Below are 46,835 nucleotides of genomic sequence, written 5' to 3' on the forward strand. Positions count from 1 at the left end.
GGAGGGGAGATCAGGAATTACAGCTTGGCGACGAAATCCGCGTAAGCAGACTCGTTCATCAGCGCGTCCAGCTCCGACGGGTCGGACAGCGTGATCTTGAAGAACCAGCCTTCGCCTTCCGGATCGCTGTTCACCAGCGCGGGTTCGTCGGCGAGTGCAGCATTGCCCTCGACCACGGTGCCGGAGACGGGGGCGTACACGTCCGACGCGGCCTTCACCGACTCGACCGTCGCGGCCTCGTCACCCTTGGAGAGTTCGCGGCCTTCCTCGGGCACGTCGACGAACACGATGTCCCCCAGCGCGCCCTGCGCATAGTCGCTGATCCCGACGGTGCCGGTATCACCGTCGACGTCGATCCACTCATGGTCCTGCGTGAAATAACGGCTCATCTTAGTTGGCTCCTGCACGAACGTAGCGATGGGGAACGAAGGGCATGGCAGCGACGGTCGCGTCGTGCAGCTTGCCCCGCTGGATCAGCTTCACCGCCGTGCCGGGCGCGGCAAGGTCGGCGGGAACATAGGCCATTGCGATCGGCGCGCCCAGCGTCGGCGCGAAGCCGCCGGAGGTGACGCGGCCGATCACCGAACCGTCCTCCGCCACCACGCTGGCGCCCTCGCGCACCGGCTGGCGGCCGGTGACGGTCAGGCCGACGCGGCGGACGGCCGCACCGTTCCCGCGCTCGGCCAGGATGCGCTCGGCCCCAGCGAAATCGGCGGCCTCGCGACGGCGCTTGGACAGTGCGAAGCCGAGATCGGCCATTACCGGCGTGGTTTCCGGATCGAGGTCATGGCCATAGAGCGGCAGACCGGCCTCCAGACGCAGCGAATCGCGCGCGCCAAGGCCGATCGGCTTCACCTCGGGCTCGGCGCACAGCGCATCGGCGAGTGCAGCCACTGCTTCTGCGGGCACCGAAATCTCGAAGCCGTCCTCGCCGGTATAGCCCGAGCGGCTGATCCACAGCGGCGTGCCGTTCCAGTCGAACGCACCCGCGGTCATGAACACCAGCCGCTCGACACCCGGCACGATCCGCGCCAGCGCGTCGACCGCCTTCGGGCCTTGCAGCGCCAGCAGCGCCTGTTCGTCGAGCAGGTTCAGCGTCGCATCGTCGGGCATCTGGTCGAGCAGATAGGCGATGTCGTCATATTTGGTGGCGCCGTTGACGACGATGTACAGTTCCCCGCCATCGCCAACGTCGCGGCGCGTGACCATCAGGTCGTCAAGGATGCCGCCATCCTCGTTCAGCAGCAGCGAATAGCGCATCTTCGAATCGCTCAGACCGGCAAGATCGCCGGGCAGCACGGTTTCCAGTGCCTCGACCACGCCCTCACCGGTGAAGACGAGCTGGCCCATATGGCTGACGTCGAACAGCCCTGCGGACTCGCGCGTCCACAGATGCTCGGCCATGATGCCCTCATATTGGATAGGCATCTCGTAGCCGGCAAAGGCGACCATGCGGCCGCCCTTTTCCCGGTGCCAGCCGTCCAGCGGCAGCGTCTGGATGATATCGACGCCCTCGGGCGCGTCCTCGACGTTCAGGTCCTGCGTGTCGGTCACGGGCCGTCTCCAAAAGGGGCGTGGGAACGCAGCCCCGATGGCGGCGTCCGATCCGATCCCCCTCTGTCACGGAACCTGAGAGCTTTCCCCCGGTTCTGCGAGCCGGAGTTACCCCTTCGGTGGCGACACACCCATGCGGGCTGCCGCGCTTTCCAGAGTATCGATGGTCCGCGCGGTCCTTTGGCCTGAGAGATTCCGGGGTGGTTGCTCCTTCGGCGGCCTCATCTACCGACCTGAAAGGCCGAGAGGCGCTCTCCCGCGCGTACCCATGCCGGTTTCCCGGCATCGACGCCGCCGCTCTGGCAACGGCGCCGATTCAAGTCAATCGCGTTTCGCTGGGTCCGCGGATCAGCGCGTCGCGTTGTAGCGCAACTGGTCGTCGGTAAGCTGGAAGCCGACCAGCGCCTCGAACGACGACCGCAGCACGGCGGCACGCACCTCGGGCTGGGTCAGCGGATCGACGGCGGCATCCTCGTCACCCGCCTTGCGCCGCCGGGTCAGCCGCTCGCGCACTTCATCCGGCAGCGTCGCGGCGGCGCGCGCCACGGTGGTCGTGGCTTGTCCGGCGACGGAGCCGCGTGGCTGGCCTGCGTCGAAGTGCACGTTCACGCGGCCGATGCGCTTGGCGACGACGTTGCTGCCGCCGCGCACGACGGTGATGAAGTAGGGCAGCGTCACGTCGCGCGCGCCGTCGGTGGCGGTGCGCCGCGCGTCGACCTGGAAGGTGACGGTGGTGACGATGTCGTCGCCGACGTCCGCGCAGGTCGAGCGGACATTGGTCATGTTCGCCACCACGTCGATCGCCCCGGCGTCGCGGGCGTTGGCGGAGGTGAACAGCGTCACGTCGCCGGTACCGGCGGGGACGCCGACCACCGGGCAGGCGGAGCGCACCGCGGTGATGCCGCCCGAGGCGTCGATCTCCCCGGTACGGGCGCAGCCGCCGAGCACGAGCGCCAAGGCCGCAGGAACGAGGATCGATGCTTTCACGAGGGAAACGCCTAAGCTGTGGAACCGGGATGCGCCCTGATAACCGGCTTGGAGGCACGCAAGCAATGGCGTAGAGCGCTTGGCCATGACCGACACGATTTCCCAGGATACGGCCAAACCGGCGCTGGAGCTGCTGATCGCCGCGCCGCGAGGCTTCTGCGCAGGGGTGGACCGCGCGATCCGCATCGTGGAACTCGCCATCGAGAAGCATGGCGCGCCCGTCTATGTCCGGCACGAGATCGTCCACAACAAGTTCGTGGTGGACAGCCTGAAGGCCAAGGGTGCGGTGTTCGTCGAGGAGCTGCACGAGGTGCCGGACGGCGCCCATGTCGTCTTCTCCGCGCACGGCGTGCCGAAATCGGTGCCCGCCGATGCGCAAGGGCGCGGCCTCGACTATTTCGACGCAACCTGCCCGCTCGTCTCCAAGGTGCACCGTCAGGCCGAACGGCTGGTGGACCATGGCCGCCACATCGTGTTCATCGGCCATGCCGGCCACCCGGAAGTGATCGGCACGTTCGGGCAGGTGCCCGAAGGATCGATGTCGCTGATCGAGACGGTGGCCGACGCGGAAGTCTTTGCTCCCGCCGATCCCGCCAATCTGGCCTTCCTGACGCAGACGACGCTTTCGGTGGATGACACCGCCGCGGTGGTCGCGGTGCTGCAACGTCGCTTCCCGATGATCCAGGCGCCGCGTGGCGAGGATATCTGTTACGCCACCTCGAACCGGCAGGCGGCGGTAAAGGCGATCGCGGCCTCGTGCGATGCGATGCTGGTGATCGGCGCACCCAATTCGTCCAATTCGGTACGGCTGGTCGAGGTCGCCGAGCGCGAGGGCACCCCCGCCATGCTGATCCAGCGTGCCAACGAGCTGGACTGGACCTTCCTGTACGGGGTCGGCACGCTGGGCATCACCGCCGGGGCGTCCGCCCCCGAGCTGCTGGTGCGCGAGCTGGTCGACCGGCTGTCCACCCGCTTCGCCGTGACCGAGCGAGAGGTGGAGACGAACCGCGAGACCATCGCGTTCAAGCTGCCCCGCGCCCTCGACGCCGCCTGATCGAACAGGGCCCGGCGCGATGGCGGTCTATACGACGGTGTCGGCAGAAGCGTTGACCGCGTTTCTGGCGAAGTTCGATCACGGTGCCCTCGTCTCCGCCAAGGGGATCGCGGAGGGGGTGGAGAATTCCAACTATCTGGTCGACACCACCACCGGGCGCTTCATCCTGACGCTGTACGAGAAGCGCGTTTCGGCGGACGACCTGCCCTTCTTCCTGGCGCTGCTCGATCACCTCGCCGATGACGGCAATCCGGTGCCCCGCGCGCTGCCCGACCGCAGCGGTGCCGCCATCCACCAACTGGCGGGGCGGCCCGCCTGCCTGATCGAATTCCTGCCCGGCGTATCGGTGACGCAGCCGACGCCGGCACAGGCCCGCGCGGCCGGTGCCGCGATGGGCGCAATGCACGACAGCCTGTCCGGGTTCACCGCGACGCGGCCCAACACGCTCGGCCCCGATGGCTGGCGCGACCTGCATGCGCGGTGCGGGGCCGATCTGGATGCGATCCGCCCCGGTCTGTTTGCCGAGTCGAGAGCGGCACTGGACGCGGTGGTCGCCCGCTGGCCGAACGACCTTCCTGTCGCCGCGATCCATGGCGATCTCTTCCCCGACAATGTGCTGATGCTGGACGACCGGGTGACCGGCCTGATCGACTTCTATTTCGCCTGCACCGACATCCGCGCCTACGACCTGGCGGTGATGCACACCGCCTGGAGCTTCGACGGCACCGGTGCGCAATTCGATGCCGGCGTCGGTGCGGCGCTGATCGAGGGTTATGCCGGCCGCTTCGCCCTGTCCGATGCCGAGCGCGCCGCGCTGCCCGTGCTGGCGCAGGGGGCGTGCCTGCGCTTCATGCTGACGCGGGCATGGGACTGGTTGAACACGCCCGCCGACGCGCTGGTGACGCGCAAGGACCCGCTCGCCTATTGGCGGCGCTACCAGCGCTATGCGGCGGGCGCCCTGCGAGCGATACGGCGATGACGGAGGTGGAGATCGCCACCGACGGCGCGTGCAAGGGCAATCCCGGCCCCGGCGGCTGGGGGGCACTGATCCGCTCCGGCCCGCATGAAAAGGAGCTGTCGGGCGGCGAGGCGAACACCACCAACAACCGCATGGAACTGATGGCGGCGATCGAGGCGCTGAACGCACTCAAGCGGCCCTGTTCGGTCACGCTTTCCACCGACAGCCGCTACGTCATGGACGGCCTGACCAAGTGGATTCACGGCTGGAAGCGCAATGGCTGGCGCACCGCCGACAAGAAGCCGGTGAAGAACGCCGAACTCTGGCAGGCGCTGGTCGCCGCCGCCGAGCGGCACGACATCAAGTGGCTGTGGGTGAAGGGGCATGCCGGCCACCCGGACAATGAACGCGCCGACAAGCTGGCCAGCGACGCCGCCAGGGCGATCGGCGGGCGCTAACCGCCAAACCGCGCCGCGGCGTAGCGATCCGCATCCAGATCGAAGGGCATCGCGCCGCCCATCAGCACTGCCGCCGCCAGCGCAGCGCCGGCGGGTGCGGTCTGGATGCCGAAGCCGCCCTGCCCCGCGCACCAGAAGAAGCCCGGCACCTTTGCGTCGAACCCGTAGACCGGCAGGCGATCGGGCGCGAAGCTGCGCAGCCCTGCCCAGCGCCGCTCGACCGCCGCGACCTGCCAGTCGACCGCCCCCTCCAGCCGATCGATCGCGACGGCGACATCGATATCCTCCGGCGCGGCATCGCAAGGGTCGGTCGGGATCTCGTCATGCGGGCTCAGCCACAGGCGGCCCCCCGGCTCCGGCTTGAAGTAGAAGCCGCCATTCACGTCCACCACATGCGGCAGGCTGGCGGGTGCGGGCGGCGCGGTGCGCAACTGCACCATCGTCCGGCGATAGGGGGCGATGCCGATCGGCCGTGCGCCGGCCGCGCGTGCGACCTGATCGGCCCAGGCCCCGGCGGCGTTGACCAGCACGCGTGCGGCATGGGTGCCCGTCGGCGTTTCGATCGTCCATACCCCATCCCGGCGCTCGGCAGCGACGACCGATGCGTCGGTGACCAGCGTGACCCCCGCCCGGCGGGCCTCGGCCAGATACAGGGCGTGGAGCCCGCCCACGTCGATATAGGCGCAGCTCGGCTCGATCACGCCCAGCGTCCAGTCGGGGCGCAGGCCCGGCACCCGCGTCGCCGGGTCGATGCGATGGAGTTCGACGCCGCTCCCCTCGAACGCCGTCAGGAAGCGATCGATCGCCGCCCCGTCCTGCTGGCGGCCGATGTGCAACGATCCGAGCGGCTGGAGGAAGCCGCCAGTCTGCAAGGCCGGGCCGGATGCGGTGGTCAGCGGCTGGATACCGGGGCCGCCATAGGTCTCCGACCAGAACGCCGCCGATCGCCCCGTCGCATGACGACCGGGCATATCCTCCGCCTCCAGCAGCAATACCCGCGCACCGCCGCCGACCGCCGCGGCCAGGCTGGCGCCGGCGATGCCCGCGCCCGCGATGGCGATGTCGTAGATCATGGCGCCACCCGGTCGAGAAAGGCGTCGATCGCGGCATAGGCCCGCGCCCGCACGGGTGCGATCTCGCGCAGGATCTCATGCGCCGATTCGGGGCCGAAATGGACGACCTCCGCGTGGGGCAGGCGCCTGGCGACGCCGGCCGCCATCCGCGCATCGACCAGCCGGTCGGCGTCGGCGAGGATGAACTGCACCGGCGTCGTGATCGTCGCCAGCCGGGGATCGACGCGCAGCGCGGCGGTGGCGGCAAAGGCCTGGGCGACCCAGGACCAGCTCGGCGACCCCAGGCAGAGGTGCGGATTGTCCCGACGCCATAGCTGCTGCTCGGTGAAACAGGCGATGTCATGCGTCAGCCGCTGCTGGCGCAGGCGCGCGGCACGGGTGCTCTCGCCGCGGCGCCATGCCGGACGGCGCGGGTCGCCCCGCCCCGCCATCCATGTCGCCAGCCGGTGGCCCAGCAGCGCCCCCATCGGCGCGCGCAGGCCCAGCATCGGCGCGACCAGCACCGCGGCATCGGGTGCGACTCGCCCCTCGGCCAGTGCGCGCAGCGTGACGAAGCCGCCCATCGAATGCCCCAGCACGGCATGGCGCGCGCCCGGCCGGTGCCAATCCCGCCAGAATGCGGAAAGGTCGTCCGCCAGCGTGGCGAAATCCTCGATATGCCCGGTGTCGTCGTCCGCCAGCCGCCCCGATCCGCCCTGCCCACGCCAGTCGAATGCCGTGATGCTCCACCCTTGCGTGTGGAAATGTTCGAACGCATCCAGATACTTCTCGAACATGTCCGCCCGTCCGGTCTGGAACAGCAGGCGGCGGCGATCACCCGCGGCAGGCCAGTCGAAGCGACGATGGCGCCAGCCGTCGGGCGCGGTCCATTGGCCGACACGCGCGTTGGGATCGAGCTTTCGGCGGGGGGCAACCGGCATCATCCGCCCCGGTTACGTTTTTGAAAGCCCGCCCGTCTATACCCCTGATCCATGGGGTGGGACTTACCACGTATCGCGCTGATGGCGCTTCTGGGGCTGCTGCTGCTGGCGGCGGGCATCCAGGATGCACGCACGCGTGAAATCGCCAATGGCAAGAACGCCGCGATCGCGCTGCTTGCACCCTTCTGGTGGTGGGCATGCGGGCTGTCGGTGTGGCCGGACATGGTTGCGCAACTGGCGATCGGGCTGGGCCTGTTCATCGTTTTCGCCCTCGCCTTCCGGCTCGGCATGATGGGCGGCGGCGACGTCAAGATGATCGCGGCGCTTGGCCTGTGGCTGCCGGTGCAACCGCTGATGCGGATGCTGGTGGTGATGGCGCTTGCCGGTGGCGTGGTGACGCTGCTGATGCTGATCGAACATCGCTGGCTCAGCGCGCGCGATCCCGACGGGCCGGTCGAGGTTCCGTACGGCGTGGCCATCGCCATCGCCGGACTGCTCACGCTTAGCGAACCGATATTTAACCAGTTTCCACCTACTTAAATCCTAATCCACACGCGAACCCCTCGCGGCCACGCGTCCGAAAAGGCTCAAAGAGAATATGGACAGCCGTAAGATCATTCTGTTGGTGGGCGCGCTGGTGGTGGCCGCCGTCACCGCCTTCTTCGCCCGCACGCTGATCGCCGGCAGCGCCGCGCCGCAAGCGACCGCCGCCGCCGCCACGGCACCGGTGATCGACGGCCCCGAGGTTCTGGTCGCGACCCGCGCGCTGCCGGTGGGCACGATCCTGGACGCCAGCGCCCTGCGCTTCCAGCCCTGGCCCAAGGAGCTGGTCGACGGCGCCTATTATCTGAAGGCGCAGACCGATCTGAAGGCGCTTCAGGGCACGGTGGTGCGCAACGCGATCACCGCCGGCCAGCCGGTGACCCAGGGCGCGCTGGTGAAGCCCGGCGACCGTGGCTTCCTGGCCGCCGCGCTCGGCCCGGGCATGCGGGCAGTGACCGTTCCGGTCTCCGCGCAAGGTTCGGTCGCCGGCTTCGTCTTTCCCGGCGATCGCATCGATCTGGTGCTGACCCAGGAAGTGGCTGGCGGCGGCGACGGCCCCGCGCTCAAGGTATCGGAAACGGTGATGCGCAACGTGCGCGTGCTCGCCACCGACCAGCGCACCGACAATCAGGTGGGCGAGGACGGCAAGACCGAGGTCCGCACCTTCTCCACCGTCACCGTCGAATCGACGCCCAGGATGGCCGAGCAGATCGCGGTCGCGCAGACACTGGGCACCCTATCGCTGTCACTCCGCTCGATTGCGGACAATCCGGCCGAGCTGGAAGAGGCGATCGCGTCCGGCGCAGTCAAGGTGCCCGATGGTGCCGACCCGGCCGCCGAAAAGGCGATGATGCTGCGCGTCGCCAGCCAGCCTCAGGCCGGCAGCAGCAGCTACGCCACCGGGGCGGACGTCTCGCGCTACCAGCGCAGCACCGTGCCGGGCCGCGCGCCTGCCCAGATGGGCGGCAACGCGCCGGCCATCGGTGTGGGCGGCGGCACGGGGGGCGGCACCGTCGCCACCACCGGTATCCCGAGCGGCCCGGTCATCCGCGTCGCTCGCGGCAACAACGTGACCGCCGTGCCGGTCCTGGGGAAGTAATCCGATGCGTACTTGCCTGAACGTCCTGATGCTGAGACCCGCGATGCTGGCGCTGGCGGCGACCCTGCCTGCCATCGCCGATGCCCGCCCCGCCGACCCGGCCCCTGCGGCCACGGCCGCCGGCGGTGGCGGCGCGGTGATGCAGGTAAACACCGGTCGTGGCCGGCTCATCACCCTGTCGCGCCCGATGAGCGATCTGTTCGTCGCCGACGACTCGATCGCGGACGTACAGGTGCGCTCGCCCACCCAACTCTATGTCTTCGGCAAGAAGCCGGGCGAGACGACGATCTCCGCCACCGCCCGCGGCGGCGCGGTCGTCTATGCGACCACGGTGCGCGTCGGCAACAATCTCGACGCGGTCGGGCAGATGCTGCGCCTGACCATGCCGGAGGCGAACATCGTCGCCACGCCGATGAACGGCCTGATCCTGCTGACCGGCACCGTCGCCGCGCCCGAGGACGCAGCCGAGGCCGAGCGGCTGGTACAGGGCTTTGTCGGCGAGACCACCAAGGTCCTGTCGCGCCTGAAGACCGCGACGCCTTTGCAGGTGAACCTCCAGGTGCGCATCGCCGAGGTCAGCCGCAGCTTCGTCAAGAATATCGGCGTCAACCTGCTCAACCGCCACAGCACCAGCGGCGGCCTGTTGTTCGGGATCGATTCGGGGCGGACGACCGGATCGTCGATCGCCGACGCCACCAACACCGCCGGGCAGATCACCGGCACGCGCTACACCGTCGCCAAGGGCCCGGATCGCACCACGCTTGGCCTCGGCGGTCGTATCCTCGGCATGGACCTGCTCGCCGCGATCGACCTGGGCGAAACGCTGGGACAGGTGACGACGCTCGCCAACCCCAACCTGACCGCGCTGTCGGGCGAGACCGCAACCTTCCTGGCCGGCGGCGAGATCCCGATCCCGCTGGCCTCCGGCTTCGGGGCGGTGAACGTCGAGTTCAAGCAGTACGGCGTCAGCCTGGCCTATACGCCGACGGTGCTGTCCGACGGGCGCATCTCGCTGCGCGTCCGGCCGGAAGTGTCGCAGCTATCGTCTGCCGGTGCGGTGACGATCGGCGGCACCACCATTCCCGGCCTGACCACCCGCCGCGCCGAGACGACGCTGGAACTCGGCTCCGGGCAGAGCATGATGATTGGCGGCCTGCTGTCGAACAGCAACGACAATTCGGTCGACAAGACGCCGTGGCTGGGCGACCTGCCGCTGATCGGCAGCCTGTTCCGGTCGAACGCGTTCCGCCGCAGCGAGACCGAACTGGTCATCATCATCACCCCCTATCTGGTGAAGCCGGTGAATAGCCAGAGCGACATCGCCCTGCCCACCGACGGCGCGCGCACTCCGCGCGACATCGACCGGGTGATCAAGGGTGAGCTTGGCACCGGCGCCAGCGGCGAGCGCCGGCCGGTGCCGACCATGGCGCCCCCGCGCCAGTCCGCGCCCGCCATCGGCCTGTCGGCCCCCGCCCCGGCGGCGCCGCCGGCTTCCAAGCCTTCCAAGCCGGCCAAGGGCGTTCCCGCCCCCGGCTTCTCCAACTGATCGGTCCGGGATGCGACACGCCATGACCCACGCCCTTACCCTGACAACCACGCTGGCGGCGGCGCTGCTGCTCGCCGGTTGCACCGGCACGCAGAATCGCGGCGTCGAATCCGTCCATCAACCGGTGGTCGACCGGACCGACTATGCGCTCGATCTGGGCGTGATCGGTGGACGGCTGGCCGCTGGCGAGGAGGAACGGCTGGACGGCTGGGCCCGCACGCTGCGCCTCGGCTATGGCGACCATGTCGCGCTCGACGATCCCGCGAGCGAAGCCCCCGGTGCCCGCGCCGAGGTGGCCGGACTGATCGCGCGCTACGGCCTCATCCTCGACGATGCCGCACCGGTCTCGCAGGCGTCGGTCACCCCCGCCACGATCCGCGTCGTGGTCAGCCGGACGCGCGCCGCGGTGCCGGGCTGTCCGGACTGGTCACGCGACAGCAGCCTGGACTGGAACCAGAACACCTCGTCCAACTATGGGTGCGCCACCAATTCGACGCTGGCCGCAATGGTCGCCAACCCGGCCGATCTGGTCCAGGGCCGCACCGGCCGCGGGACGACGGACCCGGCGCAGGTTTTCAAGAGCATCGACCTGTATCGCAAGGCCGTGCCCACCGGCGGCGGCGGCACCACGGTCGGCAGTGCCGGCGGCGGTGGCGGTGGCGGTGGCGGCGGAGCCGGCGCCAGCGGGGGGGGCAGCCGCTGATGAACGCTCCCTGGAAGCCCGGCGCGATCACCGGTCGCGATCCCTTTGTCGCCTATGTGTGCGACGAAGCGACCGCCGAGGCAGTGCGCCCGATCGTCACCGAACAGGGCTGGTCGCCGGACAAGGTCCACAAGGGCGGCCTGCGCAACGCGATCCAGTCGCTGTCGGTCTCCGCCAGCCCGCAGATCCTGCTGGTCGATCTGTCCGAATCGGGCGATCCGCTGAACGACATCAACGCGCTGGCCGAGGTGTGCGAGCCGGGCACGGTGGTGATCGCCGCCGGTCAGGTGAACGACGTCCGCCTGTACCGCGACCTGCTGGCCAGCGGCATCCAGGATTATCTGCTGAAGCCGCTGCACCGCGACATGCTGCGCGATGCCTTTGCCAATGCCCAGGCGCTGCTCAGCGCGCCCAAGCATAATGAGGGGCCGAGCGAGCACGCACATTGCGCGGTGGCGGTGATCGGCGCGCGCGGCGGGGTGGGGGCATCCACCGTCGCCACTTCGCTCGCCTGGCTGCTTGCCGAGAAGGAAAAGCGCTCCACCGCGCTGCTCGATCTCGACGTGCATTTCGGCACCGGCGCGCTGGCGCTGGATCTGGAGCCCGGCCGCGGCCTGACCGACGCGATCGAGAATCCCAGCCGCATCGACGGCCTGTTCATCGAGCGCGCCATGGTGCGCGCTTCCGAAAAGCTGGCCGTGCTGTCGGCGGAAGCACCGATCAACAGCCCGATCATCACCGACGGCTCGGCATTCCGCGCGCTGGAAGAGGAAATGCGCGCCGCGTTCGAATGCATGGTGATCGATCTGCCGCGCGGCATGCTGGTCCAGCATCCGCAACTGCTCGCCGACGTGCAGACGGTGGTGCTGGTCACCGAACTGACGCTGGCCGCGGCACGCGACACCATCCGGCTGCTCTCCTGGCTGAAGGCGAACGCGGCGCAGACCCAGGTCGTCGTGCTGGCGAACCGCATGCATCCCGCCGCGCAAGCGGAGATCGGCCGCAAGGACTTCGAAACGTCGATCGAGCGGCGTATCGACCATGTCATGCCCTTCGATCTGAAGCTGGCGGCGCAGGCGGCCAAGCTGGGCAAGACGCTGGCGGAGGCGGGCAAGGCGAGCAAGACCATCACGCCCCTTGCCGAGATCGCGGGCAACCTCTGCTTTGCGGCCGCCGAAGGCGCCGTGCCCGGTGCAGCCAAGGGGATCAAGGGTGGCCGCGGACCGTCGCTGATGGCGCGGTTCGACATCAAGGGCCTGATGGCCAAGCGCCCGCCGCGCAAATGATCGCTCCCCGCCCCCATATCCTGCCCGACTGCGGAGCGGCGCGATGACGGACATGTTGCCCTTCATCATGGTCATGGTCGGCATGGCGATCGTTCTGGCGATGATCGTGATGGCCTTTGCCGGCCCCTCCCCGGCCCGCGCCCAGGCGCGCCGCATGGCGCAACTGCGCGAGCGGCATTCGGAGGTGGCGGTGATCTCCTCCACGCAGATGCGCCGCATCACCAATGCGCGCGACACGCGGATGGACCAGGCGTTCGGCCGCATCCTGCCCAACCCGGCATTGCTCGCCAAGCGGCTGGCGATGACGGGCAAGGACTGGACGGTGGGCCAATATGGCATGGTCAATGCCGGCGTGACGCTCACCGTCGCGGTGTTGATGCTGGTGGAGGGCATGCCCTTCCTGCTGGCGCTGTTCGCCGCGATCTTCATCGGCGTCGGCATCCCCCATTTCGTCATCGGCAAGCTGATCCAGCGCCGGGTGGGCCGGTTCACCGCCAAGTTTCCCGATGCGATCGAGCTGCTGGTCCGCGGCCTGCGCTCAGGGCTTCCCATCACCGAGACGATGAGCGTGGTCGCGCAGGAGGTCGAGGGACCGGTGGGTGAGGAATTCCGCACCATCACCGACAAGATGAAGATCGGCCGCTCGATGGACGTGGCGCTGCAGGAAACCGCCGACCGGCTGGGTACGCCCGAGTTCCAGTTCTTCGTCATCACCATCGCCATCCAGCGTGAAACCGGCGGCAATCTGGCCGAAACCCTGTCCAACCTGGCCGACGTGCTGCGCAAGCGGGCACAGATGAAGCTGAAGATCCGGGCGATGTCGTCCGAATCCAAGGCATCGGCCTATATCGTCGGCTCGCTGCCGTTCATCGTCTTCGGCCTGATCTTCATGGTCAATTCCGCCTATTTGATGAACTTCTTCACCGATGAGCGGCTGATGATCGCAGGGCTTGGCGGCCTTTTGTGGATGGGCATCGGCGTCTTCATCATGGCCAAGATGGTCAGCTTCGAGATCTGAGGGACGATCATGGCCCCCAACACCCCCACGATATTGGGCATCGACGTGCTCTGGATGGCGACGATCCTGTCGGGCGTCGCCGCCTTTGCGGTGATGGTCGCGATCTATGCGGTCACCACCTCGCGTGATCCGATGGCCAAGCGGGTCAAGGCGCTGAACGACCGGCGCGAACAGTTGAAGGCTGGCATCACCGCCTCCACCAAGCGCCGTGCCAAGCTGGTCCAGCGCAACGACACCGCCGACCGGATGCGCGCCGTGCTGCAATCCCTGTCGGTGTTGCAGGAGGAACAGGTCAAGGCGGCGCAGATCAAGCTGCTTCAGGCTGGCATCCGATCGAAGGAATGGGCGGTTGCGGTCATCTTCGGCCGGCTGGTCATGCCCATCGTGTTCGGGGGGATGGCGCTGCTCTGGGTTTACGGCACCGACGGGTTCGCCGACTGGTCGCCGCTCAAGAAATACATGCTGGTCGCCGGCACCTTCATCATGTCCTACAAGGCGCCGGACATCTTTCTGAAGAACAAGATCACCAAGCGATCGGATGCGATCCGGAAGGGCCTGCCCGACGCGCTCGACCTGCTGGTGATCTGTGCCGAGGCCGGCCTGACCGTTGACGCCGCCTTCCACCGCGTCGCGCGTGAACTGGGTCGCGCCTATCCCGAGCTGGGCGAGGAATTCTCGCTGACCGCGATCGAACTCGGTTTCCTGACCGACCGGCGCCAGGCGTTCGAAAATCTGGCGATGCGCGTCGATCTGGACGCGGTGAAGGGCGTGGTCACCACCATGATCCAGACCGAGAAATACGGCACCCCGCTCGCCTCGGCGCTGCGCGTGCTGTCCGCCGAATTCCGCAACGAGCGGATGATGCGCGCCGAGGAAAAGGCGGCACGGCTCCCCGCGATCATGACCGTGCCGCTGATCCTGTTCATCCTGCCGACGCTGTTCGTCGTCATCCTCGGCCCGGCCGCCTGCTCGATCAAGGACTCGCTGATCAGCGGAGGCTGAAACCGACACGGCTTCAGGTCGTTGACCCTCCGTAACAGGAGGTTCGCGATGCTGTTCTCGACACCCACGCAATTCGCGGTGCTGGCACTGCTCTTCGTCGGCGGCTGGCTGCTCGGCCTGGCCAGCCATCCCGGCGGTCGCAAATGGCGCGAACGCTACACCGCCGAGCGCGACGCGCACGCGACGGTACGCAACGAGCATGACACGCGGCTGAGCACCGCCAATGCGCGCATCGCGGAACTGGAACGCGAAAATAGCCGGCTCGCCCAGGCGACCCCGGTGGCAACGGCGGCACCCGCCACGCCGATAACGGGCGCCCCCCTCTCGACCGCGCCGGTCGCCTCACGCCCGATCGCCGCCACCGCCGCCCGCCCGGCCTTCGGCGGCGAACGCCGCGGCTGGTTCGATTTCGGCGACCGGACGCGGCGCTGACCCCTCTCCCGTTGGAAAGGAAATGGCCGTTCTATTCCTCTCCCCTCCGGGGAGAGGAAGGGCCCCATCGTGCAGCGATGGGAAGGTGAGGGGACGCCAAGCAGCGCAGCACTGCTGGTCTGCCCCTCACCCTTCCCACTGCCTGGCGGCAGCGGGCCCCTTCCCTCTCCCCGATGGAGAGAGGGAATTGTATCCCTACCGCTTCAACGCCGCCTGCGCCGCCGCCAGCCGCGCGATCGGCACCCGGTACGGACTGGCCGACACATAATCGAGCCCCACCTGCTCGCAGAATGCGATCGACGCCGGATCGCCGCCATGCTCGCCGCAGATCCCCAGCTTGATGTCGCCCCGCGTCGCACGACCACGCTCGGCGGCCAGGCTGACCAGCTCGCCCACGCCCTCCACGTCCAGGCTGACGAACGGGTCCTTGGCGTAGATGCCCTGCTCGACATAGGCGCCCAGGAAGCGCGCCGCGTCATCACGGCTCACGCCCAGCGTCGTCTGCGTCAGGTCGTTGGTGCCGAACGAGAAGAACTCGCCAACCTCGGCGATCTCGCCCGCCTTCAGCGCGGCGCGCGGCAGCTCGATCATCGTGCCGACCAGATAGTCTACCTCGCGCCCCCGCTCGGCAAAGACCAGCTTGGCCGCCTTGTCGACCACGGCCTTCATCAACTCCAGTTCCCGCCGCGTAGCGACCAGCGGGATCATCACCTCCGGAATCGGTGCCTCTCCCGACTTCTCGGCCACGTCGATCGCCGCCTCGAAAATCGCCCGCGCCTGCATCTCGTAGATTTCCGGGTAGGTCACGCCCAGCCGACACCCGCGATGCCCCAGCATCGGATTGAATTCATGCAGTTCGTTCGCGCGGCGCTTCAGCGTGTCCACGTCCAGCCCGGCCGCCTGCGCCACCTCGGCGAACTCGGCTTCCTCATGCGGCAGGAACTCGTGCAGCGGCGGATCGAGCAGGCGGACGGTGACCGGCAGGCCCGCCATCACCTCGAAGATCGCGGTGAAATCGCTACGCTGTTCGGGCAGCAGCCGGTCGAGCGCGGCGCGACGCCCCTTCTCGTCCGATGCCAGGATCATCTGCCGCACCGCGGTGATGCGGCTACCCTCGAAGAACATGTGCTCGGTCCGGCACAGCCCGACGCCCTCCGCGCCGAACTCGCGCGCGGTCTTGCAGTCGAGCGGCGTTTCCGCGTTGGCGCGCACCTTCAGGCGACGGACCTCGTCGGCCCATTCCATCAGCGTGCCGAAATCGCCCGCCAGCTCCGGCTGCACGGTGGCGACCTCGCCCACCATTACCTCGCCGCTGGCGCCGTCGATGGTCAGCGTGTCGCCTTCGCGCACCTCACGCCCCGCGCAGCGCAACACCTTGTCCTTGGCCGAGATCGCCAGCGATCCGGCACCGGACACGCAAGGCCGCCCCATGCCGCGCGCGACGACCGCCGCGTGGCTGGTCATGCCGCCCCGCGCGGTCAGGATGCCCTTGGCGGCATGCATGCCGTGAATGTCCTCGGGGCTGGTCTCGACCCGGACCAGGATCACCGCCTCGCCCGCCGCCGCGCGCTTCTCGGCGGTGTCGGCGTCGAACACGACCTTGCCCGATGCGGCGCCCGGGCTGGCGGGCAGGCCCTTGGTCAGCACGTCGCGCTTCGCCTCGGGGTCAAGGGTCGGGTGGAGCAACTGGTCGAGCGCGGCGGGATCGACGCGCAGGATCGCCTCCTCGCGGGTGATCAGCCCCTCGTTCGCCATGTCCACCGCGATCTTCAGCGCGGCTTTGGCGGTGCGCTTGCCCGAACGGGTCTGGAGCATCCACAGCTTGGCCTGTTCGACCGTGAACTCGATGTCCTGCATGTCGCGGTAATGGTTCTCGAGCTGGTCGAACACCGCGGCCAGCTCGCCGTAGACCTCCGGCATCGCCTCTTCCATCGATGCGGGCTTGGCGCCGGCTTCCTCGCGTGCCGCCTTGGTCAGATATTGCGGCGTGCGGATGCCCGCCACCACGTCCTCGCCCTGCGCGTTGATCAGGAACTCGCCATAATAGGCGCGGTCGCCCTTCGACGGGTCGCGCGTGAACGCCACGCCCGTGGCCGAGGTGTCGCCCATATTGCCGAACACCATCGCCTGCACGTTGACCGCGGTGCCCCAGTTGGCGGGAATGTCGTTCAGACGGCGATAGACCTTCGCGCGCTCCGACTGCCACGATCCGAACACCGCGCCGACCGCGCCCCACAACTGGTCATGCACGTCCTGCGGGAACGGCTTGCCCCACTGCTCCTCGACCAGCGCCTTGTACTGGGCGACCAATGTCTTCCAGTCGGCCGCACTCATCTCGGTGTCGAGGGTGAAGCCGTTGTCTTCCTTGGCGATCTCCAGCGCTTCCTCGAACGCGCCGTGATCCAGCTCCAGCACGACATCGGCATACATCTGGATGAAGCGGCGATAGCTGTCCCACGCGAACCGCTCGTCGTCCGCCGCCTTCGCCAGCCCCTCGACCGTCTCGTCGTTCAGCCCCAGGTTCAGCACGGTGTCCATCATCCCCGGCATCGACACCCGCGCCCCCGAGCGCACCGATACCAGCAGCGGGTTCGTCGGATCGCCGAAGCGCTTCTCCGTCACCGCCTCGATATGCGCGATCCCCTCCGCGACCTCGTCACGCAGCGTCTGCGGGAACTGCTCACCATCCTCGTAATAGCGCGTGCACATCTCCGTCGAAATGGTGAATCCCGGCGGCACCGGCAGCCCGATCGACGCCATCTCGGCCAGGTTCGCGCCCTTGCCGCCCAGCAGGTTCTTGTCCCCCTTGCCGCCATCCGAAACACCGCCGCCGAACCTGTAGACGTAGGTCATTGTCTTTCCTCTGTTTCGTTGTCGTGGTCGCCCAAGAGGGGGCGTATCAGCCTTCAATTCGCGAGAAGTCGGCCACGTTGTGCACCGCAGCACGCACCCGCGCCAGCAGGTTCAGGCGAGCCGCCCGCTTGGCGGGATCGGCGTCGTTGACCTTCACGGCCTCGAAGAACGCATCGATCGGCGCGCGCAGGCTCGCAAGGGCGGCCATCGCCGCCTCGAAATCCTCTCGCGCCACCGCCTCGCTCGCCCGCGGCTCGGCCGCATCGAGCGCGGCGATCAGGTCGGCCTCGGCCTGTTCGGGTGCGTAGGACAAGGCGGTCGCCTCGACGCCCGTCACGCCTTCCTTCTTCAGAATGTTGGCCGCGCGCTTGTACCCGGCGAGCAGGTTCGCCCCGTCCTCGGTCCCGACAAACGCCTGAAGCGCGCGGACCCGGGCGAGCAGCCGGACCAAATCGTCCTCGCCCCCCAGCGCGAACACCGCATCGATCAGGTCATGACGGACGCCTGCCTCGCGCTGCTGGACCTTCAGGCGGTCGGCGAAGAAGTCGAGTACGTCGGCACTGACCGCACGCGCCAGCGGGAAACGGAGACGGTTGTCGAGGATCAGCGCAATCACGCCCAGCGCCGAGCGACGCAGCGCGAAGGGGTCCTTGGAGCCGCTGGGCTTCAGGTCCGCGCCGAAAAAGCCGGTGATGCTGTCCAGCTTGTCCGCCATGCTGACAGCCACCGTCACCGGCGCGGTCGGTACGTCATCCCCCTGCCCGACCGGCTTGTAATGGTCGCGCACCGCCTCGGCGACGCGCGCGTCCTCGCCTTGCGCGGCGGCGTAGTAACCGCCCATCAGCCCCTGCAACTCGGGGAACTCGCCGACCATGCCGGTAACGAGGTCCGCCTTGGCCAGCCGCGCCGCGCGCTCGGCCAGCGCCGGGTCGCAATCGGGGACGATCCCCTCGCTCGCCAGCCAGGCCGCAAGCGTCGCCACCCGTTCCACCTTGTCGGCGACGGTGCCGAGCTTTTCGTGGAAGACGATCTTCTCCAGCTTGGCCGCCTGCTCTTCCAACGGCGTCTTCAGGTCGGTCTCGAAGAAGAAGCGTGCATCCGACAGGCGCGCAGCAAGCACCTTGCGGTTGCCCTCCACGATCTTCGCGCCGCCATCGCTCGCCTCGATATTGGCGGTGCAGACAAAGGCGTTGGCCAGCTTGCCCGCGCCGTCGCGACACACGAAATATTTCTGGTTCACCCGCGCGGTAAGCTGGATCACCTCGGGCGGCACGTCGAGAAAGGCTTCGTCGAAGCGGCCGAGCAGCGGCACCGGCCATTCGGTCAGGCCGGCATTCTCCGCCACCAGCCCCTCGTCCTCGACCAGTTCCAGCCCGGCCTCCTGCGCCAGCGCGGCGCCGCGGGTGCGGATCAGCGCGGCGCGCTCATCCTGATCGACCAGCACGTGCACGGCGCGGAGCTGCTCGACATAGGTATCCGCGCCGGTAAGCGTGATCGCGGCGGGCGCATGGAAGCGGTGCCCCCGCGTCCCGGCACCGCTGGCGATGCCGGCGATCTCGACGGGCACGACCGCGCCGCCGAACAGCGCGACGATCCCGTGCAGCGGCCGCACCCAGCGCAGGCTCTCGGTGGAGCGCGACGCATCGCCCCAGCGCATCGACTTGGGCCACGGAAACGCGCGGATGATCGCGGGGATCGCCTCGGTCAGCACCTCCGCCGTCGCGCGACCGGGCTTTTCGGTAACAGCGAACAGCACACCGTCCCGCTCGACCAGTTGCTCGCGGGCCAGTCCGGTCTTGCGCAGGAAGCCCTCCAGCGCCTGGGGCGGTGCGGAGGCCCGCGGCCCCTTTACTTCCTCCGACACCGCCTGCGTCGCTGCGGGCAATCCCCGCGCGATCAGCGCGAGACGGCGCGGGGTGGCATAGGTGATCACCTGCCCGGCGGTCAGCCCGGCCTTTGCCAACTCGGCGGCGAACAGGCGGGCGAGATCCTCACGCGCCTTGGCCTGCATGCGGGCGGGAATTTCCTCGGAGCGGATTTCCAGAAGAAAGTCGCTCATGCCGCCCACCCGTTCTTCTCCATCCATGCGCCGCACGCGCCCTTCGCCAGATCGCGGACGCGCCCGATATAGGCCTGACGCTCCGCCACCGAGATCACGCCGCGCGCCTGGAGCAGGTTGAAGGTGTGGCTGGCCTTGATCGCCTGTTCATAAGCCGGGATCGGCAGGCCACGCGCCAGGCTGTTCTCGCACTCGGCGGCGGCCTTGCGGAACGCATCGAACAGCGTGTCGGTATCCGCCACCTCGAAGTTCCACGTGCTCATCTGGCGCTCGTTCTCCAGGAAGACGTCGCCATAGGTCACGCCCGCATCGTTGAAGCGAAGGTCGTACACATTGTCGACGTCCTGGATGTACATCGCCAGCCGCTCCAGCCCATAGGTCAGCTCGCCCGCGACGGGCTTCATGTCGAAACCGCCCATCTGCTGGAAATAGGTGAACTGCGTCACCTCCATGCCGTCGCACCAGACCTCCCAGCCCAGTCCCCAGGCGCCCAGCGTCGGGCTTTCCCAATCGTCCTCGACGAAGCGGATGTCGTGACGGGCCATGTCCACCCCGATCGCGGCCAGCGAACCCAGATACAGGTCCTGCAGGTCGGCCGGGCTCGGCTTCAGGATCACCTGATACTGGTAGTAATGCTGCAGCCGGTTGGGGTTCTCGCCATAGCGGCCATCGGTCGGCCGGCGACAGGGCTGGACGAAGGCGGCGTTCCACGCGTCCGACCCCAGCGCGCGTAGCGTGGTGGCGGGGTGAAAGGTGCCGGCCCCCATCTCCATGTCATAGGGTTGCAGGATCACGCATCCGCGATCGCTCCAATAGTCATGGAGCGTAAGGATCATGCGCTGAAAGGATAGAGGCTGGGTCACGGCTGCGGCTTTGGCGGATGGGTCCAGCAGGGTCAAGCGAGTGGCACCGGGCGCGCGGACGGGCTAGGTAGGGCGCCGCGATCCACCCGAGGAGATCCCCCTTTGCTACTCCGTTCGTTCCGCGCCGTGCTGGCCACGCTGGCCCTCAGCCTTGCGCTTCCCGCCTGCGCCCAGTCCAAGCCCGCACAGGCGCCGAACGATGCCGATCCGGCGCTGTGGGTGGTGAAGGACGAGGACACCACCGTGTACCTGTTCGGCACCATCCATGTGCTGAAGCCCGGCCTGTCCTGGTTTGACGAGGCGGTGAAGACCGCGTTCGACACGTCCGGCGAACTGGTGCTGGAAATGGTGCAGCCGGACCCGGCCGCCATGCAGCAGATCGTCGCCACGACCGGCATCAACCCGACCGGCCCGACCCTGACCGAGCAACTGCCCGAGGCCAAGCGCCCCGCCTATCTGAAGGCGATGACCGAAGCGGGCCTGCCCCCCGCCGCGTTCGACAGGATGAAGCCCTGGCTCGCCGCGGTCAGCCTGTCGCTGATGCCGATCCAGAAGCTGGGCTATGACGCGTCGAACGGCCCGGAAACCGTGCTGGCCACCGCCGCCAAGAGCGCGAACAAGCCGGTGATCGGGCTGGAAACCGCCGAACAGCAGATCGGCTATTTCAACGGCCTGTCACAGCCGGCCCAGATGCAGTTCCTGGTCTCCACCGTCGACGAACTGCCGGAAGCGGGCAAGACGATGGCGACGATGGTCGATAACTGGTCGCATGGCGACCCGGAGGCGCTCGCCAGGGAAATGAATGAAAGCCTGAAGGACTCGCCCGAGGTCGCGAAGGTGCTCCTGACCGACCGCAACGCCCGCTGGGCGAAGTGGATTGCACAGCGCATGGCAAAGCCCGGCACCGTCTTCGTCGCGGTCGGCGCCGGGCATCTTGCCGGTCCGGACAGTGTGCAGGCGCAACTGGCCAAGGCCGGCGTGAAGGCGCAGCGCGTCGCCTATTGAGCCGACATTGCCAGCGCGCAGGGTTTCGGCTATGCGCGCCGGCTTCCGGCCATGGTCATCCCTGGAGGCGTGGGCGGAAAAAGCACATCCATTCGTTTTCGGAGCATATCGCATGAGCGACACCATTACGCTCGCAGCCGAGACGCGTGACCGGGCTGGCAAGGGAGCCTCCCGTTCGCTGCGCCGTGAAGGCCGCGTCCCCGCCGTGATCTACGGCCAGAACAAGGAGCCTGCCGGCATCCATCTCGAGGAGAAGGAACTGGTCAAGGCCCTCATGACCGGTCACTTCTTCAACTCGGTCGTGATGCTGAACGGCGAGCGCACGCTGCCCAAGGACGTTGCGTTCCACCCGGTCACCGATCGTCCGCTGCACGTCGACTTCCTGCGCATCGGCGAGCATTCGACCGTCACCGTCGCGGTGCCGGTCGTGTTCACCGACGAGGAAGAGTCGCGCGGTCTGAAGCAGGGCGGTGTGCTCAACATCACCCGTCACGAGGTCGAGCTGGTCGTCGACGCCGCCAATATCCCGGCGGAGCTGACCATCTCGCTCAAGGGTCGCGAGATCGGCGACTCGATCCACATCTCCGACGTGACGCTGCCCAAGGGCGCGCAGCCGGCGATCGAGGATCGTGACTTCGCGATCGCCACGATCGTGCCGCCGACCGTCCCGACCGCTGCCGACGTGGCCGCCGACGTCGAGGCCGGTGCGGCCGGCGACGAGACCGCCGAGGGCTGATCGTCGCGGGTCCCCTCCTGGGGATCGGTCGGATGGGGGGCAGGTGGCGGCAACGCCCCTGCCCCCTTTTCGTTATGGGGTGGGCTGGTCCAAAGCCAGCTCGGTTGAGTTCGATCCATTCCCCCCTCCGTTCGTGCTGAGCGTAGTCGAAGCACAGCCACCGGCGCATGGCCTTCGACTTCGCTCAGGCCGAACGGATGTGATGCAGGCCTCATGCACGATCATCTAAACCACCCGCCAACCAAGGAGATCGCAGCGTGCAAATCTGGGTCGGACTCGGCAATCCGGGGCCGCAATATGCGATGCACCGGCACAATATCGGCTTCATGATGCTGGACGCGATGGCCGAGATCCATGGCTTCGGCGCGGTGAAGAAGCAGTTTCAGGGCTGGACGCAGGAAGGCCGCATCGGCACGCACAAGGTGCTGCTGCTGAAGCCCGCCACCTTCATGAACGAAAGCGGCCGCGCGGTCGGCGAGGCGCTGCGCTTCTACAAGCTCGACACCGGCGCGCTCACCGTCTTCCACGACGAACTCGATCTCGCCCCCTTCAAGGTCAAGGTAAAGACCGGCGGCGGTACCGCGGGGCATAACGGCCTGCGCTCGATCGACCAGCATCTCGGCCCCGATTTCCGCCGCGTCCGCCTCGGTATCGGCCATCCGGGCCACAAGGACCGGGTGACCGGCTATGTCCTCGGCAACTACGCGAAGACCGAAATCGAGCCGCTGTCCGATCTGCTCGGCGCCGTCTCCGCGGAGGCCGGCTGGCTCGCGGATGGCGACGACACCCGTTTCATGAACGACGTTGCCCTCAGGATGGGCCAATGAGCGATTCCGCAACGGTACGCCGCCTGTTCGCCTCGCTGCTCTACCAGGGCCGGATCGACGATGCCGATCTGATGACGGAACTGAAGGATAGCTGCCTCGCGCTTGCCGAGGAGGACCGGGCCGGACGGCGCTGGTCGAAGGAACATGGCTATCGCGGCTATACCAGCTATGCCTCGCTCAACGATCTTCCGATCCGCGATCCGGTCTTTGCGGACCTGAAGAAGAAGCTCGATCGCCACGTCGCGGCATTCGCGCAGGAATGCGCGTTCGATCTCGGCGGTCGCAAGCTGAAGCTGGACAGCCTGTGGGTCAACGTCCTGAAGCCGGGTGGCCATCACTCGGCGCATATCCATCCGCACAGCGTCGTCTCCGGCACGCTCTATGTGGCGATGCCGCCGGGCGCCGGGGCACTGAAACTGGAAGACCCGCGCCTGCCGATGCTGATGGCCGCGCCGCCCCGCCGCCCCGATGCGCCCGGCGACCTCGCCACCTTCGCCACCGCGCAACCCGAACCCGGCACCGTGCTGCTCTGGGAAAGCTGGCTGCGTCACGAGGTTGTTCCCAATGGCGCGAAGGGTGACCGGATCAGCGTCAGTTTCAACTACAGGTAGTTACGCAGGCGAAAAGGTTCCGTCATCCTGGCGCTGTTTCGGCACGTTTTGTCGCGGCATACTCGTCTCGTTAGTAGCCGACATGATTAACGGGCGCCACGCGCGGCGCCCTGCTGCGCAGATCAGCGCAGAGAAATCGCACGACATGCTGGAAGCCGTTGTTTTCACCTATGGAATGCTCGCAAGTGTCGTCCTGTCGGGCGCGACTCGCAATGCCAAGGCCCGCCGCGCCAATCCGCGGATGCTGCAATATGTCGGTTACGTGCTGATGGGCTTCTCTGCGGCCCTCGGCGTGATGCTGCTCGGTTATGCTGCGGTGATGAGCCTGTCCGGCTAAGCATTGAGGTGCGGCGCCCACGTCGCTAGAGCGGCGCTTTCGCCTCTCTCCACAGGAACGACGCATGGGTTTCCGCTGCGGCATCGTGGGCCTGCCGAATGTCGGCAAGTCCACCCTCTTCAACGCGCTCACCGAGACGGCCGCCGCGCAGGCCGCCAACTATCCCTTCTGCACGATCGAGCCGAACGTCGGCAACGTCGCCGTGCCCGATCCGCGCCTCTACACGCTGGCCGGGATCGCCGGTTCGGCCAAGATCATCGAAACGCAGCTCGCCTTTGTCGACATCGCCGGGCTTGTCCGTGGCGCGTCCAAGGGTGAAGGTCTCGGCAACCAGTTCCTCGGCAACATCCGCGAGGTGGACGCGATCGTCCACGTCCTGCGCTGTTTCGAAGACGGCGACGTCACCCATGTCGAGGGCAAGGTCGATCCCATCGCCGATGCCGAAACGGTCGAGACCGAGTTGATGCTCGCCGATCTCGAAAGCCTGGAAAAGCGTGTCCCCAACCTCGTCAAGAAGGGGCAGCAGGGCGACAAGGAGGCCAAGATCGGCGCCGCTGTGCTCGGTCAGGCACTGGAGTTGCTGCGCGACGGCAAGCCCGCGCGCCTGACCCAGCCCAAGGATGCCGAGGAGGAGCGCGTCTTCGCCCAGGCGCAGTTGCTGACCGCCAAGCCCGTCCTGTATGTCTGCAATGTCGAGGAAGCGAACGCGGCGAACGGCAACGCCCATTCGCAGGCGGTCTTCGCCAAGGCGGCGGCGGAGGGCGCGCAGGCCGTGGTCGTGTCCGCCGCGATCGAGGCGGATATCGCGACGATGCCGGCCGAGGACCGCCCCGAGTTCCTGAGCGAGCTGGGGCTGGCCGAAACCGGCCTCGCCCGCGTCATCCGCGCCGGCTACACGCTGCTCCAGCTTCTCACCTTCTTCACCGTCGGCCCCAAGGAGGCGCGCGCCTGGACCGTTCATGCCGGTGCCAGGGCCCCACAGGCAGCGGGCGAGATCCACACCGATTTCGAACGCGGGTTCATCCGCGCCGAAACCATCGCCTATGACGACTATGTCGCCTGCAAGGGCGAGGCCGGTGCCCGCGACGCCGGCAAGCTGCGCCAGGAAGGCAAGGACTATGTCGTCCATGACGGCGACGTGATGCTCTTCCGCTTCAACGTCTGATCGCTTCAAGCCCTCCCCGTCCAGGGAGAGAGGCGCTGGCGTACCCATTGCATCTGCTGCTCTGTCTAACCCCCTCTCCCCTCCGGGGAGCATCAGGTAAACAGCGCCCCGCGCTGTTTAGTCCATGCCGGGGGCATGGACGACCTGATGCTGGAGGGGCCCACTGCCGCGAGGCGGTGGGAGGGTGAGGGGCCGCCCAGCAACGCAACGCTGCCCGGCAACCCCTGCTTCCGCCTGTCACAAATCCCCGCTAGTCGCTCACGCCATCATGCGGAAAATCCTCACCCTTCTTGCCACTCTCGCCCTCGGCGCCTGCGCCTACCCCGCACACCCGCCTGCCCTGGCGTCCGTCACGCAACCGGCCTCGCCCCCGGCAACGCTCGAACAGCGCAGCCCGGTCACCATCCTCGTCTCGATTGACGGCTTCCGCCCGGACTATCTGAACCGCGGCGTCACCCCCCACCTCTCCGCCCTGGCGACCGGCGGCGTGTCGGCGGCGATGCGTCCATCCTTCCCCTCCAAGACCTTTCCCAATCACTGGACACTGGTCACCGGCCTGGTGCCCGACCGCCACGGCATCGTCGCCAACAGCTTCACCGATCCCGCCCGGCCGACCGAGCCCTTCACCATGGCCTCGGACGATCCCTTCTGGTGGAACGCCGCCGAGCCGATCTGGGTGACTGCCGAAAAGGCCGGCATCCGCACCGCCACCATGTTCTGGCCCGGCTCCAACGTCGCGTGGGGCGGCACCGCCGCGCAAGCATGGCCGCACCGCATCACCGGCGGTACGCGCCCCGCCGACTGGCAGCAGTTCAACCAGCAGGTGAGCGACCACCAGCGGGTCGATGCGGTGATCGACTGGCTCCGCCGTCCGGCCGAAACCCGCCCCCGTCTGGTGACCCTCTATTTCGACGAGGTCGACACCGCCGGCCACCATAATGGCCCCGACGCGCCGGAGACCACGCAGGCAATCGCGGCGGTCGATCAGGCGATCGGCCGACTGGTCGAGGGTCTCGGTCGCCTGAACCAGCCCGCCAACCTCGTCATCGTTGCGGATCACGGCATGGCCGCGACCAGCAGCACGCGCACGATCGCGCTCGATACGCTGCTCGATCCAGCCGACTATGTCCTCAACGACAGCGGCCCCTATGCCACCTTCACGCCGCAACCCGGCCATGAGGCCGCGTTCGCCGCACGCCTGCTGGCAAAGCACCCGCACATGCAGTGCTGGCGAAAGGAGGCGCTGCCCGCCCGCTTCCGCTATGGCCGCAATCGCCGCATCCCGCCCTTCCTTTGCCTGGCCGAAACCGGCTGGACGATCAGCGCCAAGGCGCCCGACCGCGCATCGAGCGGCGGCACGCACGGCTATGACCCTGCTGATCCCGACATGGCGGCCCTGTTCATCGCCAACGGTCCCGCCTTCACCCCCGGCCGCCGCCTGCCCCCCTTCGACAACACGGCCGTTGCCCCCATGCTGCGCGACCTGATCGGCCTGCCTGCGGGCCAGGGGCTCGACGGAACGGATGCGCCGTTCCAGAAGGTGCTGCGTCGATAAGCAGGAGGGGACGGATGCAGTATTTCGAGGATATCACGGTCGGCGACCGTGCCGGCTTCGGCCATTACCCGGTCACGCGCGACGAGGTGATCGCCTTTGCCGAGAAATACGATCCCCAGCCCTTCCACCTGTCCGACGAGGCGGCCGCACGCACCCATTTCGGCCGGCTGGCCGCCAGCGGCTGGCATAGCTGCGCGATGATGATGGCGATGATCGTCGAACATGGCCGCGCGCATCGCCAGGCCGGCCTTGGTTCACCGGGTCTGGACGAGCTTCGCTGGCTGAAGCCTGTCTATCCGGGCGACACGCTACGCTGCGAAAGCGAGGTGCTGGCCGCCCGCGCCTCGGAAAGCCGCTCGACCATCGGGCTGCTCAAGACGCGGGTCACCGTGTTCAATCAGGATGATGCCGCCGTGCTGACCTGCATCTCCAACGTCATGATCGCCCGTCGTCCCGCCTGACCGGCTCAGCGGCGACCGCGCCAGCCACGGCCACGATCGGCGCGATTTTCCCGCCGCAGCTCGCGGCGTTCGCGGCGCACGTCGCTGCGGAACTCGCGGCGCGCGTCACGGCGACCGTCGCGGAACTGATCGCGCGTGATCACCCCGTCGCGATAGGCCTGGCGGTTCTGACGCAGATCGCCGCGATAATCGCGCCGCTCGCGGCGGACGTCGCGGCCGAAATCGGCCCAGTTGTCGCGGATCGCATCGTTGCGATACCCGCGCCGCTGCCCCTGCCAGTAATTGCGCTGGCGATCGTTCCAGCGAAACGGCCGGCGGTCGCGGTCATAAACGTAGATGCCGGTACCCGGATAATAGAAGTCGTTGTACCAGCCATAATAGGACGGCGCATAGCCGCCGCCGAAACCGCCGCCATAGGGATAGGCGTCATAATAGCCCCGGCCATAGCCCAGCGACGTGCCGCCATAGCCATAGCCGTCGGCGCAGCCCGACAATGCCGCCACGAACCCCATGGCCAGACCGGCCAAGCCCAGACGCTTCAACACCATCGAACCTCTCCCGAACACGAGGATGCGGCCAGGATACGCGCCGCCTATGGCGATGCAACTCGGCGCACTTCGATGTTGTTCCGGATCGACATGCTCAACCGCGTGCCATCGCGACCAGCGCATCGATCACGCTGCTCCCGGCCAGCGGGCCGAACAGCAGCATCAGCAGGTTGAAGCCAATGACCCAGGTCAGCACCTTCTCCTCACGCCGGCTGATGCGGCGCGGCGGCGGTGACGGGCGCCAGGGCGGCGGTGGCGGCTGATCGCGGAAATCGACGAACATCGGGCAACTCCCGGCAGGCCGATCTCCGCCCGCCAGCAGGTCAACGCCCCGCTGCCCCGCTCAGTGCCAAAAGGGGGTCAGTGCCCCGGAAACGCGAGCAAGGACGCCACCGCGACGCCGTCGGCCCGCAACGCGTCGGCCCCGCCCAGATCGGGCAGGTCGACCAGAAACTGCGCCTGCACCAGCTCGGCCCCCGCCTTCGCCAGCAACCGAACCGCCGCCCGTGCCGTGCCCCCGGTCGCGATCAGGTCATCGACCAGCAGCACGCGCGCGCCCGGCGCACAGGCATCGGCATGGATCGCGATCCGATCCTGCCCATATTCCAGCGCATAATCCTCCGCGATCGTCGCGCCCGGCAACTTGCCGTCCTTGCGGATCAGCAGCACCCCGGCCCGCAAGGGCGCCGCCAGCGCCGCGGCGAACAGGAACCCGCGCGCCTCGATCCCGGCGACCAGATCGATCGGCCCGGGCACCGCCGCTGCCATGCGATCGATCGCGGTGGCGAAACCGCCGGCATCGAGCAGCAGCGTGGTGATGTCGCGAAACTGGATGCCGGGCTTCGGAAAGTCCGGGATGGTGCGGATCAGCGCCTTCAGATCGTCATTCTCGGCCATTCAGCGCCCGTGGCAAAGCCGGCGGGCCGTGTCGAGAAGGAATGTGCCGAGGCTATCGTGCGATAGCCGCCATGCGATCGAGACGGGCGGGGCAGATACGGCCCCGCCCAGCGCCTCAATGCTTCACGTCGCGCCAGACATTCTGATACGCACCCCAGGCGAGGACGCAGAAGATCGCGATGAAGATCATCGCCGCAAAGCCCGCCGCATGGCGCTTTTCCAGATTCGGCTCGGCGGTCCAGGTCAGGAAGGCGGCGACGTCCTTGGCCATCTGGTCACGGGTGGCGGCGGTGCCGTCGCTATACTGAACCTGCCCATCGCTGGTGATCGGCGGCGGCATCGCGATGTTCAGATTGGCGAAATACGGGTTGTAGTGCAGCCCCTCGGGCGTCTTCACGTCCGGGAACTCGCGCAGCAGCGCCGCCGGCTGCGGCCGATAGGCGTCGGGACCGACCAGCGAGTAGATATAGTTTCCACCGTCATGCCGCGCCTTGGCCATCAGCGACAGGTCGGGCGGCAGCGCATTGTTGTTCGCGGCGCGCGCGGCGACTTCGTTGGCGAAGGGCGACGGGAAGCGATCGGACGGGATGTTCTTGCGTGTCGTCGCCTCGCCCGTCTCCGGATTGATCGTCGGCTGCTCGATCACCCACTGGTTGGCGATCGCCTTCACTTCGGGATCAGTATAGCCCAGCGCCGCCAGATCGCGGAACGCGACCAGGCGCAGCGAGTGGCAGGCGGCGCACACTTCCTTGTAGACCTGGAAGCCGCGCTGCAATTGCCGCCGGTCGAACGTCCCGAAGATGCCGTCGGAGGACAGATGCGCCTCGCGCGGATGCAGGTGGAACTCCTCCTCCGCGGTCGGGGCGGGCGGCTCCGAGATCAGGCCGGAGACGGTGCCCCACAGTGCGATGGCGAGCACCAGCGTGAAAGCGGCGCCGACGAAGAATGCGATCGTACGAACCATGATGTTTATCGGTCCCCTCTTCGGTTCGTATCTTTACGCGAGCGCGGTCTTGGCCGGGCTCGTGCCGCCATGCTTGGCCAGCACCGCCTCGGTGATCGAGTTGGGCAGCGGGCGCGGACGCTCCGACCGTGCGATGAACGGCAGGATCACCAGGAAGTGCAGGAAATAATAGCCTGCGGTGATCTGGCTGAGGATGATGAAGAACGGCGTCGCCGGCGAACCCCCGCACCAGCCGAGCAGCAGCACGTCGACCACCAGGATCCAGAAGGCGATCCGCGCCTTGGGCCGGAAGTTGTTCGAGCGCACCGGCGACGAGTCGAGCCAGGGCAGGAAGAACAGCAGCAGGATCGACCCGAACATCGCCAGCACGCCCCACAGCTTGGCCGGCAGGATGAAGTCGGCGGTAAAGGCGCGCAGGATCGCGTAGAAGGGCCAGAAATACCATTCGGGCACGATATGCGCCGGCGTCGAAAGCGGGTTGGCCGGGATGTAGTTGTCCGGATGGCCCAGATAGTTCGGAAAGAAGAACAGCAGGAAGGCGAACAGCGCCAGGAAGATGCCCAGCCCGAACCCATCCTTGGCGGTGTAATAGGGATGGAAGGGCACGGTGTCCTGCTCGCCTTTCACGTCCACCCCGGTCGGATTGTTCGAACCCGGGATATGCAGCGCCCAGATGTGCAGGATGATCACGCCCGCGATCACGAAGGGCAGCAGATAGTGGAGCGAGAAGAAGCGGTTGAGCGCGGCGTTATCCGGCGCATAGCCGCCCAGCAGCCAGATGCGGACGGTATCGCCGACCACCGGGATCGCCGAGAAGAAGCCGGTGATCACCTGCGCGCCCCAGAAGCTCATCTGCCCCCAGGGGAGCACATAGCCCATGAAGGCGGTCGCCATCATCAGCAGGAAGATGGTGACGCCCAGCAGCCATACCATCTCGCGCGGCGCCTTGTACGATCCGTAATACAGCCCGCGGAAGATGTGGATATAGACGACGATGAAGAACATCGACGCGCCGTTGGCGTGCGCATAGCGTAGGAACCAGCCGGCATTCACGTCGCGCATGATGCTCTCGACCGAATCGAACGCGACCGCGCCATTGGCGGCATAGTGCATCGCCAGCACGACGCCGGTGATGATCTGGATCGCCAGTGCCGCACCTGCGAGCACGCCGAAGTTCCAGAAATAATTCAGGTTGCGCGGCACCGGATAGCCCGCGCCGACCGCATTGTAGACGAGCCGCGGCACCGGCAGCTTCTCGTCCAGCCAGCGCATCAGCGGCTGCTTCGGCTCGTAATGCTTCGCCCAGGGAAAGCTCATCTGCCGCTCCTCAGCCGACCGTCACGACGGTGTCGGACGTGAATGCATATTCCGGCACCACCAGGTTGGTCGGTGCCGGGCCTTTGCGGATCCGCGCCGCGGTGTCGTAGGCCGATCCATGGCACGGGCAGAAATAGCCGCCGAACGGCCCCTTGTTCTCGCCCTCGCCCGCGCCCAGCGGCACGCAGCCCAGATGGGTGCAGACGCCCAGCGTGATCAGCCAGTTCTTCTTGCCCTCCTTGGTCCGCTCGGCAAGCGTCTGGGGATCGCGCAGCTCGGCCAGCGGCACCGCTTCCGCCGCGGCGATTTCGGTCGGCGTCAGGTTGCGCACGAACAGCGGCTGCTTGCGGAAACTGGTCTTGATCGCCTGGCCGGGCGCGATCTTGGACAGGTCGATCTCGGTGGTCGACGCGGCCAGCACGTCGGCGGACGGGTTCATCTGGTTGATCAGCGGCAACACGATCGCGACCGCACCGACGCCAGCCCAGGATACCGCGGCGATGTTGATGAAATCGCGGCGACGGGGATCGTGGACCTCTTCGTGAAACGGCTCCGGCGCTTCGCCCGGTGGTATTACGTTGTCCGCTACCGCCATTCCCGATCCCTCAACCCGTTTGCATCTCGTTCGTCCGGCGGCCTCTCGCCACCGTCGACACCCCTCCGTCCCCGCGGGAGGCACACAAGTGTTAGCCGCGCCGGCCCCGTTTTGCCAACTGCCAATTTCCCGTACGCGCTTTCCGCCACGAAATCCGTTAGGAACCTGGCCATGCGGATCGCCCTTTTCGAACCTGATATCGCCGGCAATGTCGGCACCATGCTGCGCACCGCCGCCTGTTTCGGCGTCGGCGTCGACCTGATCGAGCCGATGGGCTTCGCCTATTCGGATCGTGCGCTCGCGCGTGCCGGGATGGACTATGCCCGCGCCGCACAGGTGGTGCGCCATGCCGACTGGGATGCCTTTCGGGCAGCGACGCCGGCCCGGATCGTGCTCGCCACCACCACGGGCGCCGTGCCGCTGCCCGAAATGCGCTTCACCGCCGACGACGTCATCCTGCTCGGATCCGAAAGCGCGGGCGTGCCGCCCGATGTCCATGCCGCGGTGGATGCCCGCGTCCGCATCCCGATGCGCCCCGGCTTTCGCTCGCTCAACGTCGCCGCCTCCGCCGCGATCCTGCTTGCCGAGGCGCTGCGGCAGACGCTTTGGACGCAGCCCGGGTGGGACAGGATGACCGATTGACCGCCGCCGCGCCGCCGCCGATGACCGCGACAATGACGACCCGCCCCCTGGACCTGCCCCTCGACGCCGAGCAGGACGCCGCCCGTATCTGGTTCGAATCCTTGCGCGATCGCATCTGTGCCGCGTTCGAGGCGATCGAACGCGAAGCCGGCTCCGATGCCGCCTTCGATTATATCGCCTGGGACCGGCAGGATCCGAGCGGCGAGCCCGGCGGCGGCGGGGTGCGGGGCGTGATGAAGGGCCGCGTGTTCGAGAAGGTCGGGGTCAACGTCTCGACGGTCGGCGGCACGTTCGAGGGCGAGTTCGGCAAGACCATCCACGGCGCGGGCGAGGATCCGCGCTTCGTCGCCACCGGCATCAGCCTGGTTGCGCACATGGCCAACCCGCATGTGCCCGCGGTGCACATGAACACGCGGTTCCTGACCACCACCAAACGCTGGTTCGGCGGGGGCGCCGACCTCAATCCGCCGCTGCCGGTGGCCGCGGACACGCAGGATTTCCACACTACGCTGAAGGCTGCGTGCGACGCGCATGATCCGGCGCATTATCCGCGCTTCAAGGCATGGGCGGACGACTATTTCTACATCCCCCACCGCAAGGTTCACCGCGGCGTCGGCGGCATCTTCTACGATCATCTGGAGGGCGATTTCGGCGCCAGCTTCGCCTTCACCCGCGCGGTCGGCGAGGCGTTTCTGGATGTCTATCCGCGCATCGTCCGCCGCCGCATGCACGACGCCTTCGGCCCCGAGGATCTTGCCGAGCAGCGTCGCTGGCGCGGGCGCTATGCGGAGTTCAACCTCGTCTATGATCGCGGCACGCTGTTCGGGTTGAAGACCGGCGGCAATATCGATGCGATCCTGATGAGCCTGCCCCCGGTCGCCGAATGGGACTGACGCCGGTTGCGGGCGACCAGCTCGCCACGATCGTCACCACGCTGGAGATGCGCGCGCGGCCCCGCCCGCGCCCCCTGCCCGAATCGCCGCTGCGCCTGGTGGCGTGGAACCGGCCCGATCCCGCCAAGTACCGCGCCCTGTTCGCGCGTATCGGCGCGCCTTGGCTATGGTTCTCGCGCCTGGCGATGGACGATGCGGCGCTGACCGCGATCATCCACGATCCGGGCATCGCCGTTTTCGCCGCCACGGATGCGCGCGGGGTCGAGGTCGGCTTTCTGGAGCTGGACCACCGCCATGCCGGCGCGTGCGAGATCGGCTATTTCGGCCTGATCCCGGAACTGGCGGGCGCCGGCCATGGCCGCTGGCTGATGGCCCATGCGCTGATGCGCGCCTGGACGGCCGGGGTGGCACGGGTGTGGGTCCATACCTGCACGCTCGACCATCCCAGCGCGCTCAACTTCTACCGCGCGCAGGGCTTTACCGCGATCAGCCGCACGATCGAGACCTTTCCCGATCCGCGCGTGCTGGGGCTGCTGCCCATGGACGCCGCGCCTCAGATCCCCCTGCTCGCCAACCGGCGATAGGCGACAACCGCGATCAGCGCCTGCGCCACTGCGGTCGCCGCGACCACCGCCGCCGCGCACGCCTCCACCACCGCCACGCCGATCGGATTGCCGCTCTCCTGTCCGCTCAGCCAATCGCCCAGCCACAGGAAGGGCTGTCCCGCCAGGAACCCGCCCAGATACGTCACCGCCGCCAGCCCCATCAGCGCCAATCCAGCGCCCCGGCTGAGCCTGAAGCTGCGCCGAAGCGCGCCGGTGGCCGACATCCGCCCTTCCGCGACCAACGCCGGCCCGGTGACGAGCAGGCGCCCGGCGACATACAGCCCCGGCACGATCCACAGCAGCATGCCCGCGCCCGTCGGCAGCGAGACCAGCACCATCGCCAGCAGGAAGCGCGGCCACAACCGCGCCGCACGGGTCAACGCCTGCCCCAGCGTCCCCCCCGGCACCAGATACAGCACCAGCATCGCCCCGGTTCCCAGAAAGCCGATCGCATAGGCCAGCAGATACCAGCCGCCATGCGCCGCCCCCCAGACGCTCAGCGCCTCCATCCACGCATCGGTACGCGCCTCGCCCACCTCCGCCCCGCGTTCGGGCATGGGTGGTTCGGGCACCAGCAGCGCCAGCGCCAGCGCCGGCAGGAAATGAAACACGCCCGCGATACGCAGCAACAGATCCCGGTCCCGCCGGAACAAAGCCCACGCATCGCGCAACACGGCGACGGGATCGATGGTCATCAGTATGCCGGAGGCACGTCCTTCTGCAAATCCACGTTTGCGGGTGCTGTAGCGCCTGCTGTGGCCACGTACAGCCGGGCCGCGAACACATAGGCGACGGTCAGCAACACGGCGTTGACCGCTGCGCCCGCGATTCCCGCCAGCGCCACCGCGACGCCGCTGGATCCCAGCAGCAACCGGGCGACCACGCCTACCACGCCCTGCGCCGCCAGCAACACCACTAGAAAGACGATGCCGAACAATATCATGACGCCGATCAGCTTCAGCGTCAGCCCTTGCGTCAAGCGGATCGAGCGGCGGATCGCGCCCAGCCCCAGCCGCTCATTCAGAACCACTGCATAAACCAGCATCAGCCGGGCACTCGCCCAGATCGCCAGAATAAACAGGGCCAGGCTGTACAACACAACGAACGCCGCCGTGCTGCCGGACAGGGCGGGCATGCGCGCCGCATTGCCCTGCGTTGCGGCCGCGGCGGCGAAGTCGAAACCTGCGGCGACCAGCGACCCGATGATGGGAAGAAACAGCACCAGCGCGATCACCGCGATGATCAGGGCGATACCCAGCACGGGCAGCAGGCGTGCCCAGCCTTGCCGGATGGCATCGGCCCGCGTCGTTGCGGGATGCGTCGCCACCGCCATTACCGCCATCTGCCCCCAGATCATCATCACCGCTGCGGCCAATGCGATCAGCGCGGTGAGCCCGATATGCAGCACATTGTTTTCGTTCACCGCCAGCCCCGCCACGGACTGCACCACGGAGGGCAGGAAGAAGCCCAGCGCCGCGATCGGCATTAGCACGCCGGTGCGTCCGCCCAGAACCTGCGTGCTACTGTCCCAAACCGCACCGATCTTTACCGTCATGCCGCCCCCCGTTCTGGCCTTTGCCGTAGCGCCTACGCTAGCGCACGTCGGCGGCTTTGACCATCAACGTCGCACGGGTGCGCTCACGCGCGGCAAGGCCGCTTGCATGTCGCCGCCGGCGCGCGCACAGACGCGGGCGTGACCGACATTACCGATATCGAATGGCGGGTAAGTGGCGGCCTGATCCCCTACCCGCAGGGCCTGGCCGAAATGGAGGCGCGTGCTGCGGCGGTGCATGACGGCACTGCGCGCGAGCTCGTGTGGCTGCTCGAACACCCGCCCGTCTATACCGCCGGGACCAGCGCCGATCCGGCCGAGTTGGTCGATCCGCGCTTTCCTGTCTTCGACACGGGGCGTGGCGGCCGCTACACCTATCACGGCCCCGGCCAGCGTACCGGCTATCTGGTGCTTGACCTCAACCGGCGCGGGCGTGACGTGCGTGCCTTTGTTCATGCGCTGGAGGACTGGCTGATCGCCGCACTGCGCGAATTGGGCGTCGATGCTTACAGCGTTTGCGGCCGTGTCGGCATCTGGACCCGCGATGGGGGAACGGAGGCCAAGATCGGCGCGATCGGGGTTCGGGTAAAGCGCTGGGTGACGCTGCACGGCTTTGCGGTAAATATATCGCCTGATCTCAATCATTTCGGAGGGATCGTGCCATGCGGTCTGCCCGATTATCCGGTGACCAGCCTGGCCGCGCTTGGCCGTGAAGGCACGATGGAAACCTTTGATCGCGCACTTGCGTTGACATTCCCGGCCTTCCTTGAAACTCTCGCTTTGGCCCGACAAAAGCAGGCTTGAGGGCCAGTCGGTATCCGGGTAATGTCCACCGAGATTTGGGTATTAAGGCCATCAAGCCGTTCCAAATCCTCTATCTAGGGAGCTTCCAATGCGTGCAATCATCTCCAAGGTCCTGACCGGCTCGCTCATCGCCGGTGCAGCGCTGGCCGTTTCCGCTTGCGGCGGCTCGAACGAAGCCACGACCGAGAACACCATGGTCACCGACATGAACGCGACCGAGGGCATGGACACCATGACCGACAACATGACTGCCGTCGACGGCACCATGAACGGTGGCATGATGGCCAACGACACCATGGGCAACGACATGATGATGTCGAACGACACCATGATGATGTCGAACACCACCACCAACGCGATGTAATCATCGCCACGGGCCTTCGGGCCTTGGTGAAAAAAGGGCCGTCCGGGCGACCGGGCGGCCCTTTTGCCGTCTGGTCCACCGCGCCAGATCGCGCCGGGATCGCCCCCGGATCGACATTGTCCTTGCGCAACGATCGGCCTTTCCCGCCGCTCCCCGCGACCCCCTTCGAAATCGCCCGGTATTCCGCCGATTTCTATTGGGTCAGCCTGTAAAAAGCGGTATATTTTGCAACGCTGAGGAGCACTCCGGGGGAAGGATCGGAACAGGATGATTGTGTTGCGTACCGCGCTTGCGCTCGGCGCGGCGTCGATGGGTTTGGCGATGGCGGCGCCGGCATCGGCGCAGTTCTTTTTGCAGTCGCGTGATTTTACGGGCGCGCCGGTGCAGGGGGACGAGCCTGGGATCATCGGCCAGCCGCTTCCCGGCGCCACGCCCGTCGAGCTTCGCGCCGGCCTGACCTGGACGATGCGCGCCGCGCTCAACGTGGCGGCCCTGCAGTGCCAGTTCGAACCGACGCTGGCATCGGTCGCGAACTACAACGCATTGCTGGGCGACCATTCGGAGGAGTTGAAGAACACCTTCACCACGCTCGAAAAATACTTCCGCCGCAATGCCAAGACGGTGAAGGAAGGGCAGATGGCGCTCGATCAGTTCGGCACGCGCACCTATTCCAGCTTCGCCACCGTGTCCGCGCAATATGGCTTCTGCCAGACCGCGGCCTCGATCGCGCGCGAGGCGGTGTTCGCGCCGCGCGGTGCGCTGGGGGATATCGCATCGCGTCGCATGCGCGAGTTGCGCAACAGCCTGACGCCCTGGGGCGAGCAGCGCTTCTCGCGCTATATCGGTCGCGATTACACCACGATGCCGCGTCTGGATCCGATCTGCTGGAACAAGAAGGCGGAATGGGTCACCAAGAAATGCGGCCTGCAGAACTGGCCGCCGGCCGGCGGCACCGGCCTCGCCGCCCGGAAATAAGGGTTCTCAAAGGCCGGGGGCGTCGCTCCCGGCCTTTTTCATCAACGCAGACCGAGCAGCTTGTGCGTCTGCAAGGACAGCCGCCAGCGAGGCCGCGCCAGCACCATGTCGACGCAGGTTTCGCGATTGGCATCGGCGCGCGGATCGTCCAGCGGTTGCAGCAGGTGGTGGGTAAACGCCCAATCCTCCAGCGCCGCCGGATCCAGCCCCGCCTGCGGCCAGACCAGCTTCAGCTCGTCGCCGGTGCGCTGCACCACCACGCTGCCCGCCTTGGGGCTGATGCACACCCAGTCGATGCCCGGATGCGCCGCGATCGTGCCGTTCGATTCGATCGCGATGGTGAAGCCCGCCCCGTGCAGCGCCTCGACCAGCGCATCGTCGATCTGGAGCATCGGCTCGCCCCCGGTCAGCACGACGAAGCGGTCGGCAGCACCTTCACCCCAGAAGCCGGTGACCGCCGCCACCAGCGCGTCCGCGTCCGTGAACTTGCCACCGCCCAGGCCATCGGTGCCGACGAAATCGGTGTCGCAGAAGCGGCAGACCGCGGTCGCGCGATCCTGCTCGCGCCCCGACCACAAGTTGCATCCGGCAAAGCGCACGAAGACCGCGCGTCGGCCCGCATGCACCCCCTCCCCCTGCAAGGTCAGGAACATCTCCTTGACGGCATAGCTCATCGGCTCAGCCCTGCGGGTCCACTGCATAGGCGGTGGGGTCGGCGATGCCGGCATCCGCGAAGCCCTTGGAGCGCAGGCGGCAACTGTCGCACGCGCCGCAATGCAGGTCGCCGGGCGCCGGATCGTAGCACGACCAGCTCATCCCCAGATCCAGCCCCAGCCGCGTGCCTTCGCGCACGATATCGGCCTTGGTCATGTGCTGCAGCGGCGCCTGGATCCTGAACGGCTCCCCCTCCACCCCGGCCTTGGTGGCAAGCTCGGCCAGCCGCTCGAACCCGGCGATGAACTCGGGCCGGCAGTCGGGATAGCCCGAGTAATCGAGTGCGTTGACGCCGATGAACAGGTCGCGCGCGCCCGCCGCCTCCGCCCAGCCCAGCGCAAGGCTCAGGAAGATCGTATTGCGCGCCGGCACATAGGTGACGGGAATGCCGGGCTGCACGCCGTCCTTGGGCACCGCGATATCGGCGGTCAGCGCCGATCCGCCGAACGCGGACAGGTCCAGCGGCAGCACGATATGCCGCTCGGCACCCAGCGCGCGCGCGATACGCGCGGCCGCCGCCAGTTCGACCTGATGGCGCTGGTTATAGTCCACCGACAGTGCCAGCAGGCGGTATCCCGCCGCCCTGGCCAGGCTTGCGGAAATCATCGAATCCAGCCCGCCCGATACGAGCGCGACCGCAAGGGGTGCAGTTGATGTCATGATCCGCCCGCCGCTACGCCTGTCGGGGCGCGCTTGCAACGAAAAGAAGGGCCGCACCAATCCGGCGCGGCCCCAGAGAACCAGGTTCCACGGGAACCCGATCAGGGAGAAAGCGTGCTGAAAAATTCAGGCACGCCAGTGCGTTAGCATGGCATTGGTGAAGACGAAGTTAATGTACGGTTACGCACATACCCGCCGCCGGGTCAGGCGGGTTCCTCCACCGGCACCGGGAACTTCGTCGCACAGAAGGCGCAGTCGACCTGGATCATCCCGTCCGCATCCGCCATTTCCCGCCGCTCCTCGACCGAGAAACGCGCGATCACGCCCGCGATATACTCGGCCGTGCACCGGCACCCCCGCACGATCGGGGTCGAAGCCAGGACGCGCACGTCCTTCTCCTCGTTGAACAGGCGCCAGATCAGCGTTTCCAGCGGCACGCCCGCATCCGTCAGTTCGTCCGCACCGATCGTCGTGCCCAGCGCGGCCACATGGTCCCATTCGGGGTGATCCAGCCGGACGTGCAGCCGCTCGCGCCCCACCTCGCCTTCGGGCAGATGCTGGAGGAACAGGCCGCCCGCCACCGTCCGCCCGGCCGCATCCTTGGACACGCCGATCCGCACCAGGCTGGGGATCTGTTCGGACTGGACGAAATACGCCTCCGCCGCATCGGCCAGTCGCGCCCCGTCCAGCGGCACGATGCCCTGATAGCGCTCGCCCGTCGTCGCCAGGTCGAAGGTGATCGCCAGATATCCCTGCCCGAACAGCGCGAACAGAGTCGGCTCGGACGGCAGCTCGGCCAGCCGCTCCGCATCATACTGGATATAGCCGCGCAACTCGCCGCCGCGATAATCGCAGACCAGCAACTGCACCACGCCAGTGTCGCTGCGCGTCTGGATGGTCAACTGCCCGTCCGCATCCTTCAGCGTCGCACCGATCAGCGCGGTCAGCGTCAGCGCCTCGGTCAGCAACGCCTCGATCGCGGGCGGATAGGCATGCGCGGACAGGATCGTGTCCAGCGCCGGCCCCAGCCGCACGACGCGGCCACGCGCATGACGCTCCGGAATGGTGAAGCCCAGCGTGCGGTCGAAATCGGGAAGGGTCGTGTCGTGCATCGTTCTGTCCTTGGCGCCGCGTCGATCCCCCGCCCGGTCGCAACCGGCACGGTGGAAACGCGCGCATGGGGGGAGTGTCCGGCCCTAGATGGGACGCGCCCCCCGCCCCCGCAAGTTCAGCCGATCTGCCCCATGCACCAGCGCAGCACCGCCTTTTGCGCGTGCAGCCGGTTCTCCGCCTCCGCCCAGATCAGAGATTGCGGCCCGTCGATCACGTCCACGGTGACTTCCTCGCCGCGATGCGCGGGCAGGCAGTGGAGGAACTTCGCATCCGGCCTGGCGAATGCCATCAGGTCCGGCGTCACCTGATAGGGCGCCAGTGCCGCCAGCTTGGCCTCGGCATGCGCCTGCCCCATCGATATCCAGGTGTCGGTGACGACGATGTCCGCGCCCTCGACCGCCTCGCGAGGGTCGAGCACCACGCGCGCGCGCCCCGACGCGGCGGTGATCGCGGCCTCGTGCGGCGCGTATTCGGGCGGACAGGCCGCCACCACGTCGAAGCCGAGCAGCCCACCCGCCTCCACGATCGAGGCGAGCACGTTGTTGCCGTCGCCCAGCCACGCGACCTTCATGCCGGCCAGCGTCTTGCCGGCCTCCTGAATGGTCAGCAGGTCCGCCATGATCTGGCAGGGGTGCGACGCATCGGTCAGCCCGTTGATCACCGGCACGGTCGCATAATGCGCCATCTCCTCGACCTTGGCATGGTCGTCGGTGCGGATCATGATCGCATCGGTATAGCCCGACAGGATGCGCGCCGTGTCTGCGATCGATTCGCCGCGGCCGAGCTGCATCGTGCCCGCATCCATCACGATCGAGCTACCGCCCAACTGGCGGATCGCCATATCGAAGCTGACACGGGTGCGGGTCGAGTTCTTTTCGAACACCATTGCCAGCACATGGCCGGCCAGCGGCGCGTCGGCATCGGCACGCCCCTTGGTAAATCCGGCGCGTGCGGCCTTGCGCGCCGCCGCATCGGCCAGCATGGCAAGAACGCCATCGGTCCCCGCATCGGCGAGGTTCAGGAAGTGACGGAGGGTCATCGGATCAACTCCTTTTCGCCCCGGTCTGCGCCGGGGCGAAACAATCATCATCAATCGTCGGCGACGGGCACATAGACCCGTGCGGCGTCGGACAGCTTGGTGGAGAACTCGGCGATATGGCTTTCGTCGATCACCAGCGGCGGCAGGATGCGCACCACATTCTCGCCGGCCGACACCAGCAACAGGTTATGCTCGTCGCGGCAATGCGCGACGAAGCGGCGGCTGTCGCTTTTCATCTTCAGGCCCAGCATCAGCCCGTGGCCGCGCACTTCCTCGAACAGATGGTCGTGGTTCGGAATCATCTGCTCCAGCGTGGCGCGCAGCCGCTGCCCCATCGCCTCGACCTGCTCCAGGAAGCCCGGCTCCTGCAACACGTCCAGCACCGCCTCGCCCGCCGCCATGGCCAGCGGATTGCCGCCATAGGTGGACCCATGCGTCCCGGCGACCATGCCCTTGGCCGCTTCCTCGGTGGCCAGGCACGCGCCCAGCGGGAAGCCCCCGCCGATACCCTTGGCCACCGCCATGATATCCGGCGTCACGCCGTACAGTTCGTGCGCAAAGAACTTGCCGGTGCGACCATATCCGCATTGCACCTCGTCCAGCACCAGCAACAGGCCGTGCTTGTCACACGCCTCGCGCAGGCCGCGGAGGAATTCGGGGCTGGCCGGGCGCAGGCCGCCCTCGCCCTGGATCGGCTCCACCAGGAAGCCCGCGGTGTTGTCGTCGATCAGCGCCAGCGCGGCATCCAGATCGTCGAACGGCGCATAGGCGAAGCCCGGCAGCAGCGGCTCGAACCCGTCGCGCATCTTGGCCTGATTGGTGGCGGAAATCGCCCCCAGCGTCCGGCCATGGAACGCATTGTTGAACGTGATCAGCGTGTGCCGCTCGGGATTGCCGTTGGCATAATGATAGCGGCGCGCGGTCTTGATCGCGCACTCCACCGCTTCCGCGCCCGAATTGGTGAAGAACACCGTATCGGCAAAGGTCGCATCCACCAGCCGCTGCGCCAGATGCTCGCCCTGCGGACTACCATACAGATTCGACACGTGCATCAGCGTCGCCGCCTGGTCGGCGATCGCCTTTACCAGCTTGGGGTGGCCGTGCCCCAACGCGTTGACCGCGATGCCGCTGGCGAAATCGAGGAACTGCTGCCCGTCCTCGCCATACAGATACACGCCCTCTCCTCGGACCGGACGCACCCCGCACCGTGGGTAGACGGGCATCAGGGCGGTGATGGTCACGGGCGTGCTCCTTCAAACAGCAAGGGCGGCCCGTGGTGGGCCGCCCGGAGCGGTGTGTTAGCGGAGATGGGATGGGGGAATCAACACCGCTACGAGCCGGCGGGCGTCTTGGCGGACGCCTGCTGCTGTGGCAGACTGATATCGATTACCTCTACGCGGCGTTGCGACGAACGGACGGGAATGCGGCTGCGCAGGGAGTCGCGGCTCCGGCCGAACGACACGAAGTCCGCCACGAAGCTGTACCGTTCCACCCGCGCCAGCCCGCCCGCCGGGATCGAGGACGGAGCATAGCGCCGGTCGCGCAGGCCGCGTGTGGCGATCTCCACCCAGCGCTCATCCACCTGCTCGGCGCTGCGCAGCGTCTCCACATCGGTCACCCGGCCATCGGGCGCGATGTTGAACGCGACATCGGCCCAGAGCGGCGTGTCGTTCGCCACGGTGCCGAACACAGCGTCCTGCATGTCGATGGGCGGGGCGTAGATCAGCAGCGGCCCCTTTGCGTTGGGATCGGGCTCGATCTGTTGCATCGCCGTCCGCACCGCCGCCTCGCGTTCCCGCTTGGGTGCCAGTTGCGCGCGCAGCACGCGCACGCCGTTGCGATACGGCAGGAAAGCGGGTTCCGGCCGCGCCAGGATCGCATCCGCGGCGCGCCGTGCGGCCGGTTCGAAGCTTTTGATCATATCTCCGACCGCGGCCAGCAGAACGGCGGAGCGGAGCATCGCCTGCCCCTCGATATCGGGCAAGCCGGCGTTCTTCGCACCCTTCGCCACCCAGGCATAATGGTCCAGCGCACCGATCAGTCGCCCTTCGCGCGCAAATACCTCGCCGACGCGCAGCCGTTCCATGAAGATGCGAGAATCGTTTTCCGGCAAGCCCTTCTTCAGCGCATCGACCGCGTCGATCGTCCCGATGCGCGCCGGATCCGGCAGGCCGTTGACGTTGGACAGCAGCGCCGTCGCGCGGTGCAGGTCCGCCACGTCGGTAGGGAATTGCGCCGCATGGCGCGCGTTGCGCCTGCGGGCCTTCAGCAGCGTCGCGCGGCTGCGCAGATAATCGCCCGCGATGAACTGGATTTCCGCCAGGGCCAGCGATCGCTGGATCTCCTCGGGCGGCGGGCATTTTCGGGCGATGCAGGCGGCCAGCTCGTCGCGCAGCGTGGACAGCCGCTCTCCCGTCACGACGATGCTGGGCGGCGGGTCCGGCAGCGATTGCGGGAAGGACGAAGGCGGTGGGACGACGGAGGCCTGTGCGGCCCAGAACAGCGCGAGCATCATCATGACGTGGCCCCTCCCGTGGCCATCGGCCCATTGTCTGGCGACCGACGCCGGATGGGCAGGCGCATCAGGCCATGAAGGACACGGCCAATCAACCCCCTATCGCGCTGTTTTCAGGACTTCTTCCATTCCTCTCCAGTAGCTCTCGCATAACGGCAAGGCCGCGCATCGAGAGAAAGGTTCCCTCCCCTCCCCGTTCGTCTCGAGTAGCAGCGAAGCTGCGTAGCGAGACGCTGTATCGAGAGACAGGTCGGCGCGCGGAACCATGCCCCACGCCCTCCCCTCAGGGCGCCGAAGCAATCCCCTTCGCCGCATCCAGCCGCGCCTGAAGCAGATCGCGGCAATCGCGATTATACCGCTCCGCCTTGGCCGCGAAGAAGCCCGCCGATCCGACCGCATAGGCGGACACCGCCACCGTAACCCACGGCACCGCGCGTCCGGCGACGCCCGCCGCCTTGGCGCCCTTGGCCACCCGCGCCGCGCCCGGCAGGCCCTTGGTCACCAGATGGCGGCCGGTCTTCATCAGCGTGCCGGCGCGTCTCGCATCGGCGACGATCTCCACCCCCTTCATCACGCCGGCGGATTTGCGCGCCATGTCCGCCAGCTTGCCCGCCCCTTCGTGCAGGTCGATCCCCGCCGTCGGGCGCAGCCGGGCGCGATCCTCGTCGGACAGGCCGTAAGCATCGGCGATCTGCCCGATCAGCGCCTCCAGGCTTTCGCGGCCGACGGTGAACGCCTTGATCCCGGCCGATCCCGTCTTCTTGGCGATCAGCCAGCGATTGGCCTTGTAGATGCGGTCCAGATCATCCTGCGTCATGCGTCGATCACCTCTTCGTCCAGCCGCGCCGCATTTTCCTGGATGAAGGCGAAACGGTGGGCGGGGTTGTTGCCCATCAAACGATCGACCAGATCCTTTACCCCCGCCCGCTCCTCATATTCCTGCGGCAGGGTGATGCGGATCATGCTGCGCTTGGCCGGGTCCATCGTGGTTTCGCGAAGCTGCTGCGGGTTCATCTCGCCCAGCCCCTTGAAGCGGGCGACCTCCACCTTCTTGCCGCGAAACGCGGTCCGCTCCAGTTGCGCGCGGTGGGCATCGTCGCGCGCGTAGAGCGACTTGGTGCCCGCGGTCAGGCGGTAGAGCGGGGGCTGCGCCAGATACAGGTGCCCGCGCCGCACCAGATCGGGCATTTCCTGGAAGAAGAAGGTCATCAGCAGCGTCGCGATATGCGCGCCGTCCACGTCCGCGTCGGTCATGATGACCACCCGGTCGTAGCGGAGCTGCGTCGGGTCGCAATCCTTGCGCGTGCCGCATCCCAGCGCCTGGATCAGATCGGCGATCTCCTGATTCTGCAGGATCTTGGCGCTGGTGGCCGATGCGACGTTCAGGATCTTGCCGCGGATCGGCAGGATCGCCTGACTCTTGCGGTCGCGCGCCTGCTTGGCGGAACCGCCCGCCGAGTCGCCCTCGACGATGAACAGTTCGGTGCCCTCCGGACTGTCCGCCGAACAGTCGGTCAGCTTGCCGGGCAGACGCAGCTTGCGCGCGCTGGTCGCCGTCTTGCGCTTCACCTCCCGCTCCTGCTTGCGGCGCAGGCGCTCGTCCATCTTCTCCAGCACATAGCCGAGCAGCGCCTTGCCCCGCTCCATGTTGTTGCTCAGATAATGGTCGAAGTGATCGCGCACCGCCTTTTCGACCAGCCCGGCCGCCTCCGCGCTGGTCAGCCGGTCCTTGGTCTGGCTCTGGAACTGCGGGTCGCGGATGAACACCGACAGCATCACCTCGGAGCCGACCATCACGTCATCCGCGGTCAGCTCCTTGGCCTTTTTCTGACCCACCAGGTCGCCGAACGCGCGCAGGCCGCGGACCAGCGCCTGACGCAACCCTTGTTCGTGGGTGCCGCCATCGGGCGTCGGGATGGTGTTGCAATACCAGCTATAGCTGCCGTCGCTCCACAGCGGCCAAGCCACCGCCCATTCGACGCGCCCCGCCTCGCCGGGAAAATCCTGATTGCCGCTGAAGAAATCCGCGGTCGCGCATTCGCGCCCTCCCACCTGCTCCTTCAGATGGTCGGCCAGACCGCCGGGAAACTGGAACACCGCGTCCGCCGGCGTATCGTCGCCGATCAGCTCGGGCGCGCAATGCCAGCGTATTTCGACCCCGGCGAACAGATACGCCTTGGACCGGACCAGCTTGTGCAGCCGCGCCGGCTTGAAGTGCAATTCGGGTCCGAAAATCTCGGTATCGGGCGTGAAGGCGACGCTGGTGCCGCGCCGGTTGGGCGCCGCACCGACATTCTCCAGCGGCCCCAGCGTCACCCCGCGCGAAAAGCGCTGGCGATACAGTTGCCGCTCCCGCGCCACCTCCACCACCGTGTCCGACGACAGCGCGTTCACCACCGACACGCCCACCCCGTGCAGGCCGCCCGAGGTGGCGTATGCCTTGCCGGTGAACTTGCCGCCGGAATGCAGCGTCGACAGGATCACCTCCAGCGCCGACTTGTCCGGAAACTTGGGATGCGGGTCGACGGGGATGCCGCGGCCATTGTCGACGATGGTCAGCCGGTTGCCCGGCTCCAGCCGCACGTCGATCCGTGTCGCATGGCCGGCCACCGCCTCGTCCATCGCATTGTCCAGCACCTCGGCCGCCAGGTGATGCAACGCCCGCTCATCCGTCCCGCCGATATACATACCCGGCCGCCGCCGCACCGGCTCCAGCCCCTCCAGCACCTCGATCGACGAGGCATCATAGGCGGGGGCCGGGCGGGCCGAACCCGCAAAGAGATCATCGGACATAACAAGAACTATAGGGTGTGATCCGCCTCAGTACCAGCGCCGCCCTCGCCCATTCGGGGTGTGGCATAGCTGCAACAGATTAATTTGAATTAGGTAGGTTCCGGATAAAAGCCAGCAAAAGGAACGTTCTGCCGCCCGAGTATGACCAACTTGGGAGACACCATGCGTATTGCCTTGACTGCGGCCACCGCCGCCCTGACGCTGGCTGCGGCACCTGCCTTCGCACAGGACAGCTACAACCAGGGCGCGGAAACGACGGCCGATGCTCCCTTCTCGGGTGTCTATGTCGGCGGCAGCTTCGGTTATGACGTACAGCCCAACGATCAGGGCTCGCGCCTGCTGTTCGATCGCAACCTCGACGGCCGCTTTGGTGATACCGTGACGCTCCCCACCGGCGCGAATGCCTTCTCGCCCGGCTTCTGCAAGGGCGCGGCGCGCAGCACGCTGTCGCCGCAGAACGCCGCCACCGGTTGCCGCAACGACAAGAACGGCATCGCCTATTATGCCCGCGTCGGGGCCGACCATCAGGTCGGCAACATCGTGTACGGCGTCGTCGGCGAATTCGGCAAGGCCGAGATCAACGACAGCGTCAGCGGCTTCTCCACCACGCCCGCCAACTATGTCATGACCCGCGAACTGGATTGGGAAGCCTCGATCCGCGGCCGCGTCGGCTATGCGGTCGACACGACGCTGTTCTACGGCACCTTCGGCCCGGGCTATGCCCGTATCGATCGCAGCTT

The 46,835-nt window shown here is 67.4% G+C and carries 50 protein-coding genes and 1 riboswitch; of the genes, 26 read left to right on the forward strand and 24 right to left on the reverse strand.

What is annotated here, in order from left to right; translation table 11 throughout:
* Positions 1 to 17: 17 nt before the first annotated feature.
* From gcvH to Q0U08_RS01255, 3 genes are all read right to left on the reverse strand, one after another.
* Entirely contained in the window at positions 18 to 389 is a 372-nt protein-coding gene (gene gcvH / locus Q0U08_RS01245; RefSeq protein WP_298089253.1) for a glycine cleavage system protein GcvH, read from the reverse strand.
* A gap of 1 nt (position 390) precedes the next feature.
* On the reverse strand, positions 391 to 1,554 hold the full coding sequence (gcvT, locus tag Q0U08_RS01250; RefSeq protein ID WP_298089254.1) for a glycine cleavage system aminomethyltransferase GcvT: 1,164 nt from the start codon (positions 1,552 to 1,554) through the stop codon (positions 391 to 393).
* A 163-nt stretch (positions 1,555 to 1,717) separates the two neighbouring features.
* Positions 1,718 to 1,823: riboswitch (glycine riboswitch) on the reverse strand.
* A 79-nt stretch (positions 1,824 to 1,902) separates the two neighbouring features.
* A complete protein-coding gene (locus Q0U08_RS01255; protein WP_298089255.1) occupies positions 1,903 to 2,541 on the reverse strand; it encodes a hypothetical protein in 639 nt (212 codons plus the stop codon).
* A gap of 85 nt (positions 2,542 to 2,626) precedes the next feature.
* Between Q0U08_RS01255 and ispH the strand changes: the two genes are divergently transcribed.
* Genes ispH through rnhA form a run of 3 tightly spaced genes read left to right on the forward strand, consistent with a single transcriptional unit; the run spans position 2,627 to position 5,011 of the window.
* The gene (ispH, locus tag Q0U08_RS01260; protein WP_298089256.1) at positions 2,627 to 3,595 is read left to right on the forward strand and encodes a 4-hydroxy-3-methylbut-2-enyl diphosphate reductase; all 969 of its coding nucleotides are present in this window, start codon (positions 2,627 to 2,629) and stop codon (positions 3,593 to 3,595) included.
* 19 nt (positions 3,596 to 3,614) lie between these two features.
* Positions 3,615 to 4,574, forward strand: coding sequence for a homoserine kinase (gene thrB, locus Q0U08_RS01265; RefSeq protein WP_298089257.1), 960 nt, complete (start codon positions 3,615 to 3,617; stop codon positions 4,572 to 4,574).
* The gene (gene rnhA, locus Q0U08_RS01270; RefSeq protein ID WP_298089258.1) at positions 4,571 to 5,011 is read left to right on the forward strand and encodes a ribonuclease HI; all 441 of its coding nucleotides are present in this window, start codon (positions 4,571 to 4,573) and stop codon (positions 5,009 to 5,011) included. Before thrB ends, rnhA begins: the two co-directional genes overlap by 4 nt.
* Here rnhA and Q0U08_RS01275 read toward each other — a convergent pair.
* Together Q0U08_RS01275 and Q0U08_RS01280 are read right to left on the reverse strand one after the other, a co-directional pair.
* Positions 5,008 to 6,084 (reverse strand): FAD-binding oxidoreductase, encoded by a 1,077-nt coding sequence (locus Q0U08_RS01275; protein WP_298089259.1) that lies wholly within the window; start codon positions 6,082 to 6,084, stop codon positions 5,008 to 5,010. The genes rnhA and Q0U08_RS01275 overlap by 4 nt on opposite strands.
* Positions 6,081 to 7,004, reverse strand: coding sequence for an alpha/beta fold hydrolase (locus Q0U08_RS01280; RefSeq protein ID WP_298089261.1), 924 nt, complete (start codon positions 7,002 to 7,004; stop codon positions 6,081 to 6,083). Before Q0U08_RS01280 ends, Q0U08_RS01275 begins: the two co-directional genes overlap by 4 nt.
* A gap of 51 nt (positions 7,005 to 7,055) precedes the next feature.
* On the opposite strand from Q0U08_RS01280, the gene Q0U08_RS01285 reads away from it, so the two are divergent.
* The 8 genes from Q0U08_RS01285 to Q0U08_RS01320 are packed head-to-tail and all read left to right on the forward strand — an operon-like array spanning position 7,056 to position 14,633.
* Positions 7,056 to 7,544, forward strand: coding sequence for a prepilin peptidase (locus Q0U08_RS01285; protein WP_298089263.1), 489 nt, complete (start codon positions 7,056 to 7,058; stop codon positions 7,542 to 7,544).
* Positions 7,545 to 7,602: 58 nt separating this feature from the next.
* Positions 7,603 to 8,646: a Flp pilus assembly protein CpaB gene (gene cpaB / locus Q0U08_RS01290; protein ID WP_298089264.1), complete on the forward strand. Its 1,044-nt coding sequence runs from the start codon at positions 7,603 to 7,605 to the stop codon at positions 8,644 to 8,646.
* 4 nt (positions 8,647 to 8,650) lie between these two features.
* A complete protein-coding gene (locus tag Q0U08_RS01295; protein WP_298089266.1) occupies positions 8,651 to 10,192 on the forward strand; it encodes a type II and III secretion system protein family protein in 1,542 nt (513 codons plus the stop codon).
* Between the two features lie 22 nt (positions 10,193 to 10,214).
* Positions 10,215 to 10,895: a CpaD family pilus assembly protein gene (locus Q0U08_RS01300; RefSeq protein WP_298089267.1), complete on the forward strand. Its 681-nt coding sequence runs from the start codon at positions 10,215 to 10,217 to the stop codon at positions 10,893 to 10,895.
* On the forward strand, positions 10,895 to 12,181 hold the full coding sequence (locus Q0U08_RS01305) for a P-loop NTPase (protein WP_298089269.1): 1,287 nt from the start codon (positions 10,895 to 10,897) through the stop codon (positions 12,179 to 12,181). Before Q0U08_RS01300 ends, Q0U08_RS01305 begins: the two co-directional genes overlap by 1 nt.
* 52 nt (positions 12,182 to 12,233) lie before the next feature.
* Positions 12,234 to 13,199: a type II secretion system F family protein gene (locus tag Q0U08_RS01310; protein WP_298089310.1), complete on the forward strand. Its 966-nt coding sequence runs from the start codon at positions 12,234 to 12,236 to the stop codon at positions 13,197 to 13,199.
* 9 nt (positions 13,200 to 13,208) lie between these two features.
* The gene (locus tag Q0U08_RS01315) at positions 13,209 to 14,201 is read left to right on the forward strand and encodes a type II secretion system F family protein (protein ID WP_298089270.1); all 993 of its coding nucleotides are present in this window, start codon (positions 13,209 to 13,211) and stop codon (positions 14,199 to 14,201) included.
* Positions 14,202 to 14,249: 48 nt separating this feature from the next.
* Positions 14,250 to 14,633: a hypothetical protein gene (locus tag Q0U08_RS01320; RefSeq protein WP_298089271.1), complete on the forward strand. Its 384-nt coding sequence runs from the start codon at positions 14,250 to 14,252 to the stop codon at positions 14,631 to 14,633.
* Between the two features lie 195 nt (positions 14,634 to 14,828).
* Here the strand turns inward: Q0U08_RS01320 and ppdK are convergent, their stop codons facing one another.
* From ppdK to Q0U08_RS01335, 3 genes are read right to left on the reverse strand one after another with little or no spacing between them, the layout of a single operon-like run.
* Entirely contained in the window at positions 14,829 to 17,486 is a 2,658-nt protein-coding gene (gene ppdK / locus Q0U08_RS01325; RefSeq protein WP_298089272.1) for a pyruvate, phosphate dikinase, read from the reverse strand.
* Positions 17,487 to 17,532: 46 nt separating this feature from the next.
* The gene (gene glyS, locus Q0U08_RS01330) at positions 17,533 to 19,545 is read right to left on the reverse strand and encodes a glycine--tRNA ligase subunit beta (protein WP_298089273.1); all 2,013 of its coding nucleotides are present in this window, start codon (positions 19,543 to 19,545) and stop codon (positions 17,533 to 17,535) included.
* Positions 19,542 to 20,381 (reverse strand): glycine--tRNA ligase subunit alpha, encoded by an 840-nt coding sequence (locus Q0U08_RS01335; RefSeq protein WP_298089274.1) that lies wholly within the window; start codon positions 20,379 to 20,381, stop codon positions 19,542 to 19,544. Before Q0U08_RS01335 ends, glyS begins: the two co-directional genes overlap by 4 nt.
* A gap of 129 nt (positions 20,382 to 20,510) precedes the next feature.
* Here Q0U08_RS01335 and Q0U08_RS01340 point away from each other — a divergent pair, with 129 nt between their 5' ends.
* The 8 genes from Q0U08_RS01340 to Q0U08_RS01375 all read left to right on the forward strand — a co-directional run bounded on the left by Q0U08_RS01340 (position 20,511) and on the right by Q0U08_RS01375 (position 27,105).
* Positions 20,511 to 21,413: a TraB/GumN family protein gene (locus tag Q0U08_RS01340; RefSeq protein WP_298089275.1), complete on the forward strand. Its 903-nt coding sequence runs from the start codon at positions 20,511 to 20,513 to the stop codon at positions 21,411 to 21,413.
* 112 nt (positions 21,414 to 21,525) lie between these two features.
* Entirely contained in the window at positions 21,526 to 22,149 is a 624-nt protein-coding gene (locus Q0U08_RS01345; RefSeq protein ID WP_298089276.1) for a 50S ribosomal protein L25/general stress protein Ctc, read from the forward strand.
* Between the two features lie 257 nt (positions 22,150 to 22,406).
* A complete protein-coding gene (pth, locus tag Q0U08_RS01350; RefSeq protein ID WP_298089278.1) occupies positions 22,407 to 22,976 on the forward strand; it encodes an aminoacyl-tRNA hydrolase in 570 nt (189 codons plus the stop codon).
* Complete coding sequence (locus tag Q0U08_RS01355) at positions 22,973 to 23,587, forward strand: TIGR02466 family protein (RefSeq protein WP_298089279.1); 615 nt, start codon at positions 22,973 to 22,975, stop codon at positions 23,585 to 23,587. The genes pth and Q0U08_RS01355 overlap by 4 nt, the downstream gene beginning before the upstream one ends.
* A 145-nt stretch (positions 23,588 to 23,732) precedes the next feature.
* Complete coding sequence (locus Q0U08_RS01360) at positions 23,733 to 23,924, forward strand: hypothetical protein (RefSeq protein WP_298089280.1); 192 nt, start codon at positions 23,733 to 23,735, stop codon at positions 23,922 to 23,924.
* Between the two features lie 64 nt (positions 23,925 to 23,988).
* Positions 23,989 to 25,089 carry a redox-regulated ATPase YchF gene (ychF, locus tag Q0U08_RS01365; protein ID WP_298089281.1) on the forward strand — a complete coding sequence of 367 codons (1,101 nt, stop codon included), beginning with the start codon at positions 23,989 to 23,991 and terminating at the stop codon, positions 25,087 to 25,089.
* A 268-nt stretch (positions 25,090 to 25,357) separates the two neighbouring features.
* On the forward strand, positions 25,358 to 26,644 hold the full coding sequence (locus tag Q0U08_RS01370) for an ectonucleotide pyrophosphatase/phosphodiesterase (protein ID WP_298089283.1): 1,287 nt from the start codon (positions 25,358 to 25,360) through the stop codon (positions 26,642 to 26,644).
* A 14-nt stretch (positions 26,645 to 26,658) separates the two neighbouring features.
* On the forward strand, positions 26,659 to 27,105 hold the full coding sequence (locus tag Q0U08_RS01375) for a MaoC family dehydratase (protein WP_298089284.1): 447 nt from the start codon (positions 26,659 to 26,661) through the stop codon (positions 27,103 to 27,105).
* Between the two features lie 5 nt (positions 27,106 to 27,110).
* Here the strand turns inward: Q0U08_RS01375 and Q0U08_RS01380 are convergent, their stop codons facing one another.
* From Q0U08_RS01380 to petA, 6 genes are all read right to left on the reverse strand, one after another.
* Entirely contained in the window at positions 27,111 to 27,653 is a 543-nt protein-coding gene (locus Q0U08_RS01380; protein ID WP_298089285.1) for a hypothetical protein, read from the reverse strand.
* 94 nt (positions 27,654 to 27,747) lie between these two features.
* A complete protein-coding gene (locus Q0U08_RS01385) occupies positions 27,748 to 27,936 on the reverse strand; it encodes a hypothetical protein (RefSeq protein ID WP_298089286.1) in 189 nt (62 codons plus the stop codon).
* A gap of 77 nt (positions 27,937 to 28,013) precedes the next feature.
* Positions 28,014 to 28,550 (reverse strand): adenine phosphoribosyltransferase, encoded by a 537-nt coding sequence (locus Q0U08_RS01390; RefSeq protein ID WP_298089287.1) that lies wholly within the window; start codon positions 28,548 to 28,550, stop codon positions 28,014 to 28,016.
* Between the two features lie 115 nt (positions 28,551 to 28,665).
* Entirely contained in the window at positions 28,666 to 29,514 is an 849-nt protein-coding gene (locus Q0U08_RS01395) for a cytochrome c1 (RefSeq protein ID WP_298089289.1), read from the reverse strand.
* A 33-nt stretch (positions 29,515 to 29,547) separates the two neighbouring features.
* A complete protein-coding gene (locus tag Q0U08_RS01400) occupies positions 29,548 to 30,831 on the reverse strand; it encodes a cytochrome b/b6 (RefSeq protein WP_298089290.1) in 1,284 nt (427 codons plus the stop codon).
* 10 nt (positions 30,832 to 30,841) lie between these two features.
* Complete coding sequence (gene petA, locus Q0U08_RS01405; RefSeq protein ID WP_298089291.1) at positions 30,842 to 31,426, reverse strand: ubiquinol-cytochrome c reductase iron-sulfur subunit; 585 nt, start codon at positions 31,424 to 31,426, stop codon at positions 30,842 to 30,844.
* 171 nt (positions 31,427 to 31,597) lie between these two features.
* Here petA and Q0U08_RS01410 point away from each other — a divergent pair, with 171 nt between their 5' ends.
* Genes Q0U08_RS01410 through Q0U08_RS01420 form a run of 3 tightly spaced genes read left to right on the forward strand, consistent with a single transcriptional unit; the run spans position 31,598 to position 33,545 of the window.
* Positions 31,598 to 32,068, forward strand: coding sequence for a tRNA (cytidine(34)-2'-O)-methyltransferase (locus Q0U08_RS01410; RefSeq protein ID WP_298089292.1), 471 nt, complete (start codon positions 31,598 to 31,600; stop codon positions 32,066 to 32,068).
* Between the two features lie 32 nt (positions 32,069 to 32,100).
* Positions 32,101 to 32,961, forward strand: coding sequence for an oxygen-dependent coproporphyrinogen oxidase (hemF, locus tag Q0U08_RS01415; protein WP_298089293.1), 861 nt, complete (start codon positions 32,101 to 32,103; stop codon positions 32,959 to 32,961).
* Positions 32,952 to 33,545 carry an N-acetyltransferase gene (locus tag Q0U08_RS01420; protein WP_298089294.1) on the forward strand — a complete coding sequence of 198 codons (594 nt, stop codon included), beginning with the start codon at positions 32,952 to 32,954 and terminating at the stop codon, positions 33,543 to 33,545. Before hemF ends, Q0U08_RS01420 begins: the two co-directional genes overlap by 10 nt.
* Here Q0U08_RS01420 and Q0U08_RS01425 read toward each other — a convergent pair.
* On the reverse strand, positions 33,515 to 34,261 hold the full coding sequence (locus Q0U08_RS01425) for a hypothetical protein (protein WP_298089295.1): 747 nt from the start codon (positions 34,259 to 34,261) through the stop codon (positions 33,515 to 33,517). The two genes, Q0U08_RS01420 and Q0U08_RS01425, sit on opposite strands and share 31 nt — an antisense overlap.
* The gene (locus Q0U08_RS01430; protein ID WP_298089296.1) at positions 34,261 to 35,121 is read right to left on the reverse strand and encodes a hypothetical protein; all 861 of its coding nucleotides are present in this window, start codon (positions 35,119 to 35,121) and stop codon (positions 34,261 to 34,263) included. Before Q0U08_RS01430 ends, Q0U08_RS01425 begins: the two co-directional genes overlap by 1 nt.
* A 138-nt stretch (positions 35,122 to 35,259) precedes the next feature.
* Between Q0U08_RS01430 and lipB the strand changes: the two genes are divergently transcribed.
* From lipB to Q0U08_RS01445, 3 genes are all read left to right on the forward strand, one after another.
* Complete coding sequence (gene lipB / locus Q0U08_RS01435; RefSeq protein WP_298089298.1) at positions 35,260 to 35,922, forward strand: lipoyl(octanoyl) transferase LipB; 663 nt, start codon at positions 35,260 to 35,262, stop codon at positions 35,920 to 35,922.
* Positions 35,923 to 36,010: 88 nt separating this feature from the next.
* Positions 36,011 to 36,286: a hypothetical protein gene (locus Q0U08_RS01440; protein ID WP_112382128.1), complete on the forward strand. Its 276-nt coding sequence runs from the start codon at positions 36,011 to 36,013 to the stop codon at positions 36,284 to 36,286.
* Positions 36,287 to 36,553: 267 nt separating this feature from the next.
* Positions 36,554 to 37,261, forward strand: coding sequence for a hypothetical protein (locus Q0U08_RS01445; RefSeq protein ID WP_298089299.1), 708 nt, complete (start codon positions 36,554 to 36,556; stop codon positions 37,259 to 37,261).
* Positions 37,262 to 37,302: 41 nt separating this feature from the next.
* Here the strand turns inward: Q0U08_RS01445 and queE are convergent, their stop codons facing one another.
* From queE to parE, 8 genes are all read right to left on the reverse strand, one after another.
* A complete protein-coding gene (gene queE, locus Q0U08_RS01450) occupies positions 37,303 to 37,935 on the reverse strand; it encodes a 7-carboxy-7-deazaguanine synthase (RefSeq protein ID WP_298089301.1) in 633 nt (210 codons plus the stop codon).
* Between the two features lie 4 nt (positions 37,936 to 37,939).
* Positions 37,940 to 38,635: a 7-cyano-7-deazaguanine synthase QueC gene (gene queC, locus Q0U08_RS01455; protein WP_298089302.1), complete on the reverse strand. Its 696-nt coding sequence runs from the start codon at positions 38,633 to 38,635 to the stop codon at positions 37,940 to 37,942.
* A 203-nt stretch (positions 38,636 to 38,838) separates the two neighbouring features.
* Positions 38,839 to 39,747, reverse strand: coding sequence for an Hsp33 family molecular chaperone HslO (locus tag Q0U08_RS01460; protein ID WP_298089303.1), 909 nt, complete (start codon positions 39,745 to 39,747; stop codon positions 38,839 to 38,841).
* Between the two features lie 116 nt (positions 39,748 to 39,863).
* Positions 39,864 to 40,787 carry an ornithine carbamoyltransferase gene (gene argF, locus Q0U08_RS01465; protein ID WP_298089304.1) on the reverse strand — a complete coding sequence of 308 codons (924 nt, stop codon included), beginning with the start codon at positions 40,785 to 40,787 and terminating at the stop codon, positions 39,864 to 39,866.
* 50 nt (positions 40,788 to 40,837) lie between these two features.
* Positions 40,838 to 42,028 (reverse strand): aspartate aminotransferase family protein, encoded by a 1,191-nt coding sequence (locus tag Q0U08_RS01470; RefSeq protein WP_298089305.1) that lies wholly within the window; start codon positions 42,026 to 42,028, stop codon positions 40,838 to 40,840.
* An 89-nt stretch (positions 42,029 to 42,117) separates the two neighbouring features.
* Positions 42,118 to 43,305 carry a hypothetical protein gene (locus Q0U08_RS01475; protein WP_298089306.1) on the reverse strand — a complete coding sequence of 396 codons (1,188 nt, stop codon included), beginning with the start codon at positions 43,303 to 43,305 and terminating at the stop codon, positions 42,118 to 42,120.
* 280 nt (positions 43,306 to 43,585) lie between these two features.
* Positions 43,586 to 44,119 (reverse strand): hypothetical protein, encoded by a 534-nt coding sequence (locus tag Q0U08_RS01480; protein ID WP_298089307.1) that lies wholly within the window; start codon positions 44,117 to 44,119, stop codon positions 43,586 to 43,588.
* Positions 44,116 to 46,095, reverse strand: a complete 1,980-nt coding sequence (gene parE, locus Q0U08_RS01485) for a DNA topoisomerase IV subunit B (protein WP_298089308.1) — start codon at positions 46,093 to 46,095, stop codon at positions 44,116 to 44,118. The genes Q0U08_RS01480 and parE overlap by 4 nt, the downstream gene beginning before the upstream one ends.
* A gap of 162 nt (positions 46,096 to 46,257) precedes the next feature.
* Here parE and Q0U08_RS01490 point away from each other — a divergent pair.
* The coding region (locus tag Q0U08_RS01490; protein WP_367271089.1) for an outer membrane protein at positions 46,258 to 46,835 on the forward strand (578 nt) is incomplete at its 3' end.

Origin of the sequence: uncultured Sphingomonas sp. (assembly GCF_946477935.1) — a bacterium.
GTDB lineage: Bacteria > Pseudomonadota > Alphaproteobacteria > Sphingomonadales > Sphingomonadaceae > Sphingomonas.

Excerpts from the sequence above, each read along its gene's own strand:
- queC (WP_298089302.1), bottom strand. The coding sequence starts at position 38,635 with ATGACATCAACTGCACCCCTTGCGGTCGCGCTCGTATCGGGCGGGCTG.
- Q0U08_RS01345 (WP_298089276.1), top strand. The coding sequence starts at position 21,526 with ATGAGCGACACCATTACGCTCGCAGCCGAGACGCGTGACCGGGCTGGC.
- cpaB (WP_298089264.1), top strand. The coding sequence starts at position 7,603 with ATGGACAGCCGTAAGATCATTCTGTTGGTGGGCGCGCTGGTGGTGGCC.
- Q0U08_RS01355 (WP_298089279.1), top strand. The coding sequence starts at position 22,973 with ATGAGCGATTCCGCAACGGTACGCCGCCTGTTCGCCTCGCTGCTCTAC.
- Q0U08_RS01445 (WP_298089299.1), top strand. The coding sequence starts at position 36,554 with ATGATTGTGTTGCGTACCGCGCTTGCGCTCGGCGCGGCGTCGATGGGT.
- Q0U08_RS01480 (WP_298089307.1), bottom strand. The coding sequence starts at position 44,119 with ATGACGCAGGATGATCTGGACCGCATCTACAAGGCCAATCGCTGGCTG.
- Q0U08_RS01380 (WP_298089285.1), bottom strand. The coding sequence starts at position 27,653 with ATGGTGTTGAAGCGTCTGGGCTTGGCCGGTCTGGCCATGGGGTTCGTG.
- Q0U08_RS01305 (WP_298089269.1), top strand. The coding sequence starts at position 10,895 with ATGAACGCTCCCTGGAAGCCCGGCGCGATCACCGGTCGCGATCCCTTT.
- Q0U08_RS01460 (WP_298089303.1), bottom strand. The coding sequence starts at position 39,747 with ATGCACGACACGACCCTTCCCGATTTCGACCGCACGCTGGGCTTCACC.
- Q0U08_RS01425 (WP_298089295.1), bottom strand. The coding sequence starts at position 34,261 with ATGACCATCGATCCCGTCGCCGTGTTGCGCGATGCGTGGGCTTTGTTC.
- queE (WP_298089301.1), bottom strand. The coding sequence starts at position 37,935 with ATGAGCTATGCCGTCAAGGAGATGTTCCTGACCTTGCAGGGGGAGGGG.
- petA (WP_298089291.1), bottom strand. The coding sequence starts at position 31,426 with ATGGCGGTAGCGGACAACGTAATACCACCGGGCGAAGCGCCGGAGCCG.
- Q0U08_RS01280 (WP_298089261.1), bottom strand. The coding sequence starts at position 7,004 with ATGCCGGTTGCCCCCCGCCGAAAGCTCGATCCCAACGCGCGTGTCGGC.
- hemF (WP_298089293.1), top strand. The coding sequence starts at position 32,101 with ATGACGACCCGCCCCCTGGACCTGCCCCTCGACGCCGAGCAGGACGCC.
- Q0U08_RS01295 (WP_298089266.1), top strand. The coding sequence starts at position 8,651 with ATGCGTACTTGCCTGAACGTCCTGATGCTGAGACCCGCGATGCTGGCG.
- ispH (WP_298089256.1), top strand. The coding sequence starts at position 2,627 with ATGACCGACACGATTTCCCAGGATACGGCCAAACCGGCGCTGGAGCTG.
- Q0U08_RS01310 (WP_298089310.1), top strand. The coding sequence starts at position 12,234 with ATGTTGCCCTTCATCATGGTCATGGTCGGCATGGCGATCGTTCTGGCG.
- Q0U08_RS01385 (WP_298089286.1), bottom strand. The coding sequence starts at position 27,936 with ATGTTCGTCGATTTCCGCGATCAGCCGCCACCGCCGCCCTGGCGCCCG.
- Q0U08_RS01440 (WP_112382128.1), top strand. The coding sequence starts at position 36,011 with ATGCGTGCAATCATCTCCAAGGTCCTGACCGGCTCGCTCATCGCCGGT.
- Q0U08_RS01420 (WP_298089294.1), top strand. The coding sequence starts at position 32,952 with ATGGGACTGACGCCGGTTGCGGGCGACCAGCTCGCCACGATCGTCACC.
- Q0U08_RS01300 (WP_298089267.1), top strand. The coding sequence starts at position 10,215 with ATGACCCACGCCCTTACCCTGACAACCACGCTGGCGGCGGCGCTGCTG.
- gcvH (WP_298089253.1), bottom strand. The coding sequence starts at position 389 with ATGAGCCGTTATTTCACGCAGGACCATGAGTGGATCGACGTCGACGGT.
- Q0U08_RS01430 (WP_298089296.1), bottom strand. The coding sequence starts at position 35,121 with ATGACGGTAAAGATCGGTGCGGTTTGGGACAGTAGCACGCAGGTTCTG.
- ychF (WP_298089281.1), top strand. The coding sequence starts at position 23,989 with ATGGGTTTCCGCTGCGGCATCGTGGGCCTGCCGAATGTCGGCAAGTCC.
- Q0U08_RS01410 (WP_298089292.1), top strand. The coding sequence starts at position 31,598 with ATGCGGATCGCCCTTTTCGAACCTGATATCGCCGGCAATGTCGGCACC.
- ppdK (WP_298089272.1), bottom strand. The coding sequence starts at position 17,486 with ATGACCTACGTCTACAGGTTCGGCGGCGGTGTTTCGGATGGCGGCAAG.
- Q0U08_RS01400 (WP_298089290.1), bottom strand. The coding sequence starts at position 30,831 with ATGAGCTTTCCCTGGGCGAAGCATTACGAGCCGAAGCAGCCGCTGATG.
- Q0U08_RS01320 (WP_298089271.1), top strand. The coding sequence starts at position 14,250 with ATGCTGTTCTCGACACCCACGCAATTCGCGGTGCTGGCACTGCTCTTC.
- parE (WP_298089308.1), bottom strand. The coding sequence starts at position 46,095 with ATGTCCGATGATCTCTTTGCGGGTTCGGCCCGCCCGGCCCCCGCCTAT.
- thrB (WP_298089257.1), top strand. The coding sequence starts at position 3,615 with ATGGCGGTCTATACGACGGTGTCGGCAGAAGCGTTGACCGCGTTTCTG.
- Q0U08_RS01285 (WP_298089263.1), top strand. The coding sequence starts at position 7,056 with ATGGGGTGGGACTTACCACGTATCGCGCTGATGGCGCTTCTGGGGCTG.
- Q0U08_RS01375 (WP_298089284.1), top strand. The coding sequence starts at position 26,659 with ATGCAGTATTTCGAGGATATCACGGTCGGCGACCGTGCCGGCTTCGGC.
- argF (WP_298089304.1), bottom strand. The coding sequence starts at position 40,787 with ATGACCCTCCGTCACTTCCTGAACCTCGCCGATGCGGGGACCGATGGC.
- Q0U08_RS01335 (WP_298089274.1), bottom strand. The coding sequence starts at position 20,381 with ATGATCCTTACGCTCCATGACTATTGGAGCGATCGCGGATGCGTGATC.
- Q0U08_RS01390 (WP_298089287.1), bottom strand. The coding sequence starts at position 28,550 with ATGGCCGAGAATGACGATCTGAAGGCGCTGATCCGCACCATCCCGGAC.
- glyS (WP_298089273.1), bottom strand. The coding sequence starts at position 19,545 with ATGAGCGACTTTCTTCTGGAAATCCGCTCCGAGGAAATTCCCGCCCGC.
- Q0U08_RS01360 (WP_298089280.1), top strand. The coding sequence starts at position 23,733 with ATGCTGGAAGCCGTTGTTTTCACCTATGGAATGCTCGCAAGTGTCGTC.
- Q0U08_RS01275 (WP_298089259.1), bottom strand. The coding sequence starts at position 6,084 with ATGATCTACGACATCGCCATCGCGGGCGCGGGCATCGCCGGCGCCAGC.
- Q0U08_RS01475 (WP_298089306.1), bottom strand. The coding sequence starts at position 43,305 with ATGATGATGCTCGCGCTGTTCTGGGCCGCACAGGCCTCCGTCGTCCCA.
- rnhA (WP_298089258.1), top strand. The coding sequence starts at position 4,571 with ATGACGGAGGTGGAGATCGCCACCGACGGCGCGTGCAAGGGCAATCCC.
- Q0U08_RS01370 (WP_298089283.1), top strand. The coding sequence starts at position 25,358 with ATGCGGAAAATCCTCACCCTTCTTGCCACTCTCGCCCTCGGCGCCTGC.
- Q0U08_RS01315 (WP_298089270.1), top strand. The coding sequence starts at position 13,209 with ATGGCCCCCAACACCCCCACGATATTGGGCATCGACGTGCTCTGGATG.
- Q0U08_RS01395 (WP_298089289.1), bottom strand. The coding sequence starts at position 29,514 with ATGGTTCGTACGATCGCATTCTTCGTCGGCGCCGCTTTCACGCTGGTG.